Genomic DNA, 57,671 nt, shown 5'->3' with positions numbered 1-57,671 from the left:
ACTGCCTGGGATCACTTGGATAGCTACACCTATAGATTAAATGGTGCCACTCCAAATGCAGGTAATTTTAATCCTGCAAACTGGCTTTTTGGCGGTGTTGGCATTTTAGATGGAGAAGGCCTTTGTAACGGAGGAGATGGATTTGATACTGTGGTGCCCTTTGGGACGTTTAGTCCTACTGGAAGCGGAAATGCTTCCATAGTAACCAGTGCAGATGTTGCTGGCTTATTTTATTTTGAAGGAAATTTTGATACCATCAATGCTGAAGGATCATTCACTGTTCAAGGCTTAAATCTCACCGAGGACCTCAGCGTCTCCTCTCCTGCAAATTTTGAACTTTCGCTAACGTCTCAAGGCACATTCTCAAACTCCCTAACCTTAACACAAACTAGTGGAGAAGTTCCCGCTACTGAAATTTTCGTAAGATTACAGACAGGTTTATCTGCAGGGTTTTATGATGGGGATATAACCGCAGTAGCTGATGGATTGACAGAAAATGTCAACGTGAGCGGAGAGGTGCTTTCTGTCACACCTCTACTAGATGTCCAAACTGGAGATATTTTGGGTTTAAATTACGACCTAGGCGAGGGTCCATCAGAAGAAGAAAGCTTTGGAGTCGAAGGACTATTTTTAATTGATGATATCAATATATCTGTCTCTGAAAATTTTGAAGTCTCCCTATCTACGGGTACAGGATTTACGACTTCTGTAGATATTCTTCAGACTGGTGGCAATGCTAGTGCTACTGTATATGTAAGATTAGCAAGCGGACTTACCGAAGGCCCCTATTCTGGAAGTTTGGAGGTAAGTAGTGCTAATGCAACTTCAGAAACTATAGCGCTTAGTGGTAATGTATTGGGAGAGTTGACCAGCGATATGGTGATTACTGGAGTTTTTGATGGGCCTTTAACTGGAGGAACGCCTAAGGTTATTGAGCTCTTTGTGATTAGAGATATTTCAGATTTGAGCGTTTTTGGAGTGGGAAGTGCCAATAATGGTGGTGGTTCAGATGGGCAAGAATTTACTTTTCCAAATGTTGCTGCTTCTGTTGGAGACTATATCTACATCGCTTCAGAACAACCTAATTTTAATGCGTTTTTCGGGTTTGATCCAGATTACACGTCCAATGTAGCCAACAACAATGGCGATGATGCTGTAGAACTTTTTCAAAATGGAGAAGTCATAGATACTTTTGGAGATATAGATACTGATGGGACTGATGAAGCATGGGAATATACAGATGGTTGGACCTATAGGCTTAACAATTCCGGACCAGATGGGGCAACATTTGTACTCAACAATTGGGAGTTTAGCGGTCCTGGTGAAAATGAAGATGACACTTCACAAGGTGCTGCCACAAATCCATGGCCAATCGGAACCTTTACTACAACTTTAGGTCTAAATAATTTTGACTCCACCAGCATTAAAATTTATCCAAACCCAGTATCTAATGGAATGTTGACAGTTGAATCTTCAACAACTGCTGACTTGGAAGTTCAGCTTTTCAATATGCTTGGACAACGCGTGTTAACTTCAAAAGCTTTGGGATCTATAAATGTATCAGACCTCAATACTGGGGTTTATCTTGTAAGAGTAATTCAAGGAGCCTCTTTTATTACGAAAAAGATTGTTATAAACTAAACTGAAATACTTTTAAAACTAAAGCACCCTTTCTACAGGGTGTTTTTTTATTACTTTTGAAGTCAATTGATGTATATGACTTCTGCCTTTCCTTTTTCAATACAATCAGAAAAAGATTTTGAAACTATAGCTCTAAAGCTTTTTAAGGAACAAATTCAGTATAATTCTGTTTATAAGGAATTTTGTAGTTACTTAAACATCAATGAACAAAAGGTTCAAACCTTAAAGGAAATCCCTTTTTTACCCATTGAATTCTTTAAGACTCACCAGGTCAAAACGAAAGAGTTTACTCCTGAAATGACTTTTTTGAGCAGTGGAACCACAGGTCAACAACAAAGTCGCCATTACGTTAAGGACCTCAAGGTTTATGAGGATAGCTTTATCCATACTTTTGAAGAAGCTTATGGTCCTATAGAAGACTATGTCATTTTAGGCTTACTGCCTTCCTACCTAGAAAGAGAGGGGTCTTCGCTGATTTATATGGTAGATCATTTTATAAAAAAAAGCAAATTTAAAGAGAGTGGCTTTTATTTAGATGAAATAGAACAGCTTTCGGAAACACTTCAAAAACTAGACGATACTGGACATAACATACTACTCATAGGAGTTTCGTTTGCCCTATTAGATTTGGTTGAAAAGAAAAAATTTCAATTGAAGCATAGCATTGTGATGGAAACAGGGGGAATGAAAGGCAGACGTAAAGAAATGATTCGTAAAGAGCTTCATGCTATCCTTTCTAAAGGGTTTGGAATGAAGAATATTCACAGCGAATATGGAATGACAGAACTCCTGTCTCAGGCCTATTCTAAAGGGCAAAGCAAGTTCCAGTGTCCTGCACACATGAAAATCATGATAAGAGATACCGAAGATCCCTTTTGCTATCTCGGCCTTGGAAGCACAGGTGGAATAAATGTAATTGATCTGGCCAATTTCGACTCCTGCCCCTTTATCGCCACTCAAGATCTTGGCAAGCAAATCAATGCAACAGAATTTGAAATTTTAGGACGTTTTGATCAAAGTGATATTCGAGGTTGCAATTTGCTGGTTCTCTAATAAGATAAGATTTAGCTCTAAACTTTTCAACACGTTAATTTATCCCTAAGAAATCTTGTAAAATAGCTTATAAAATAAGCAAATAGATGATTAACTTGTATATTTGCATTTAGATTAAATCTTAATTAGAATTTTTATAAGTGTATGAAACTCAATAAAGACGACATTAAAAAGGCTCTTGAAACTATAAGCGTTGCAGGTGAAGGTCAAAACATAGTAGAAAGTGGAGCTTTACAAAATATTGTCACTTTTGGCGATGAGGTTGTTATAGATCTAAAACTATCTACTCCAGCCCTACATATTAAGAAACGTGCAGAGGTAGATGTAATGAAGGCTATCCATAAGCACGTTTACGCAAAAGCCAAAGTTGAAGTAAAAATTAGTGTGGAGGCTAAAGAGAAAAAAGCCACCAATGAAATAAAAGGCAAACCCATCCCTGGGATTCAAAATATCATAGCCGTCGCTTCTGGCAAAGGAGGCGTTGGAAAATCTACAGTCACTGCAAATCTTGCGGTAACTCTAACTAAGATGGGATTTAAAGTAGGGCTTTTGGATGCTGATATTTATGGCCCATCTGGTCCAATAATGTTTGACGTTGCTAATGAGAAGCCACTTTCGGTAACCAAGGACGGTAAATCTAAAATGAAGCCAGTTGAGAATTATGGTGTCAAAATATTGTCGATAGGATTTTTCACCAAACCCGATCAAGCTGTTATTTGGAGAGGACCTATGGCCGCAAAGGCTCTCAATCAAATGATTTTTGATGCAGATTGGGGAGAACTCGATTTCTTATTAGTTGATCTTCCTCCAGGAACAGGAGATATTCATTTATCAATTATGCAGTCCATGCCCATTACAGGAGCTTTAATTGTGAGCACACCTCAAAATGTGGCTTTGGCAGACGCCAAAAAAGCAGTGTCTATGTTTCAACAGGAAAGCATCAACGTTCCTGTTTTAGGTATCTGCGAAAATATGGCCTATTTCACTCCAGAGGAATTACCCGATAACAAATATTACATCTTTGGAGAAAAAGGAGCTAAATACCTTGCTGATGATATCGGGGTGCCTTTCTTAGGTGAGATTCCTTTGGTACAAAGCTTGAGAGAATCTGGCGATATCGGTCGACCTGCAGCTTTACAAGATGGAACACCGCTTAGTGAGTCTTTCAAGGAATTAACAAGAAACACTGTACAACAAGTGGTGAATAGAAATAACAACTTACCGCCTACAGAAGCCATTAAGATAACAACCATGGCAGGTTGTAGTGCCGTAAAAAATAAGAAAATATGATAACTGGTCAAGAATTAAGAAGAACAATAGAGGTTGCTTTAGATGAAATTCGTCCTTTTTTGAAAAGTGATGGTGGAGATATCGAGCTATTATCTATTGAAGACGACTCACTGGTTAAAGTTCAACTTTTAGGAACTTGCGTAGACTGCACAGTCAACCAAATGACCTTAAAGTCTGGAGTAGAGATGACGATAAAAAAACATGCCCCTCAAATAAAAGAGGTGATAAATGTGAAGGCAGGTCAATTTGCTAACAAATAAAAGTGAGATTTTTTAATTTTTATTCAAACGTTACTTTTAAGTATGATTAAAACTGATATTCTAATTATAGGCGCCGGTCCAACGGGACTTTTTGCAGTATTTGAAGCAGGTTTATTAAAGCTGAAGTGTCATATCATAGATGCCCTACCACAACCTGGAGGACAATTATCTGAGCTTTATCCGAAGAAACCTATCTATGATATCCCAGGATTTCCTGAGGTAAAAGCTGGACAACTGGTCGATAACTTGATGGAGCAAATCAAATCTTTCCAACCAGGATTTACTTTGGGCGAAAAAGCTCAAGATATTGAAAAGCAAGAAGATGGAAGCTTTATTGTCACTACAGACCATGGAACAAAACACCATGCCCCTATCATTGCGATTGCTGGAGGTCTAGGGAGCTTTGTACCGAGAAAGCCACCTATTGCTAATCTTTCTTTGTTTGAAAATAAAGGAGTTCACTACATGGTAAAAGACCCTGAGCAGTTCAGAGATAAATCTGTGGTTATTGCAGGTGGTGGAGATTCTGCTTTGGACTGGAGTATTTACTTGGCAGATATTGCTTCTGAAGTAACTTTAGTCCATAGGCGAAATGAATTCAGAGGAGCTCTAGAGTCCGTAGATCGTGTGAAAGAATTAAAAGATATCGGTAAAATAAAATTGATCACTCCAGCAGAGATTGTAGATGTTCACGGAGGCGAGCACTTGGAGTCCGTGTCTATAAGAATGAACAATAATCCTGAGGAGGATTTCGAATTAGATACAGATTATTTTATCCCATTATTTGGTTTGTCCCCTAAATTAGGACCTATTGCCGACTGGGGATTAGAAATTGAAAAGAATGCTATAAAAGTCGATAATACCTTAGATTATCAAACTAATATTCCTGGAATATACGCTATTGGAGATGTGAATACCTATCCTGGAAAATTGAAATTAATTTTATGTGGTTTCCATGAAGCTACGCTTATGTGTCAGAGCGCTTTTCGGAGAATCCATCCTGATAAACGCTATGTGATGAAGTATACAACAGTAGGTGGTGTGACTGGATTTGATGGCACTAGAAAAGAGGCTCCTAAGGCCGTAATAAGAAGTATTGATTGATAGTATATTACAAACGAACTCACCTTGCTAGGAAACATCTTAGCAAGGTGTTTTATTTAAAATCATCACGAAAGTACTAACCATGTAGCTACAGACCTAGTACTTTTGTTTACCAAATTAAACTTTGATAGGAGAATTCTTATGGATGTAAAAATTACAATAGTCGATCGGGAAGGAACGTCCCACCAAGTAGATGCTCCCACGGATATGGCTATGAATCTCATGGAGGTTATTCGTTCTTATGAACTTGCACCTGAAGGTACTATTGGCATCTGTGGAGGTATGGCCATGTGTGCGTCTTGCCAGTGCTATGTCCAATCCAACACTCCACTCCCAGAAAAGGGTGATGAAGAGGAAGCTATGCTTGCTGAAGCTTTCTATGTAGAAGATAATAGCAGATTAAGCTGTCAACTCCCTATTACTGAACGTATGGAGGGTCTTAAAATTGAGATAGCTCCTAGTGAGGAGTAAATTTGAACTAGATCTGCAAGTGTCTTAATTTAGTAATAATGAGGGTTTTAATACTTAAGCAATAGCCTTGTAGTAATTTATTTCTTTAGCGATCCCGTTCCATAAACCTAGCCTCTTTTCTAAAGCTTCTCGAGAGCAAATCTCTACTTCTTTCCACTTTTCTTTATCTGACCCACACAACTCGGTGATTAATTCTAAAGCCATAGGACCATGTTCGTCTGCATCCAATTCAATATGCCTATCGAAATAGTATTTAAACAAACTTAAATCCTCTTTTGGAAAGTTCTTTTGTATTTCACCTATGATAGAGGTAAACATATCTGGAATCAATTCTTCTCTACCAAAAGTAAAGCAAGCAGCAATCTCATGAGGTTTGTTTCTTTTGATAACATTAAATGTAAACAATAGAAATTCTTTGACAGAAATTGGTAAGTCACTGGTTGAAATCACCAAAAAGATATCAGTCCCGTGCTGTACTTGGCTAACAAACTCATGAATTGCATTGGTGGAGGATTCAGCCTTTTTCATGGCATCCAAATACATCTCAAAATGGCTTTGGCGCTCACCATAACAATTGAGATCTGTTTCTTCTGCCAAGACAATTTCATTTATGAGATATCTATGCTTCGGATTTCCTAGAGGAACCCATGGTGAAGTGGTACAGGTGAGTTGAGTTTGAAGCGACTTTAATAGTGACATAAAATCCCAAACTGCAAAAACATGGTGCTTCATAAAGATTTTTAAATCCTGTGGGCTTTCTACATCTTTATATAGCTTGTGAGCCATAAGTTGGTCTCTTAGCCCTTTTAAACTTTCTTTTACCTGCTCAACCTGCTTCATCTTTCTATTATTTTTCCAAAATTAAAAAAACCAGTCGAAACAAGTTCAACTGGCTGCAGTTTTTATATTCTATTTAAAAAGTATCCTACTTATTTGAACGCAGATAAGCCTGTAATGTCTAGACCTGTAATCAATAAATGGATATCGTGAGTGCCTTCGTAAGTAATTACACTCTCGAGATTCATCATATGGCGCATGATGCTATATTCTCCTGTAATTCCCATTCCGCCGAGGATTTGCCGAGATTCTCTGGCAATATGTATAGCCATTTCTACATTATTTCGTTTAGCCATAGAAATTTGAGCTGTCGAAGCTTTACCTTCATTTTTCAACTGACCCAATCTCAATGCCAAAAGCTGTGCTTTTGTGATTTCAGTAATCATTTCAGCGAGTTTCTTTTGTTGTAATTGAAAACCAGCGATAGGTTTTCCAAATTGAATACGTTCTTTAGAATAACGCAAAGCAGTATCGTAACAATCCATTGCTGCTCCAATAGCACCCCAGGCTATACCATATCGAGCTGAATCTAAACATGACAATGGTGCACCTAAGCCGCTTTTACCTGGAAGCAAATTTTCTTTAGGAACTTTCACGTCTTGAAAAATCAATTCACCAGTTGCAGAAGCTCTAAGCGACCATTTGTTATGAGTTTCAGGAGTGGAAAACCCATCCATACCTCGCTCTACGATAAGTCCATGTATTCTACCTTCTTCACTTTTAGCCCAGACCACCGCAACATCGCAAAATGGGGAGTTAGAAATCCACATTTTCGCTCCGTTAAGTAAATAATGATCCCCTTTATCTACAAAGTGAGTTGTCATACCACTTGGGTTAGAACCATGATCAGGTTCGGTTAACCCAAACGATCCCATAAATTCACCCGAGGCTAATTTGGGTAAAAATTTCTTACGCTGCTCTTCAGTCCCATATTCATAAATAGGAAACATGACCAAAGAAGATTGAACAGAAGCTGTGGACCTTACGCCACTATCACCTCGTTCTATTTCTTGCATGATTAATCCATAAGAAATCTGGTCAAGTCCTGCACCGCCATATTCTTCGGGAATATAAGGACCAAAAGCACCAATACTTGATAAACCTTTGATAATTGATTTTGGAAATTCTGCTTTTTGTGCAGCCTCTTCTATAATTGGACTTACATCGCGCTTTACCCAGTCACGAGCAGCTTGACGAATCATCCGGTGTTCTTCGGTTAGCAAATCGTCGATTTCGTAGTAATCTGGGGCTTGGAAAGTATCTTGTCTCATAATGTTATGTCAAAAAGTGTAATACAAATTTAAGGAATAGAATTCTGAACACTTGTGAAGCTTTGTTATTATTTTGACTAAATCGTAAATAATCACATCTTTAAGTAGAAATCTTTTACTAAATCTATATAATCTTGGGTATAGTGGTGCCTTTCCAACTCAATAATCAATTCGTTTTGCTTAATAGTCTCTTCTTTATTTCTTCTGAAAGTAATAAGCGATCGCTTAAGGGGGGAAGATGAATGGCCTCTTACATTTAGAATTGTTGTTGGAAATAAAGCGTAGTCTTCTGCCTTTTGTATGAATTCTTCCATTTTTGGATAAGGGAGTATAAGGCTAAACTGACCATCTTCTGCTAATAAAACAGACACCCCTTTTAACAACTCCTCAAAATTAAGACGGTCTTGAAATCTTGCCGTTTCTCTTGAGTTAATTTTGGATTCAGAATTTAACGGGGACTGAAAAAAGGGGGGATTCGAAATAATTAGGTCGTAGGTCTCCTCCATTTCAGAATAGAATTCTACGAACCCGGCATGATAACAAAACAATCTATCTCCCCAAGGGCTATTTTCAAAATTGGTAACACATTCTTCAAAAGCATCTGGATCAATTTCCACTGCGTCTATTGTATCTGCGATGGAGCGTTGTGCTATCTGAAGGCTTAGAACCCCAGTTCCCGCTCCAATATCTAATACTTTAAGTTCAGTATGAGTTAATGGTACCCATGCTCCTAGCAATACAGCGTCCGTGCCAATCTTCATGGCAGATTTCGATTGGATAACATCAAACTCTTTGAAATGGAAAATATCATTTTTCATAACAGTTCTTCGTCTTCTTCATCGATGATGCTCATTTGAGGCTCCTTCATTGTTTTTTGATTGGCGATGCTTCTTTCTAATGAAAGCAATAAAGAAGGCAACAACAGTAAATTAGCCAGCATAGCAAAAAGGAGTGTTGCAGAAACTAAGCCTCCTAGGGCAACGGTTCCTCCAAAACTTGAGATCATAAACACTGAAAACCCGAAGAATAAAACGATAGAGGTATAAAACATACTCACGGTAGTTTCCCTTAAAGCTGGATATACAGACCGCTTTATTTTCCAATGATTCGCCTTTAACTCTTGCCTGTATTTTGCCAAAAAGTGGATGGTATCGTCTACGCTTATCCCAAACGCTATGCTGAAGACAAGAATTGTAGATGGCTTTATAGGAACCCCTAGAAAGCCCATCATACCAGCGGTCATCAATAAAGGCAGTAGATTAGGAATAAGGGAAATCAAAATCATCCTAAAAGAACGAAACATCCAGGCCATAAATAGAGCAATTAGCAAAATAGCTAAGGAAAGAGATAAGACTAAATTGTCTACCAAATAATGCGTCCCTTTTTGATAAACCAGAGCTTTTCCTGTCATAGTCACTTCATAACGGTCTTCTGGAAATATCTTTTGGATCTTGGGTAAGAGCCTATCTTCAATTTTTTTGATTTCCTCTGTCGTGATATCCTTCATAAACATGGTCATCCTCGCAAATTGTCCTGTAGAATCCACATACGAACTGATTCCAGCTCCTTTCATATTTTCCATACTCTTGAGGTACGGCGACATAAAAGTTTGCTCCTGAGAGGTTGGTAATTGGTAGTACTTGGGGTTATTATTATAAAAGGCTTGCTTGGAATATTTAGCCAGATTAACGACCGATAAAGGCGCCGAAAGCTCTTTAATATCAACAATTTCGGAGGCCAATTGATCCATCTTTTTCAAAGTTGATAACTTGATCACACTATTTGGCCTTTTAGTGTTAATCATAATTTCTAGGGGTAAAACACCATCAAACTTATCTTCAAAGAATTTAATATCCTCAAAGAATTCAGCATTTTGTGGCATATCCTCAAGTAGACTCCCAGAAATTTTAATATTGAAAATACCTATGATGCTTATCCCTAAAACGGCTACAGAGGTGAAGTAAATAGTAATTCTTTTATCCCTTACCATCTTCACAATCCATTCTACAAAGCCTTCTATCCATTGTTTACCAAGATGTCTTAGGTGCTTATCATTGGGCAATGGCATGTAACTATAGATAATAGGTATAATAAGAAGACTCAAAATAAAAATGGCAATAATGTTGATGGAAGCTAAAATCCCAAACTCTTTTAGTAATTCACTTTGAGTGAAAATGAAGGTTGCAAATCCCGAAGCTGTAGTGACATTAGTCATCAGTGTGGCATTTCCAATTTTAGTAATTACACGCTGAAGAGACTTTGCCTGGTTACCATGTTTTTTGATTTCATGCTGGTATTTATTGATCAAGAAAATACAGTTTGGAATCCCTATAATGATAATAAGTGGCGGGATGACAGCAGTTAAGACAGTAATTTCGAAACCAAGGAGGCCCATAAATCCAAAAGCCCACATCACACCAATTATAACGGTTAACATTGAAATTAATGTGGCACGAAATGACCTAAAAAAGAAGAAGAATATAACTGAGGTTACCAATAAAGCTGCTAATACAAACCATTGGATTTCATCTACAATATTTTGCGAATTGAGAGTTCGTATGTAGGGCATCCCGGAAACATGAAGCTCGATATTGTGGTTTTTCTTAAACGACTCTATCAAGGGAACAAACTTCTCCATGATAAAAACCTTACGCCCTTCAGCGTTGACTATGCTGTCTTGCATATACGCTACAGTTTGCACAGTTTTATTTTTAGAATTGAAAATCAATCCATCATAAAAAGGGTAATCTGTGAATAGAGACTTGCTGTAAGCTTCCAGCTGTTGTTTTGAAATATCAGTGCTTTTGCTTAAAATCTGTTGCATTTCAAAACGCTTAGGATTTTCAAGTTTTATCAATTCTTGAAGATTATGAATCCCAATAACAGATTTTATTTCAGGAAAGGTAGCAAGAGTATCAGATAGTGTTTTCCAAGCTTTAAACTTTTCCAGCGTGAATAAATCCTCATCATCTGTGGCGAGCATAATCACATTCCCATCAGATCCAAATTTCTCTTCAAAATCTGCATATTGTTGATTGATAGGAGCATCATCTGGAAGCATATTAGCTTCAGAATAAGAAAACTGCATGTGCTGCCACTGCATACTTAGAAATACAGTTATTCCTAGAAGGATAAGAATAATGACAATCCTATTTCTGAGAATCCTACTAGCGATAAAATTCCAAAATCCAAAGCTAAACACCTTATGCATAAATTATAATCTGAATTTGCAAATGTAAAAAATCAAATGTGTAAACCGTTTCAAAGTTAAAGCTTTAGATAGAAAGTAAATTTAAGAGAAAGATTATCTTCAAATTCTGGCAAATGGTAAGCCCCATAGCGGTAAGCAAAACTCAAACCAAATCCGAAAAGTAATTTATTGATTTCTAGCCCCGCTTCGTTATAGCCTTGGGACAAGGTATTGAAAGCAATGTTTTGGTGACGTTCTGGATTTTGGAAATCACCAATAGCATGTCGAGAAATCAAAACTAATTCGGGTTGAATTGTATTTGAAAGTTTAAAAGGAGCAAGTCTATGTTTAAGATGAAGCGTTGCTAATTTGGTGCTGAAAAACTCGTTGAAATACATAGTTTCAAAACTTTTTATACCAGCAACTGAAAATCTATTCAATACTGTCGGCTTGTTTGGACTATTGGGAAAAGCGTGAAACGTATGCATTAAAGGGATGTCGCCAAATCCCAAATCACCTCCAAGCTCTATGCTAGACAGACTCCCCCAGCTATGTTGAAAATCGTAATCTATTTTTGCACTTAGCTTTGTAAAACTGAAGTCACCGTCTAAAACCCCTTCAATACTTTGGCTTAGTTGTGCTGTAATTTCTGGGGTGAACTCGTTATCGATATAAATTCTTCTACCAACTTTGGAATAGGTATAGTTTGGTGTCCACCTTAACCCTAAGGTCGCCGTAGCTAAGTTATAATTCTCAAACAAATTCCCATCGTTTTCAAAAGCATAGGCTCGTGTTTGAGATATGCTGTTTTTATCCACTTTCAACTCCGACATTAGCTGCGGTGTAAAGTTATGCTGCAAGCTTAACCCGTATTTTTCATACTTATAGAAAAAAGTAATATTAACCAATCTAGGTTCAAACAAAGAATAGACGCGTTGATCGGTGAGGTAACTATTGGTTCCTACCTCTTCAATATCGTTGTCGTAAAAAGCATTTAACCATGTGCTTGTGTTGGCATTGAGTAATTTCCCGACATTGAGACCATATTTAATGTTTTCATCTTGAGTTCCATAAGCTGTAAAACCACCAATCCTATATTTTTCAGAAAAAGATTGATTGGTCTGTAAACCTAACCCAAGCCTTAGGCCTTCGTAGTTATTTACCTTAATCAGGCGTGTTAAATCAATATCTACGATACCTACAGGAAGATAACCAGCATCGAATGCTGAGATTCTCTTAACTCGATTCTTTACATTTTCCTTGTCGACGTATAGCCTCAAAGCTAATGTATCCAGAGCTTTTCCTTTGATGAAGTCATAGTCCAATTCCTCCCAATACGTATATGGAACCGTATAGTCTCGATCCTCAAGGATTTTACTTAGTTGCTTAGAGAAAGGACTTATAGTATCTCCGCTTTTATAGTCAAAGTAAATCTGTTGGTGGACTAATTTAGCCTTATCTTGTTTTGGATTTTTCTTTTGGATACGTCCAAAATCTAAACCTCCTCCAAAAAACGACACTTTTTTACCTCCATCTCCTGGGGAAATGTATAGCTCTGTGGCTGATGGTAATCCTAACTTGTTATCAAATTCTGTTGACAGGGTCAACTTGTAATCTGCATAGAGAGTGACTTGAATTTTTTTAAATTTCAAAGAAGATTTATCTAAAACCAAAACCCCTTTAAACGATCTCTGAAATCCTTTTAAGAGAGGCTCAATGCTTATGATTTCTACTTGAGCATCTTCGTAAATCGAATAAAATTCATAAATGGATTTATTCAAGTTGTTAAACGGAGAGACAAATTGGTCTTCGAAAATTTTGACATAAGTTTGAAACCAATTAAAAAAGTGGATGTCTTTATTTACCATTTTTGGAATTACCCCTTCAAGACCTTCTACTGATATTGCATTGATCTTTTGCTGAAGACCTCTACTCTGAGTTAATCTAAAATCTAAGTCTTTTCTCAATACAAAATCGGGAGCTTCGTTGCTGATTACCGTTTTACTAAAGCTCTTGAACTGGAAGTTCGAAGAAGCTACTTGCTGTTTGGTTACTTCAGCAATTTCCGAACCTTTTAGTCGTGTTCCTATGGAGGCTTCGGAAGGTTGCATTTTGATAAGAGAAGAAAGATTTTCCTGATTATAAACCAAATAGCCTTTCGCTAAGATTTGGTCTACATGCTCATTGGGATTCAATTCAAAACTAAACTCTCCCGCATGGTTGGAAAAAAAATAACGCTGTTGATTGGTGATCAAAACAGCGTTGGAGATGGAGGTCTCTTCTTTTGTATTTTCAACAATTTTTCCAGAAACTATAGATTGAGCATTGGAGCTCAACACAAGGATGAATAGAAAAAAAGTGAAGAGATGTTGTATATTCAAATGCTGAACTTTTAAAACGAATTGTTCGTTGAGACTAAACAGTCATGATTTCTTTTTCTTTACCGCTATAGATTTTATCAATCTCTTCAATAAAAGAATCGGTCAATTTCTGTATATCGTCTTCAGTGTCTTTTTGAACATCTTCGGGAAGGTCTGCTTTTTTAATCTCATTCATAGCATTTCTTCTGTCGTTTCTAACCCCAATTTTAGCTTCTTCAGCTTCAGCTTTAGCCTGTTTAGAAAGTTGAAGACGCCTTTCTTCAGTAAGTGGAGGAACATTTATGATAACACTTTCCCCATTGTTCATTGGGTTAAATCCTAAATTAGCATTCATAATCCCCTTTTCAATATCCTTCATAATACTTTTTTCAAAGGGTTGGATAGTCAAGGTTCTAGCATCTGGAGTATTGATATTACTCACTTGACTAATAGGTGTTTTAGCCCCATAGTATTCTACCATTACCGAAGATAGCATCGAAGGATTTGCTTTCCCTGCTCTAATGCTGGCCAACTGTTTTCTTAAATGTTGGATAGCTTGCTCCATGGATTCTTTGGTGCTATCTATAATAAATTCTATTTCTTCGTTCATGACTTTTTATTCTATAAATTAACTTTAGTTCCAATATTTTCTCCTGAAATAATTCTCAATAAATTTCCTGGGGTGTTCATATCAAATACTATGATGGGTAACTTATTTTCTTGACTTAAAGTAAATGCAGTGGTATCCATCACTTTTAAGCCCTTCCTTAATACATCATCAAAACTGATAAAATCAAATTTTGTTGCATCAGTATTGCTTTCTGGATCTGATGTGTAAATACCGTCTACTCGTGTTCCTTTCAAAATCACATCGGCTTCCATTTCTATAGCCCTAAGCACAGCAGCAGAATCTGTTGTAAAATAAGGATTGCCCGTGCCTCCACCAAAAATAACTACTCTTCCTTTTTCTAGGTGTCTTATCGCTTTACGTCTTATAAAAGGTTCTGCAACTTCATTGATTTTAATGGCAGACTGCAACCTAGTTTGCATTCCATTATCTTCACAAGAGCTTTGTAAGGCAAGACCGTTAATCACAGTGGCAAGCATGCCCATGTGGTCACCTTGAACTCGATCCAAACCCTTACTGGCACCAGCTATACCCCGAAAAATATTACCTCCACCTATCACAATCGCGACTTCCACCCCTTTATCGATTATACTTTTAATCTCCTTGGCGTAATCGTCTAATCGCTTAGGATCAATTCCATATTTGCGATCGCCCATTAGAGCTTCTCCGGAGAGTTTGAGTAAAACACGTTTATACTGCATAGTGAATTTTAAATAAAGTTTTGCAAATATAGGGATTATCTTATTCTGATAAATGAGTTATGTTGCTCATTTTTAAACACAAAAAAGCCCCTTCGCAAAAACGAAAGGGCTTATTGTATTTATACTATAAGATTACCCTAAAGCAACTCTTTCAAAAGCTACAATCTCGACATCGCCCAATGTTTTAACGTGTTGGGCAACAGAAATTTTATTGTCTTTGATAAAGTCTTGGTTCACTAGAGTGTTGTCTTTAAAGAAACGCTTAATTTTTCCTTCAGCAATTTTGTCTAGCATGTTTTCAGGTTTCCCTTCTTGTCTCAACTGATCTTTTGCAATTTCAATCTCTTTATCTATGGTAGTTTGATCGACACCTGCTTCGTTAAGTGCTACTGGATTCATAGCAGCAGCTTGCATAGAAACTTCTTTAGCTACTTCTTCTGCGCCTTCAGCAGGCTTAGAAAGACCTGTTAAAACAGCAATTTTATTACCAGCATGGATATAAGATCCAACGAATGCTGCTTTTAAAATTCTAAAATCTCCAATTTCGATTTTCTCACCAATAACTCCGGTTTGCTCAGTTAATTTTTCTTCAACTGTAATTCCGTTGTAATCTAGTTTAAGCAACTCTTCTTTCGTCTCGACACCAAGTGCTAAGTTTGCGAAATCATGAGCCATTTTTGTAAACGAATCGTTTTTAGCAACGAAATCAGTTTCACAGTTTAAAGAAACAATTACACCTTTAGTGGCGTCCTCATTTACAGAAGCAATAACAGCACCTTCAGAAGAATCTCTGTCTGCTCTTTTTGCTGCTACTTTTTGACCTTTTTTTCTTAAGATTTCGATAGCCTTGTCAAAATCACCCTCGCTTTCTACAAGAGCTTTTTTACAATCCATCATTCCAGCACCAGTACTTTTTCTAAGCTTATTGACTTCAGCAGCCGTAATTTTTGCCATGATATATGTATTTTGTGTTAACATGAAAGTCGCTTAAGCAAAGACTTAAGCGACTTGTTATGGTTTAGTCTATTTTATTCTGAAACTCTGTTCTCTTCTCCAGCTGGTTTTTCAGGCTCAGCTTTATCAGTAGGAACTTCTTCAACTACTGGTCCTTTTTTCTCAACTTTTTCTGGTTTAGCCTCAGTGCTTGTTTCTTCTTTAGTTTTATCTTCAGAAGCTTCTTCTTTTACTGTTGCTTTTTTCTCAGCTTTAGCTGGCTTAGCTTCAGTACTCGCTTCTTTTTTAGCTTTAGCAGGCTTAGCTTCTCCACTGTCTTTACCGTCCTTACGTTCGTTTAAACCTTCAAGAATAGAGTCTGTCATATAGGACATAATCTTATGGATAGATTTAGAAGCATCGTCATTAGCTGGGATAGCATAATCCACATCTCTAGGATTGGAGTTGGTATCTACCATTGCAAAAACAGGAATGTTTAATTTTTGTGCTTCTTTTACCGCAATATGCTCTCTTAAAGTATCTACAACGAAAATTGCAGCAGGTAATCTAGACATTTCTGAAATAGACCCTAAGTTTTTCTCAAGTTTAGCTCTCATCCTGTCAACCTGCAATCTTTCTTTTTTAGAAAGAGAATTGAAAGTTCCGTCTTTTTTCATACGGTCTACGGTTGCCATTTTTTTAACCGATTTTCTAATGGTGACAAAATTCGTCAACATTCCACCAGGCCACCTTTCGGTGATATAAGGCATCTGAGCTCTTAGAGATTCTTGAGCTACAATTTCTTTAGCTTGTTTTTTGGTAGCGACGAAAAGAATTTTTCTTCCGCTTGCTGCTATTTTAGAAAGAGCTTCTCCAGCTTCTTCCATTTTAGCAACTGTCTTGTAAAGGTTGATGATGTGAATACCATTACGCTCCATGTATACATAGGGAGCCATGTTTGGATTCCATCGTCTGGTAAGGTGTCCGAAATGTACACCAGCGTCAAGTAAATCCTTGACTACTATTTGATTTGCCATTTTTGTTTTAGTTTACGTTCTTCTGTTGGGATAGCAATAAATAAGTGGCAATTGGTATTGGCCTTATTCATTTAGATGCTAAACTAACTCTGGGTTTGTACTCCAGATAACAACAAAAAATTGAACTGTTAATAATTTCAATTTGTGAAGGAAATTCTCGATTAACGTTTTGAGAATTGGAATTTCTTTCTTGCTTTTTTCTGACCGAATTTTTTACGCTCAACCATTCTAGGATCTCTAGTAAGTAATCCTTCTGGTTTTAAAGTAGCTCTATTTTCTGGGTCTAGCTCGCACATTGCTCTGGATAAGGCAAGTCTGATAGCTTCTGCTTGTCCGGTGATACCTCCACCAAAGACATTTACATTGATATCAAATTTATCCTCATTCCCTGTCAATGTAAGGGCTTGATTTATTTTGTAAAGTAAAGGTCCTGTTGTAAAATACTCGTTAGCTTTTTTCTTGTTAACTGTAATTTCACCTTTACCCTCAGAAAGATAAACTCTAGCTACGGCTGTTTTTCTACGGCCAATTTTGTGAATTGTCTCCATTTACACTAGTTCGTTTATATTAATTTCTTTTGGTTTTTGAGCACTTAAACTGTGCTCTGCGCCTGTAAAGACTCGAAGATTTCTAAACAATGCTGAACCTAATTTGTTTTTAGGTAGCATTCCCTTTACAGATTTTTCAACAAGACGCTCTGGGCTCTTGTCAAATACTTCTTGAGCTGTTAGACTTCTTTGTCCACCTGGATATCCTGTATATCGGATATAATTTTTTGAGTCCCACTTCTTACCTGTCAAGTTGACTTTTTCAGCGTTAACAACAATTACGTTGTCTCCACAGTCTACATGAGGGCTAAAACTAGGTTTGTACTTACCTCTCAAAAATTTGGCAACAATAGAAGATACACGTCCAAGAGATTGTCCGGCGGCATCTACAACAACCCATTGCTTATCAGCAGTTGCTTTGTTGGTAGAAACCGTTTTGTAACTTAATGTATCCACACTTAAATTTTTAAATAATTAAACATTCCTTTTTACTTTCAAGGTCTTGAAAATAAGGATGCAAATTTACGATTATAAATTTATATAGCAAGGTATGGTCAAGAATATTTTGTTAAGTGTATTTATCTTCAAGTATTTAGAGAGTACATTAGCTCAAAAAAGTAGACTTATGAATTTATTAAAGTATGTTTCCACCCTTTTAGTAAGCCTTATTCTTTTGGGATGTAGCAACGACGATAACACTCCACAAGCATTATCCCAAAGTGATATTCAAGGAAATTGGTTTTTGGTTGAACTGAATGCAAATGAACCTACAGACCTAAATAACGATGGGATTTCAAATACAAATCTAAGGCTTGAAACCGATTGCTTTTCAACCATGGCAATTAATTTTGAAAATGACACCTATTCATTTACTTATCCAAAACTTGATTTTATAGGAGAAAATAACGATGAGTTAAGCTGCACAGACACTATTAACACTGGCAGTTACAGCTTAGAAAGTGGCACTTTGACAGCCACTACCACCATCGATAATTCTACAACAACAGAAAGTGTTTCTGTTCAGCTTAGTAACGACCTTTTAAAATTTACTATTACTAGAGCTCAGGTGAACGAATATCTTGATCTTGGAAGTAGTAATAATGAAAATGCAGATCTAGAAACTTTAGAATTTATATTTGAAAAATAGACATGACAAATGAGGTTTTGGTCAAACTTTTGATAAGATATTTATCATAAAAACTATAACAAAATGATAGGATACTATATATTAATTGGAGCAATACTACTTGTGAGCTGGTATGTGAGTAATACACTGAAGAAAAAATTCAAAAAATATTCTAAAATTCAACTTCAGAATGGAATGAGTGGTGCAGAAATCGCCAAGAAAATGCTAGAAGATCATCATATCTATGATGTGAAAGTCATTTCAACACCAGGACAATTAACCGACCATTATCATCCCACCAAAAAAACAATCAACCTCAGTGAGAGTGTTTACAGCCAAAGAAATGCGGCGGCTGCAGCTGTTGCTGCTCACGAAGTAGGTCATGCTGTACAACATGCTAAAGCCTACTCTTGGCTGGAAATGAGGAGTCAACTTGTTCCCCTTGTGAGTGTAGCTTCTCAGTGGAGCCAATGGGTCATTTTTGGAGGTCTTATATTGATGACTATGGTTTCTGTGGGTGTTGGCCAAATGGTTTTACTAGCTGGAATTATCATGTTTGGACTGGGAACTCTTTTCAGTTTTATTACATTACCTGTAGAATATGATGCTAGCAACAGGGCCCTTGCTTGGCTGAAAGATCACAATGTAGTGAACCAAGAAGAGTATAAAATGTCCGAAGATTCGTTGAAATGGGCTGCTAGAACTTATGTAGTAGCAGCAATAGGTTCGTTAGCTACTTTACTCTATTTCTTAAGTATTTATTTAGGAAGGGACTAGAGTTATCTTATTATAATTTAGAAAGCGTATTGAAATTTCAATGCGCTTTTTTATTTATCGCTTATAAACTCCAACTTCTTTGAAGCCCTTTTGTTTTTAATAAACTCCCTTACTCTTATACCTTGGCCAACTGTAAATACCGACCTACAGGAATGCTGAGTATAAGCCATAAAGTTGCGAACATCCTGTTCTGAAATGGCATAAGGTGTTCCCTTACAATCTACTTCATCTCCAATATAGCCACATTGAGTGTCTATTAAGTGAAACTTACCATAAAGACTCGGCATGGCGTTAGTATCCGTTACCCTATCTCCAGAGCATTTGGCATTGTAATCTGGATCATCTTCATTTCTAGTTACCTGCTCACAATTAACTGCTTTTGCTCCAGCATGTGTGTGCAATAACCCCAAAATATGACCCACTTCATGAGGAAGAATACCCGTATTATAATTTAGCATATTAACTGAAAATTGATTTGCAGACCATTTTCCTCCCCTTAAGCTATTATTATTATTAGTGAATCTATAGGGGATATAAACATTTAAAGTTGCAGGTTTGGAATAGTCGTTTTCACGAATATATTTATTAAACTTATAATAATCTGTCCAATAGATTTCAGAATCATTGACATACTTTAATTCTTGAAGTTCAAAACAAATATTCATATCTGCGAAAGCAGAATTTAAAAGATCAACCGACTCTCGAACTTTAGATTCGGTCAAAAAATCATCATTGCTTCCATCATCTTGATTAATTCCCCAAAACACTAAAGGCACAACTAATTCTGAAAAATTATTTAAGTAGTCTGGATCTGTGGAATAGCTGTAATTCGGATCTGGCTTGCAAGCCGTTTGAGAAAATCCTACAATTTCATCCAAATTGTATAAACAATCTCCATCTGTATTCTCCTCAGAAGCTGGAGTCCCAAGAGTGATACTCAGTAAAAAAAAACCTAAATACTTCAATGTCCAATGCATAAATCATCGTTTTATAATGACTAAAATACAGCAAAACAGATTAGTATAGAAAACCCCCCGTTATAATCTTTATCAAATTCAGAATAACAAGAAATTAAAACCCTACTCTTTTCTGGTCAACGTGTACAGGCCGTTTCTAATATCCTTCAAGTTTTTGACACTCCCAAAGTTATGGAGTTCTCTTAAAGCCAATAGGTCGACATCGGCAATCAAAATTATTGATGCCACATTATAAAATTTAATTGGGCAGGTAAATTATCTGTCTTTATAAAAAAAAACCACCTGAAAGGTGGTTTTTAATTACAATACTATATCATAGTGTTTACTGCTTTATAAAGCGAATGAAAGCATGTTTTTGGTTCGATCTTACTTTTACAATATACACACCACTTGACAGTGAACTCACATCCAATTGAACTTCTCTACTAGCTTTAACAAGTCGCCCATTGATATCAAAAACATCAACTTGATCTATAGGGCTGTTTTGATGTTCAATTGTAATCCTGTCTATTGCAGGGTTAGGATATAACGAAAGGCCTGAATTAAAATTAACATCATTTGTACCTAGGGTATCATCAACTACTACTTGAGCAGACATACTTATAGAATTTCCCTCTTCATCGACCCCTGTTAAACTAACTGTATAGGTGCCTGTAGAAGTAAATGTGTCAACATCTAAACTCAAAGTTATGTTCTCGCTATTTGTACAATTATCGGTGACTTGATCTAAAACATCATTAGGCAAAATACTTATTGAAGCATTTCCTGCTAAATCTAATGTAATATCCTGAGTGGTTAATGATGGAGCCAAATTGTCTTCTACAGTAACCACTGCAGTAGCGCTTGCGGAATTTCCAAATTCGTCTTCCCCGGTCAAAGTCACTGTATTTTCTCCAAGATTATCGCAAGTGAATTCTGTAATATCCAAAGATAAATTGGTGAGACTACAATTATCTGATGACCCGTTATCTATGTCGTCAACACTGATGAAAACAGATCCAGTTTCATCTAGTTCTACGGTAATATCTTGAGTAACAACTGTTGGTGCAAGATTGTCTACTACTGTAACAATTGCAGTAGCAGTTGCAGAATTTCCAAATTCGTCTTCCCCGGTCAAAGTCACTGTATTTTCTCCAAGATTATCGCAAGTGAATTCTGTAATGTCCAAAGATAAATTGGTGAGACTACAATTATCTGATGAACCGTTATCTATGTCGTCAACATTGATGGAAACAGATCCAGTTTCATCTAGTTCTACGGTAATATCCTGAATGGTTAATGATGGTGCAAGATTATCTACAACTGTAACAATTGCAGTAGCGCTTGCGGAATTTCCAAATTCGTCTTCCCCGGTCAAAGTCACTGTATTTTCTCCAAGATTATCGCAAGTGAATTCTGAAATGTCCAAAGATAAATTGGTGAGACTACAATTATCTGATGAACCGTTATCTATGCCGTCAACATTGATGGAAACAGATCCAGTTTCATCTAGTTCTACAGTAATATCCTGAGTGGTTAATGATGGTGCAAGATTATCCTCTACAGTAACAATTGCAGTGGCAGTTGCAGAATTTCCGAAATCGTCTTCCCCGGTCAAAGTCACTGTATTTTCTCCAAGATTATCGCAAGTGAATTCTGTAATGTCCAAAGATAAATTGGTGAGACTACAATTATCTGATGAACCGTTATCTATGTCGTCAACACTGATGAAAACAGATCCAGTTTCATCTAGTTCTACGGTAATATCTTGAGTAACAACTGTTGGTGCAAGATTGTCTACTACTGTAACAATTGCAGTAGCAGTTGCAGAATTTCCGAAATCATCTTCTCCAGTTAGAGTCACTGTATTTTCTCCAAGATTATCGCAGGTGAATTCTGTAATGTCCAAAGTTGTTGTTAGGAGCGTTGAAGTTTTGAGAATAAATTGTAAATCTAAATTTGAATTCTCCATCCATTCGCCTGAAAAAAAAGAATCGTACGTCCAAAGATTACCTCCATTATAAGGGTTACTTGGATCCGTTGGTATGGATGATCTTCTCCAAGCAATTTCTCCAGTAGATTCAGAGCTTCTTAAAACTAAAGCATATGTACCACCCGATAGATTTATCTCTGAAAAGTCGAATGATACTCTTCCAAAAGTCCCGGGCACACAGCCTTCCCATCCATAAATTTGTGAAGAATCTACACTGGAACTTCCTAAAACATTATCTAACTGAGGTTCTCCAGTGGCAGGATCAACCGTAACAATTTCAAGTATTGCACCTGTTAAGCCATTTTGCTTACAAGTGGCTAAATCTAAGTCAATAGTGAGGTCTGTATAATCTTCAGTAGTAGTTATTACCTGAGCTGGTATTTCTTCAAAAAAGTCATCCACGTTATAACTAATAACATATTGATTCGCTATTGGTATGTATTGTTCTTCAACTTTAAAACTAGTTGAGCCATTATCAATATCTTCGGGAGATAGTGTTGCGGCTCCATTTTCATCCAGAGCAATTTCTATATCTTGAGTAATGATTACAGGAGTTTCTATTTTAACTACATCCACATCAAAACTACAGCTTCCTATATTTCCAGAACTGTCAGTAACTTCAAACGTATTGGTAGTTGTGCCTCTTGGAAACTCCGAGCCGCTTGCTAAACCTTCGGTCTGAGTAAGCGTAAAAGGAAATTCAATAATTATTCTTCTAGCTAAAGGTGTTGCTCCAGCATCGTTCCACAAACCAGTGTTTAGTATTTCTACTTTATCTTCAACTCCATTAGAATTGTTAGGCTCATTATCTGACCAATTGGTATATATAAAAGGTTCTCCGTTTATCCATTCAAAATCGGTAGGACTTGTCCTTATTGCTCCTAAAAGGACATTATTAAAACCAAGTTCTACAATTTTAGATGTAATAAAATCATTTTCTTGAGCTGAATTAATAGCAACTGGAAATCCTTCGTCTATTTCATTTATAGTATTCAAATGATCTTGGATATCTTCAAAAGATTGATCTGAAATATAATAAGTATGATTATTAAATGTCCCCATAAGACTAAATCCTCCAGATAAAGCAGGAAATTCTAGATTCTCACCTAGGCAATTATCCGAGAAAGTTGGAAGTGTGTAATTCACAATTTGGGAGTTTGATAGTGTTGTGACTTCTATATCCTCGTTGCAGTTCAACACTGGAGCTAAATCATCTACTACTGTAACAATTGCAGTAGCGCTTGCGGAATTTCCAAATTCGTCTTCTCCAGTTAAAGTCACCGTGTTGAGGCCAATAGTTGTGCAATCAAAATTGTCAACATCTAAGGTTAAAGTTAAATTACCGCCACATGCAGTAGTTGAACCACTATCGATTTGCTGTGGAGTAATATTTATACTACCGTTTTCATCAAGATTAACAGAAATATCTTGGGTGATGATGGTCGGTAATACTTCAGAAAGGTGGTACACTTCTACATTAGCTGTAGTTTGATCTGTACCATCATCTGCCGTCACTGGAACTGTAAGAGGGCTTAAGCCACTCAAAGCGTATTGAGTAATTGAAAACTTCCAATCATTATTGGTCCCACCACTTTCATTAATAATCAATGTATTATCAAAATCATGATTAAAAGTTCTTCCTGGGTAGTAAAATGAGCCTTGTCTCATGAGAATACCAGGACCAGAAACCTTTCTAAATGCATACATTCTATTTTCTTCTAGATAAATAGGTTTGTCAAAGATTCCTTCGCCCATTACGTTAAATCCAGTTGGAATGTTTAGGGTTAGGGTTCCAATAAGCTCTACATCTGTTGCTGAATTTGGATCGAAATTATTATTCCGATAAACTTCAATTTCTGCCTGTGTCGTAGAAGTTGAGCTTCCTCTAAATTCGACAGCTAGCTTTGTTATAAAGCCCGTAGAAATAGATTTAAAGGTTTGTACATTACCCGCACCAAGTGTATTAGATGCTCCATTACCATATCCTTGAGCTAAAGTAAGTACAGAAATATTGTCACAGTCATATTGAGAAACTGATGAAGATACTATAACGTTGTCATCATCTAAATCTGTTACATTGATATTTAATTCATCCAAGTCCAAATTTTGTGGAATATTTTGTAAAACCACAAGACTGGGTTCTTGCTCAATAATTGGCGGATTGTTTTGACTATATCCTAGAGAAATGGATAAAAGGATAAACAAAATAGAAGTGTAAATTTTTATCATGGTTTTTTTTACCAAAACTAATTTTTAAAAGGAATATTTCGTTAATCCATTAATCTACAATTAGTCTACAATAAATATTATTGCCTTTAATTTTTATTTTTTGCTTCTAAATTATTTTCGATTTTTTTCTACTTTTGAAACATGAAATATATCCTAGTCTGTTTTTTAATTTATTCTTCCTACGCCTATACATATCCAGATTGTTCAGCTGCATTATCAATCCATGAGTATAAGAAATTAACTACTGAAAATCAATATCGAACAGTACATCCTTACCTACAAAAAGCATTTTGTAATTTGGAAAACCGTGAAAAATATACGAAACTGTTTCTAGACCTTTTTGAAGAAAAATCTAAGATATCTTCTAGATTAGATCATCTTTCTTATTTGCTTTATCAATCAAATATGAAAACCAACGGAACTTCATTTTTTGAATTTCTAGGTGAACTTTTGAATCAAATAGAACTTAAAGATAAGGACATAGCTAAAGGGATACATTTTACCAATTTAAAGTTTACTTATCTACGATATAACAGTGGTGTAAAAGAGGCCTGCAATTTTCTAGATGATCAAACCAGATTTTTCGGTAAGACTTTACCGAATACGATCAAATCCTATAATTTCTTCCTAAAACGTTCAAAATGTGCGGATAGCCACAACGATTATAACTCTAGTATTTTTTATTTGATGCAAGCCTTAAAGGTAGCTCAAAATTTAGATTATCCAAAAAACCGACTCAAAACTGGTCATGTTTTAAAGTCCTTAAGCAGCAGTTACTATACTTTAAAAGACTATGAAAATTCTGAAATCTATGCCGATTCTGCCATTGGGATATTTCTTCCCGAATTTAAGCACAAAATTGGACTGGCTGTGAGTTATGAGTTTAAAGCACTTACGCATTACCAACTCCAAAAAGAAGCTGAAACCGCGATGGAATACTTTCAGAAAGCACAATCTATTTATAAAAAAGCAGATAATAGCTCTCGCTACCATTTTGTAGAACGACTGAAAGCTAAAGTACATTTAGAAAAAAACCCTCAACTGGCCACCGAATCTCTAATTAACTCTATCAATTATTTTTACACGAACAAGCGTAAAATTCATCATGCACCTGGCTTGTTACTTGCGCACAGTATTATGCAAAGATATCAACTACAAAACCTGAAATCTGAAAATGGCACAGCGTTTAGTCATGTTCAAGTTATTGATAGTTTAACGGGATTATTAGCCGTGGAAAACTTAAAAAACAAACTAAAAATAAATTCAGCATTAGTTGATTATTATTCGCGCCTTCCCAACAATGACAGTGTTCTCAAATACAGCTTAATGCAAAATAATTATCAAAAAATCAGCAATCAACTTAGCATAGAAGAGAAGCAGGCCAATGTGGATTTATACTTAACCAATTACGATAAAAAACAAAAATTAGCAACTTTGAATATAATAAACGAGGAGCATTCTTATCAAATTAAATTATTGAGTACTTCTATTTGTTTTGTGCTTATCTCTCTAATGTCTTATTATATCTATAAACGCAAGCAAAAGCAAGTCTTAATAACGAAGCTCCAATTGAAAGAAACTCATTATCATAAATTGTTGACTGAACATCGATTGAAAGAGAATCTAATGAGGAGTAAGGAAAAAGACGAAGACATACTTAAATTAGCATACGATAATGAAGTAAAACGCAAGCAAGTACTTCAGCTACAGCTAAAACAAAAACAACTTGAAGTAGAAGCTGCTAAACTAGAGAAGCAATCTAGCGAAAAGTTATTAGGTGAAGTTTTATCAGCCTTGAAAGATAAAAATGTGAATGATGCAAGCCACTTGATTAAAAAATTACAAACCAATGAAGTTATTACCAAATTCAATAATAGCCTTAAAGGCTTGTTAGAATCTATTTCGCCTCATTTTATGTCTGCTCTAGAAGAAATAACTCCAAACTTGACCGAACAGGATATCTTGTATTGCGTCCTACTCCGACAAAAATATAACACAAAAGAGATCTCAACATACCTTAATATTTCGCCGAAATCTGTGAATCAACATAAATATAGACTTAAGAAAAAATTGTTTATCGCTAAAGAGCAAACTCTTAATGAATTCATCTCCAATATTGATAAAACAATTTAGCTTCTTTTACCCTACTCTTTCCTGGTCAACGTATACAGGTCGTTTCTAATATCCTTTAAGTTTTTGACACTTCCAAAATTATGGAGTTCTCTTAAAGCCAATAGGTCGACATCGGCAATCAAGATCATCTCCGTATTTGGTGTAGTCTGGGCTTTAATCCCATCACTAGGAAAAGCAAAATCTGAAGGGGTGAAAACGGCAGACTGAGCGTATTGAATATCCATATTATGGACCTTTGGTAAATTACCTACACTTCCTGCAATAGCCACATAGCATTCATTTTCTACGGCTCTAGCTTGGGCGCAAAGTTTCACTCTGGAAAAACCATTTTGAGTATCGGTGAGGAAGGGAACAAAAAGAATATCCATTCCTTCTTTAGCCAAAATCCTAGAGAGTTCTGGAAACTCAACATCATAGCAAATCAAGATCCCTATTTTACCACAATCGGTATCAAAAACCTTAAACTCACTTCCTCTTTGCATTCCCCAAATCTTGGCTTCATCTGGAGTGACGTGTATCTTCTCATAGCGTTCTGTAGTCCCGTCTCTCTTACATAAATAGCCAACATTGTATAGCTTGTGATTAATCACTTCAGGCATACTTCCTGAAATAATATTGATGTTGTAAGCAATAGATAACTCGGACATTTTATTTTTGATAGGCTCGGTATACTTAGCCAATTCTCTAATCGCGTCGGGTTCGCTCAAGTGGTTGTACTTGGACATCAAAGGCGCATTAAAAAACTCAGGGAACAAAGCAAAATCCGATCGGTAGCCCGAAAGCGATTCTACAAAATACTCTACCTGATGAAGTAATTCTTCCAAGCTGCGGTAGGAGCGCATCTGCCATTGGACCAACCCAAGTCTTACTTCGCTTTTTTGGCTGGTAGGGACTTTGGTTTCTTTTTCATAATAAATGTTGTCCCATTGCATGAGCACTGCATATTCCTTAGAGTCTGTGTCTCCATCTAGATAGTTGGATAAGATCCGGACAGGCCTAAAGTCATTGGACAATTGAAAATTTAAAACGGGATCGTTTATTTCCTTAGTTCTCACTTTTTGGATGTATTCTTTGGGAGTGATTTCATGAGAAACCTTATAATAATTGGGGATTCGCCCACCAAAGACAATTCCCTTGAGGTTCAGCTGCTCCGTCAATTCTTTCCTGTAATCGTAAAGACGTCTTCCTAGCTTTAAACCTCGATATTCTTTTTTTATAATGACATCAATTCCGTAAAGCATGTCACCAAATTCGGTGTGGTTTTTAAATTTTCTGTCCCCAGCAATATCATCGTAAGTATGGTGGTCAGACAACTTTCCATAATCTACTATTATCGAAAAAGCACAACCAGCTAAGTCCCCATTGATTAAAATCACCACTTGACCTTCAGGGAAAACATCTATCAAACCCCTCAACTCATCCTTTCTCCAATACGCATCTGGAGAATCTCCATAAATTTCAATAAAGACTTCTTTCAATGCCTCAAAATCTTTTAAGGAAAGGTATTTTAATTCAATTTGTTCAATTTTCGGAGAATTCTCAGTGGACATATAAAAGTAATTTGGGTTAACATCTAAAAATTAATATGAATTAATTTCAGAAGAAAATCTTGACAATTTTTTTTAAATAGATTTTGTGCAAAGTTAGCTATAAGCTTTCAGAAAATAAGCTTCACTACTCAGCTTCACTTTAAAGCAACGTCTAGAGTGAAGATGAGTTCTGAAGGTTTTGATGTAAAATTAGCAAAGAGATTACTAAAATTACATCTCCAATAGGTAAGCAAAAATTAACGGTGCTACTATAGTAGCGTCACTTTCAATAATAAATTTTGGAGTATTCATATCCAGTTTTCCCCAAGTGATTTTCTCATTAGGAACTGCTCCAGAATACGATCCATAACTTGTCGTAGAATCTGATATTTGACAGAAATAACTCCAAAAAGGAGTATCGGTTCTTTCCATATCTTGGTAAAGCATTGGAACTACACAAATAGGAAAATCACCAGCAATACCGCCTCCAATTTGGAAAAATCCTATGCCTTGTTTAGAATTTTCGGTGTACCAATCGGCTAGAAACGTCATATACTCAATCCCAGATTTAACCGTAGAGGCCTTAAGCTCTCCTTTCATGACATAGCTAGCAAATATATTTCCCATCGTGCTATCTTCCCATCCTGGGACTACAATAGGCAAGTTCTTTTCTGCAGCAGCATACATCCAGGAGTCTTTAATATCAATTTCGTAATGCTCTTCCAAAACTCCCGAAAGCAGAAGTTTATACATATACTCATGAGGTAAATAACGTTCTCCGTTTGCTTCCGCCTCTTTCCAAATTTTAACGATATGCTTCTGTATACGCCTAAAGGCTTCTTCTTCAGGAATACAAGTGTCAGTAACTCTATTTAAACCCTTTTCTAATAAATTCCATTCGTCTTGAGGTGTCAAATCTCGGTATTCTGGAACACGCTTATAATGAGAATGAGCCACTAAGTTCATGATGTCTTCTTCTAAATTGGCTCCAGTACAAGAAATGATATGCACCTTGTCCTGACGAATCATCTCAGCAAATATTTTACCAAGTTCAGCCGTACTCATTGCACCAGCTAAAGACACCAACATTTTTGCCCCACCCTCCAATTGCTTTTCGTATCCTTTGGCAGCATCAACTAAGCTAGCCGCATTAAAATGGAGATAGTACTTTTCAATAAAATCTGTAATAGGTTTACTCATAATTTTTTTTATATAATTTAAACAATAGAAAAATAGTTAGAACTAAGAAAAAGGAGTTTTGTAATTATATTTAAATTTCTATAGAAATAGATTTTAGGCATTGAATACCTTTTTAAAAAACCTATTTTTTTTATTGGTTAACTTCTTTACTCTATTTTCTTTATTCTCTGTCTTTCTTTGTCTTTGTTCTTCTTTGTTCTTTCTTCTCTGCTTTGCTAGTCTTTGTTCTTTGTTCTCTTCTTTGTTCTCTTCTTTGTTCTTTTCTTTGTTCTTTTCTCCTTATTCTTCCACCTTTTTTCTCTTCTAATCTTTGTTCTTCTTGTCTCTGTTTTGCTAGTCTTTGTTCTTTGTTCTCTTGTCTTTGTTCTCTTGTCTTTGTTCTTTGTTCTCTTGTCTTTGTTCTTTGTTTTTTATTCTTTTCTCCTTGTTCTCCTATCTTTGTTCTTTCCTCCTTGTTCTCTTCTCTTTGTTCTTTTCTACTTGTTCTCTTCTCTTTGTTCTTTTTTCTATTTTCTCTTCTCCTTGTTCTTTTTTTCTCTTCTCCTTGTTCTTCCAGTCTTTGTTCTTCTTTGTTCTTTGTTCTTTGTTGTTCTTTCTTCTTTGTTCTCTTCTTTGTTCTTTTTTCTATTTTCTCTTCTCTTTGTTCTTTTTTCTATTTTCTCTTCTCTTTGTTCTTTTTTTCTCTTCTCCTTGTTCTTCTTTGTTCTATTCTCTTCTCCTTGTTCTTTATTCTCTTCTCCTTGTTCTCTTGTCTTTGTTCTTTTCTCCTTGTTCTCTTGTCTTTGTTCTCCCGTCCTTCTCCCTAACTTAAAGCTGATTTTGAAAACCAGATGCCATTCTTTGAAAATGTTCAATCTTAGCCTCTATCATTTCAAATTCGGCTTCTGTAATATATGCTCTATGCTTGGCAATAAGTAATTGTGTGCCTAATTCAAAAGAAGACCCCATTGCTATATTTACATAATATTTAAAGCTTTTTTGACTTCTAGCGGAACCTTCAGCTATATTACTGGGTATAGAAATCGAACAACGATTCATTTGATCGGAGAGTGCAAATCTTTCAATTTCGGGGAATTTTTTTATAATATCAGAAACATTGAAAGCAATTTCAAGACCCAATTTCCAAATACTCAAATTTTTATAGTTGTGCCTTTTAGCCATCGGAATTGATTTTAATAACAATACACTCAACTTTAAATTTTCATCAGTACTTAAATCATTTTTTTGCACTTACATCCCCTAGTTCTATTTTCTTTCTCTATCCTCTTTTTTCTATTCTCTATTTTCTCTCTCTTTGTTCCTGTTTTCTACTTATTCTATTCTCTCTCTCCTTGCTCTATGCTCTTTTTTCTATTTTCTCCCTATTCCCTCTCCTTGTTCTATTCTCTATTTTCCTCCTTGTTCTTTTTTCTATTTTCTCCCTATTCTCTATTCTCTTTTTTTTTCTAATTTCTCTCTCCTTGCTCTATTCTCTTTTTTCTATTTTCTCTCTCTTCCCTCTCCTTGTTCTATTCTCTATTTTCTCTATCTTCCTCTTTTTTCTATTTTCTCACTATTCTCTATTCTCTTTTTTTTCTATTTTCCTCTTTGCTCTTTTTTCTAATTTCTCTATTTTCTCTCTCTTCCCTCTCCTTGTTCTATTCTCTATTTTCTCTATCTTCCTCTTTTTTCTATTTTCTCACTATTCTCTATTCTCTTTTTTTCTCTTTTCCTCTTTGCTCTTTTTTCTAATTTCTCTATTTTCTCTCTCTTTTTTCTATTATCTATTCTCTATTTTCCTCTTTGCTCTTTTTTCTATTTTCTCTCTCTTCCTTCTCCCTGTTCTATTTTCCTCTTTTCTCTCCTTGCTCTATTCTCTTTTTTCTATTTTATCAACCCTCTCTATCCACCGTCTAAACTCTACTCCTCATCTTCTTCAGATCCATTTTCATATTTAAACTTATAGCTCAACATTTTATAATACAATTTAGCTGCAAGAAAGTCTGAAGATTTATCATTTTCATTAGGACAGAGTTCAACAATATCAAATCCAACCACATTTTTCTTTTTAAAAATTTCTTTTAAGAATTCTAAAGTCTCGTACCAAAAAAGTCCACCTGGTTCTGGAGTTCCTGTAGAAGGCATAATAGAAGGATCAAAAGCATCTAGATCTATCGTGATAAAAACATTGGGGGTCATTTGTCCAATAGCATCTTCAGTCCAATCTTCATATAAGTCTTGAGCAAAATAAACCCGATTTTCATCCATATGCTCTACTTCAGAAACATCCATAGACCGAATACCAACTTGAAGAAGATTCCCTTTTTTGCTAGCTTCATGAAGGGCACAGGCATGATTGCAAGCACTCCCTTCATAAGAAGGCCTCAAGTCTGCATGAGCATCTAATTGAACAACAGTTAGGTCTGGAAAATGTTCATGAAAAGCCCTTATGGTTCCTATAGAAACCGAATGTTCTCCGCCAAAAATAGTGACGAATTTATCTTGATTGATATAAGTCTTAGTGGTTTTATGCACTGCCTCTACCATTTTTTCTGGAGAGCTATTCTCTGAAACTGCTGGGGCAAGGTAAATGCCTTTTTTATAGACTTCAGTACGAGTTTCAATATCGTACAGCTCCATATTTTCCGAAGCTTCAAGAAAAGCCTCCGGCCCTTTATCTGCTCCTTTTTGCCAAGAACTTGTTCCATCATAAGGAACTGGAATTAAAACGACTTTCGCCTCGTCGATACGGGCATACTTGTCTGGAATTCCTGCATAATTTTTTTTAAACGCCATGATAACCTAAAATTTTGAGTAAATCTTCACTTTTTTGTTGTTCACTAAATAGCTCTGTTGATAGACTTCCGTCATCGTTCTTTTGAATTAAAACATGTTTTGGGCTTGGGATTAAGCAGTGCTGCAATCCGCCAAAACCGCCTATGGTTTCTTGGTAGGCTCCTGTATTGAAAAAGCCTATATACAGTGGATTTTCCTTTTCGTATTTAGGTAGATAAATGGCATTCATGTGTTGTTCCGAATTGTAATAATCATCACTATCACAGGTTAAGCCTCCCAGCAAGACCCTTTCGTATCTATCGTTCCAACGGTTTAAAGCTAGCATAATAAAACGCTTACTTATCGCCCAGGAATCTGGCAAAGTTGTGATAAAAGAAGAATTGATCATATTCCATTTTTCACGATCATTTTGTTGTTTTTGGTACAAGACTTCATAAATGGCACCACCACTTTCACCCACCGTAAAACTTCCAAATTCAGTAAAAATATGAGGAACAGGAACCTCTTCTTCTTCGCAGGTCAATTTAATTTGACTGATGACTTCTTCAATAATATACTGGTAATCATATTCAAAAGCCAGTGAATTTTTTATAGGGAAACCACCACCAATATTAAGACTATCTAGACTCGGACATACCTTCTTTAGGCGAGTATATACCCGTAAACACTTCTGAAGTTCGTTCCAATAATACGCATTATCTCTTATACCTGTGTTGATAAAAAAATGAAGCATTTTCAATTCTATCTGATCATTATTTTTGATTTGATCTTCGTAAAACGGAATAATATTTTTATAGCCTATCCCTAACCTTGAGGTGTAAAACTCAAACTTCGGTTCTTCCTCTGAAGCAATTCGGATACCGATTTTAAAATCTTTATCAACCTCCTTGGTTAACAAGTCGATTTCCTCATAGTTATCGATCACCGGGATACAGTTTTGGTGCCCACTATTGATTAGATTAGCAATATTAGTAACATATTGATCTCTCTTGAAGCCATTGCAAATGACAAAAGTATCTTTAGTGATCTTACCCCGTTCCTTAAGGCTATTGACAATATCTATATCAAATGCTGAAGACGTTTCTATGTGAATATCATTTTTGAGTGCTTCATCTAGAACATGCTTAAAATGGGAGCTCTTGGTACAATAACAATAATTGTAAGTCGCCTTATAATCGTGCTTTTCAATGGCATCTTTAAACCACTTTTGAGCCCTGTGAATATTTTCAGAAATTTTTGGTAAGTAGGTGAATTTTAGAGGAGCCCCGTATTGTTCCACCAATCCCATCAAGTCGATGTTGTGGAATGTTAGGTGATCGTCTTTAAGTTGAAATTCGTCTTGAGGAAATTCGTAAGTTTGACTTATAAGGTCAATGTACTTTGTATTCATTTATAATAGCTAAATATTGGTTTAAAGTTAGGTAAAAAAATATAGTTTTGAAAATCGATACCGACCTTAATTAAGAAAAAGAAATAAAAATACACATAAAACAAGTAGTAAGGATATATATTTAAGTTACACAAATGAAGCTTATTTAAACTTAAGAAAAAAGTGATAATTTGTTAAAAATATAATGCTTTTTTAAGATTTAAAGGTCCTGATTTGTTTAAATATAATTACTATCGATTAGGTTTATCATTTTCCCATTGCCCTTCGAAGCTTATATTATTATTTATATCATATAAGACACCCGAACCGTTTTACCTTTCCATAAATTCAATGTCATCCATTTGACGACTATAAATTGCTTTGTAAGCTATCGTATTTTGAGCTAAATATGCTAAAAGACAAGACAGTTCCAAATATTAAAGTAAAGACTCAAATTGTAGAATAGTATGTTTTAAACCATTCCAAGATTGATGACCTCTTGTCTGGTAAGGTGACGATAATGCCCTCTAGGTAAATTTTTCTTATCTAGATTTGCATAAATCACGCGATCTAATTTTTCGATCTCGTAACCTAATTTTTTGAAAATCCTCTGTACAATATGAGCTCGTTGGCTTCTAAGTTCTAGGCCAACAATATTCTTTGGTCTATTGTCGACGTAAGCCGCTTCTTCAATTGTCACTTTAGAACCTTCGATAAAAGGACCGTCCTTAATTACTTCCAAGTCCGATTCTCTTAAGGGCTTTGTTAATTCAACTTGATAAATTTGTCGAACTCCGTTTTTATGACCAGAAAGTTTTTTAGCCAGCGTTCCGTCGTTTGTAAAAAGGATAAGTCCCATTGCACTGGTATCTAATTTACCAACTGGTGCAAGTTTAGACTTAGAGGCATTTTGAACTAAATCTAAAGCGGTAAGCTTTCCTTTTTCGTAACTACCCGTTACATAAAAACTCTTAGGTTTATTAAGCAAAACGTATGCTTTAGGCTCTGGATTGATTCTACGTCCGTCGAACTTGACCTCATCCTCTAGCTTCACATGGTGTCCCATTTCTGTAACCACCTCACCATTTACCGTTACGTTACCAGATTTTATATAGATATCGGCATCACGACGAGAGCAAACTCCCGAGTTGGAAATGTATTTATTAAGACGCATGCCTGCACTTGGATTCTTAACTTGCTTATCTACTTTGGACTGCGCAACTTCTTTCTTACTGAATTTGGCCTTTGGAGAAGACTTTGGATTGGTTTTATTTTTTTTAGGATCTTTCATTTTCAAATTTTTTGCAAAGGTACTGTTTTTTAGACTCTTGAGTATTTAGTATTATTTAAAAAAGTATCCAAAACTGAGTTGTAACAAAGTGTTATAAAGTTGACCTGTTTCCAAGTTACTTCCATTGTTGATATCAATAAACCTTCTTTCATATCTGAATCCAATAGTAAAGCCCCATTCCGTTTTATAATTGACCCCAATATTAGCTCTGTAGTCTATATCCTTAAACTGTTTTGAAATTTCTAAAATAGAAGATTCAGGCCCTACGATAGTTTTATATTGAGCATTGATGAGATAACTCGTTCCAGGCCCCAATTCCAGTGCTAAGCCTTCCGCTACTTAGTATTTAAATAAAATCGGCAAATTTAGATAATCTAATCTTAACGTATTATCAATTTGAGTTCCATTGGAGTTACCTCTATTTACACTGCCTTGCCTGGTATAGATCAACTCAGGTTGAATACTAATTTTTTTATTAAATTTATATTCCGCCTGCACACCCGCTAATATTGAAGCCCTGAGAGAGTTAAGTTCCTCAGCACCTTGAACTTCTGAAACAGAAACCCCAAATTTAAGCCCATAGGAGAACGGAACTAATTTGTCTTGAGCTTTCAAATGTGTCACCGAAAAAATAACTAATACGCATAAAAAGTAACGTTTTATAGTATTATTTAAGAAGCAAAAGTATATATATTCAAAATATTATTCTTCTTAAAATATCGAATAATACTGTTAGAGTAGTATCTAAGCCCATCATTTGCTGTAAAAACTCAAAAAGAATATCAATTTAAAAATTTACGGTTTTCCCGTAACATGTTTACGGTTGAACCGTAAAGCAAAGTCAAAAGTCTCTCGTATTTTTGGAATAGACAAATACCCTTGGTTATGAAAGCAATTGAAATTTTACAAAAAATGAATTCTGAAATCTTGACTCCTCTTTTAAGAGATGCAGGTTTTAATAACGAAGGTGATATATGGTGGAAATCTACTGAAGAATTTTCATTGGTTTTAACACTTCAAAACTATTGGTGGTCCACCGATGATAAGATTGATTTTAGGATTAACTTAGGTTTGATGATTCCTCCTATCCATAAAAAATCTAAAAAAAGACCTGAAATCACCGAACTCGCTGTATGCGTATCTCAGGATTGTTATTTGCCAGAGAGCATTCAATTTCATAAATATAAAAACAGCATTGGGTATTGTATCAAAAACGGAGATAATGTAAAGGAATTTTTAGAATTGATACAACGCGACTTTGAAGACTTCATAATGCCTCAATTATTAAAGCAAGAGACGCTTGAAGATTGTGTTGACTTTTATAAAAATGTGCCATTCTGGAATCAAAGATTGAATAGATTTATAGAAGAACATAGATTCAAACTAATGAATAATCTAGCTGGTTAATCAAGTTTAGTATTGTAAATTGTGTTTTGGAACGATATTAGCTACATCTTTTAAATTCAAAACAACTTCGAAATGCAATATACTTTACCCAAGACTATAAGCTATAGCCTAGTCGCCCTCTCCATCTTAGTCATTAGTTCTTGTAATGATACCAATACATCTGCTTACAAAGCAGAATCTTCTGGAAACCTCAATCAACTTTCGGTTATTATTACCAATGAAGATTGGCAAGACTCCATTGGAGAACAGATTAGAGAGATTTTTGCAGCAGATGTGGATGGCCTCCCTCAACAAGAACCAAAATATGCCTTACGCCAAATCCCTCCAACGGCTTTTAGTGATTTTGCAAGAAAAAATAGAACCTTCTTAAAGATTGAAAAATCTAAAAAAGCAGGACATCAATTTTTATTAGACTCTTTTGCAAAGCCTCAACTTGGTATAGCTATAACTGGTCCAAATCAACAAGCTATAATAGAAGAATTAAAGCAAAACAAAGACTTTTTCTTGAAGAAATTACATGATACGGAACTAAAAGAAAAAAGGAGACGTATGAGCAAAGCACCAAAAAAAGTGGATGTCTTGATAAAATCCTTGGGAGTTTCCATGTTATTCCCATCAGCTTATAGATATGCAAAACAGGAGGATAACTTTTTCTGGATGCGGAAGGACATCAAAAATGGCAGTATGGAGTTATTAGCTTATGAAGTTCCAAAATCTACTATTGATAGAAATGGAGACGTTATTGCTAATGTGATTAAGATGAGGGATTCTGTTGGGAAAAATATACCCGGCCCCAATGAAGATACGCATATGATTACCGAAGAAGCCTATGCTCCTTATTTATTTGAAACTGAAATCGATGGAAAATTTGCTTATGAAATCAAAGGAACTTGGGAAGTAAAAGGCTTTTTTATGGCAGGTCCATTTTTAACTTATGCTATTCGAGATGACAAGAATGACAGATATGTGATCTTAGAAGGCTTTGTATTTAAACCGTCCTCTTCAAAAAGAAATCAAATGTTCGAAATTGAAGCCATCTTAAGATCCGCGACCTTTATAAAGTAATTTAAAGAGCTAAACGTAAAGACTAAGGAGGCTATCTCAAAAATAATGACTAGCCTCTTTCCCTTTTTTTTTCAACCTAGATTACTCAGTCTTTTTTCTCTTTTGTCTTTTCTCTAACTCTCCTCCACAATCTTTGTTCTTTTTTCTCTATTCTCTTTTGTCTTTTCTCTACATCTCTAGTCTTATTTCTCTTTTCTCTATTCTCTATTCTCTTTTTTCAACCTCTACTCTCCAGTCTTTTTTCTCTATTCTCTTTTCTCTACCTACTACCCAGTCTCCTTTCTCTATTCTCTTTTCTCTACCTACTACCCAGTCTCCTTTCTCAAATTCAGTGACAATATACTTTTGAATTCTTGTGAGTATTTAGCTTGCTTGCCAATATTCCGTGCATTTGCTTTCATAGTTTTCCGCTCTTTTAATGGTCAACATATACAAGAGACGTACATTATTCTGTATTCAGCAATCCTTATTCCCTGTTCTTTATTCAATATTCATTATTCTGTGATCAGTATTCTGTGTTCAGTATTCTATATTCATTATTCAGCAATCATTATTCAATATTCATTATTCTGTGTTCAGTATTCAATATTCATTATTCAACATTCATTATTCCCTGTTCTGTATTCAATATTCATTATCCTGTGTTCTTTTCTCTTTTTTCTTTCCTCTCTTTGCTCTATTCTCTTTTGTCTACCTCTACTCTCCAGTCTTTTTTCTCTTTGCTCTATTCTCTTTTTTCTAAATTACCTCAACACTCTTTTTTCTTCCCTCTCTTTGCTCTATTCTCTTTTTTCTAAATCACCTCAACAGTCTTTTTTCTTCCCTCTCTTTGCTCTATTCTCTTTTTTCTAAATTACCTCAACAGTCTTTTTTCTTCCCTCTCTTTGCTCTATTCTCTATTTTCTAAATCACCTCAACAGTCTTTTTTCTTCCCTCTCTTTGCTCTATTCTCTTTTTTCTAAATCACCTCAACAGTCTTTTTTCTTCCCCCTCTTTGCTCTATTCTCTTTTTTCTAAATCACCTCAACAGTCTTTTTTCTTCCCTCTCTTTGCTCTATTCTCTTTTTTCTAAATCACCTCAACAGTCTTTTTTCTCTACCACCCCTCCCCGCCTACTGTTCAATAGATTAAAATTTAAGAGTGACGCCTGCTAAAAAATTAATGCCTGCTTGGGGATAATAACCTGCACCTTCAAAAGTCTCTGTTTGACCAGCATCGTTTTGAAAATTACCAAAGAAGAAATAACCATTTGATTCGTATTTAATATCAAAAATATTATTGACTAAGCCCGTAAACACTACCGACTTAAATAAGGGAGCATTTTCCCACTCGTAAACAATGTTCAAATCGTTGGTGAAAAAACTATCTAGCCGTGAGACTTCACTATCGATATTACCCATATACTGTTCTCCAACATATTTAGAAATTAAGCTTACTTGAAAGACCTCACTAGGGTGAAATATCAACTGATTAGCTCCTATAATTTCTGGAGAATAGGAAATATTGGTTTCACCAAGGTTTTGAATTTCACCACCTAAATTTGCTCTAAAATCGATGTTTTTATTCCGGCTCAAGGTCAAATTAGGCCTAAGAGAAAATAATCTCGACACTTTTATATCAGCATCAATTTCTAAGCCTAACCGGTAACTTTCGCCACTAGTCTCCCTTATAGGAGCACCCACATCATCCAACGCACCAGTCAAAACCATTTGGTCTTTGTAATACATATAGTATAAATTAGTATTGACCGAAGACTTTCCTAAATCGAGTCTCCAACCCAATTCAAAATCGTCAAGGATCTCTGGATTGGTGATACCGTTTTCAAAATCTCTACGTCTCGGTTCTCTTTGGGCTTTACCATAAGAAGCATAGAGTTGTTGATCTTTATTAACTTGAAAGGTAGCTCCTGCTTTGGGGTTGAAAAAATTAAAGTTTTCATCCACCAAAAGATTAACCTTATCCGATGTCAAACCCCTAGTGGTATAGTTCACAAACCTTCCTTGTAGATCACCAAAAAAACTCAATTGATCATCCAGCCTCCATGTGGCCTTTGTAAAGGCTGTAAATTCTTGCTTGGTTCCAGTTCCGAAATAATAATTGTCTCGGATTTCTGAATTCCCAGCGAACCTAGACCAAATCACTTCCCCAAAATGATCATTGGTATAATGGCTATAAAATAATCCAGATGTAAAATCAAGTTGGTTATCTGTATAATTTATCGTGCCGTTTACCACATAATAATCGTTATCCAACCAACGTCTGCGAATCAAATCTGAATTTTCTACGGTTTCCCCACCTATTTGAACTGGTCCAATTTCATGAAAGGCTAAATCTGCATCTTCCTCGTACTGTTCAAAATAACCACGACCATAGGTATAGTTTAAACTAAGGTTACTAGTCCAATTTTGATTTAATTTTTGATTCCAGTGTAATTGGTAGTGGTCTTGCTTATAATTATCCACTTCGTTATCGTAAAACTGCCTATCTCCATTCTCATCAGTATACATCCCTGAAGGATTGAAAGTTCTATCGGTTTCCAAGGTTTCTCTGTCTATACCATACCAAGCTTGGTAGGTAATATTATTACCTCCAAAGGCAAGAGCCTTGATATAGGTCCCTCCATCTTGGAAAGTCCCTTGCAAAAAGTAGGACTTTAGATCGGAGGAAGCTCTGTCTACATAACCATCTGATTTAATTTGAGATAGTCGGCCAGAGAATGTAAACTTGTCTTCCAAAAGTCCCGTTCCAAATTCAATCGTATGTCTTCTGGTATTGAACGATCCAACAGAATTACTAATCTCTGCACTTGCTTCGTCATCCTTTGCTTCCGTAAGGATATTAAGACTGGCCCCAAATGCTCCAGAACCGTTGGTGGAGGTTCCTACACCTCTCTGCAATTGAATATTTTCTGTAGAGGAAGCAAAATCTGGTAAGTTGACCCAAAAGGAACCTTGACTTTCCTGGTCGTTAAAAGGAATCCCGTTTAAGGTCACATTTACCCTAGACGCATCACTTCCCCTCACTCTTATAGACGTATAGCCTATACCATTACCTGCATCGGTAGTGGAAACTACAGAAGGAAGCACATTAAGTAAGACCGGGATATCCTGCCCTAGATTTCTGCTCTCAATATCTTTTTTAGTAAAATTGGAGTGAGTGATGGGCGAGTCTGCGTCTACTCTAAAGGCTTGTACTAAAACCTCATCAAGAGATTCCTCGGCTTTGGCCATATCCACATCCAAGGTTTGGTTAGACATCAACTTCAGCCTAACTTCTCGGCGATTTCCATTGGCAAATACTAAGGTGTAGTTGCCTTTTTCTAAAATTAGTTGGTAATCACCATTCTCATCGGTAACGGTGCCGTAGTTTGTAGATTTAGCATACACACTTACATCTTTTAGCGGTTTGCCGTTTTCAGTAACTTGTCCTTCTACAGTGTAGTTTTGTGAGAAGGATTGCCAACCCCAAAGGATCGAACATAGTAGAAATAATTTGGTTTTCATTCGTAAAATGATTTACGAATAAAAGGGGCAATTATTCAAAATTGGACATTAAAAAACCTGATAACCATTCTGGCATCAGGAGTACTAAGCAATGTATGACAATTCTAGTTGTCATTTTCCCTTGGCAACATTACTTGCCCAGGTTCATTGGGTATAATCTCAGTCTTGCTATTGCAAAACACCCCTTTGAGACGTCGTGCAAACTTATAGAAATGATTTGGAATTGACTTCAAAAAATAATACTTAATTTAAAGATTAAATTTCAAATTTAAGATTTAAATTAGTGCAAGTGAAGACTAGCTTTTAAAATTATCACTCAGTTTTCAAATAAAAACTTACCTGTTTCAGGCATTTAGGAATGGGCAGTAAAACAATGAACTCAAATAATTTTAGATTGTTTTTCTGTATTTCTGAGAATAAGTAGAATATTTTTTGTGACTGTATTTACTATACATTTTTAAACTTAAAGCCATGCAAAACAACAAACGCGCAGAAAAATTCAGACAGATCGTAAAAAATAAATATTTGATTTACAATAGTTTATTTTTGAATTTGCCTAACGAAGACTTGTCATATACAGGTATTTTCATTCCACTTTTACATAAGCTTAGTAAAGAAGGTTACCAAAAAGATGCGGAACCGAAGGAAGTCATTGAAGATTTTTTAGCAAATCATACAGAACTAAAAACCGACAAGGAAAAATTTGACTTATTATTCAGAATGATCCAATACATCGAACGTCAAGTTGTTTTGTTTGATAGCATTGAAGATGCCGCTTTTTCTAGTTTCAAAAAACAAAAACTTGAAGACGTTTTACAACCTCGAAACGAGAATTATAAAGATTTGGTTCAACACTTGAAACGCTTTAGTGCACGGGTAGTTTTTACCGCCCATCCAACCCAGTTTTACCCTAATAATGTGCAAGGAATTATGCACGAGCTTCGCAATGCTATTCAGGATGATAGCATTACGAAAATCGATAATACACTCCAGCAATTGGCTTTTACGCCATTTATTAATAGAGAGAAACCAACTCCTTTTGAAGAAGCACAAAGCATCATTTTTTACTTGAGATACGTGTATTACGAAACTCTAGGCAAAATTTATCATCAAGTTGGAAAAACAGCCAATTTACCACCAGACTTTAATCCCAATTTGTTAGAGTTAGGATTTTGGCCAGGCGGTGACCGAGATGGCAATCCTTTTGTAAACAAAGAAACCACCTACGAAGTTGCTACTCAGCTGCGCATTACCATCATGAAATGCTACTACAATCATCTAAAGGTTTTGATGCGTAAACTTACTTTCCGAGAAGTTAATGAGCCGCTTAATAAACTTAAGGCTAAACTATATAAACAAATTTTCAAGAAGAAAACCAGTTTAACTTCTCAGGAAATCTTGAACATAATGTATGAGGTCAGGAAGCTTGTGGAAGAAAACTACAGATCTCTTAATATAGATTTGATAGACGATTTTATTGGTAGGGTTCATCTCTTTGGAAATCATTTTGCGACCTTAGATATTCGACAAGACAGCAGTGTTCATAATCAAGTTATAAGAGACATATTCGATAAAGAGTTCCACGTTAATTATGATGAGTTAACTTCAGAAGAAAAGATAACCTATTTAACTCAAAACTCTTTAGCAATAAATCCAGACGATTATTCCGATGATTTGGTGGTCGATACGCTAAGGAACGTATATCAAATTCAAGAAATTCAAGAATTAAACGGTCAGCGTGGTTTGCATCGCTACATTATTTCCAATTCAGAAAGCATTTTTGATGTTCTTCATGTGTTTGCAATTTTTAAGTATTGTGGTTATAAAGAAGATGAAATCTGTATCGATATTGTTCCCTTATTTGAAACCATGCAAGGAATGGACAATTCTGAATCTGTGATGACTGCGCTTTACGAAAATGAAACCTATAAAAACCACTTGCTAAAAAGAAATCAAGAACAACACATTATGCTAGGCTTTTCTGACGGCACAAAAGATGGTGGATATTTGAAAGCCAATTGGGAAATTTACAGAACCAAAGAACGCTTAACCCGCTTGTCTAGAGAAAAGGCTTACCGAGTTGTGTTTTTTGATGGCCGCGGTGGCCCACCAGCTCGTGGAGGTGGAAAAACGCATCAATTTTACGCCGCACAAGGAAATGAAATTGCAAATGAAAAAATACAATTGACCATCCAAGGACAAACCATTACCAGTCTTTTTGGAACCCAAGAGCAAGCCACTTACAATTTTGAACAGTTGCTTTTGGCAGGTGTAAAATCTAAACACCGCAACAGATGGAAGCCGAATCACAAAGAATTAATCACCCAATTAGCCGATAAAAGCTACCAAAAATATATCAGTTTAAAAGAGCACGAGTTGTTTATTCCTTACTTGGAAGAGATGACAACGCTTAAGTATTATGGAGCAACAAATATTGGCAGTAGACCAACCAAGCGAAACCAAGATGCTAAACTTCAATTGAAAGATTTAAGAGCCATTCCGTTTGTTGGTTCTTGGAGTTTGGCTAGACAAAATGTTCCTGGCTACTACGGTTTAGGAACTGCGCTAAATGCATTTGCAGACCAATTCCATGTCGTTGAAGATTTGTATGAAAACTCTGCGTTTTTTAGATCTTTAATACTGAACAGTATTATGTCCATGAAAAAATCCTATTTCCCATTGACTTCCTACATGAAGAATGACAAGAAATATGGTGAATTCTGGAAAGAGTTACGTAAAGAATATGAGCTTACGAAAAAACTAGTGCTTCAACTTACAAAACAAAAAGAGCTGATGGAAAATGAAGAACTAGCCCGAAAATCCATTAGTATGCGAGAGAATATCATACTGCCATTGCTCAGCATTCAGCAATATGCTTTACAAAAAATTCAAGAAAATGATCCAAATAAAAACACTTACGAAAAAATGGTAATCAGAGCTTTATTTGGAAATATCAACGCAAGCCGAAATTCAGCTTAAGTTAAAGTTCTGGCTTTTGGCGATTGGCTTTCTTTTCTGAATTTTTTTTCTTTTTCTGAAGGCGTTTAAGTTTGGCAGATCTCGAAGGTTTTGTTTTGATACGCTTTTTCTTCTTCTGAAGAGCTTTCTTTACTAAATCTTCAAAATTTAAAATTGCTATTTTCTTATTTTGATGTTGGCTTCGGGTTTTAGAAACGTTCAATTTCAGGAGCCCTTCAGAATTAATTTTAGAAGCAAGGCGTTGTTGCAACCGTTCTTTTTGTGATGCTGAGAAGACTCCAGACTTCTGAAGATCCCAAATCAAGATCACCTTGGTTTCTGTCTTGTTAACATGTTGACCTCCTGGCCCGCCACTTAAAGCAAATTGAAATTCTAACTCTCTAAGCAATGCCTCCTTGTTATACATTTTTTTCGGGTTGGTGTCCAGGTTTAAGCAAATCTAAAACTGTTTTTACAGGATTAAAGGTATGAGCAGGAACTTCTACAAATACAGTATTCCAGAAAGCCATACCGCCATTCCATAAGCCTGGTAATTCCAATCCTTTTACGGGTTTACCGCCTACAAATTTATTTGCAACAAAGCCTTTATTGGTATCGACGAAATCTTGTAAATTAAAGGTTTTACCTTTATAATCTTTCAAACTACAAACGATATCCACAGGGTTAAAATGAGTAGAGGCTTCCATTTTTTCTTTTTGGTCAGGTTGAGATAAGTCTATTTGGGATTTTTCTACAATTTGGAGAGAAACACTATTATCTTCATTTTTTATCCAAAACGGCCCACCTCCTGGTGCTCCTTCATTAATCACCATTCCACACACTCGTATAGGCCTGTTGAGGTAATAAAAAACGTCTTCTTTTGTTTGGAGCTCAACATGAATATTCAACTGATGTCTTAAGAACGCTTTTGCTTCTTTCACTATAGTTTTATCACAGGCTTCTTTTTCTAAGGCTTTCAAATAACCAAAAGCTTTCTTCTGAAGTTGAATGAGCTTCCCGGCAAGAATAGATTTATATTTATGTGTAGGTTTACTTTTTTCTTCCTCAGAGTCTTGATGAGCAACATTATCTATGTTTTTGATAAATACCAAGTCTCCCTTCAATGCGTTCAAATTCTGGATTAAAGCTCCATGCCCTGCAGGTCTAAATAAAATATGGCCCTCACCATCTCTGTAAAGATCCCCGTTGGTATCTAAACAAACAGTATCTGTAGAGGGGTTTTGGAAAGAAAACTCTACCTTGAAGTTGACTCCAGTTGCTTCTTCTATTGCGGGCTTGATGTCCTTGAGTTTTTCTTGAAACTTATCCAAATGGTCTTTGGAAATAGTAAAATGCACTTTTGCTTCTTTATCCTTCACGACATACCTAGCCGCTTCAAAGAGATGCTCTTGAAAAGCGGTTAGTTTTTCTTCAGTATACTTATGAAATGGGATAAGCCCTTTAGGCATGTTCGCCATGTGAAAACCTTCAGAAGACAGCATTTGTTTTGTAAATCTCAAAGCTTTATCTCCTTGGGATAGGCTATCAAAATCTACACCTTTTCCCTTTAAAGCAAATTTTAAGTCCTCATAAAATGGAAGATGTTCGATAGCATCAAAGAAACTGACTAAATCTTTGTAATCGTCTTGGTGAAGAAAAGTTTCAAAGTCTATCTGTGAGGCTGGATATTCTTCCATAAACTGGTGGAGCATTCTAAACATCCTAGAGGCAGCTCCACTAGCAGGCACAAATTTGATGGCCTCTAACTTGGATTTTTGATAAATACTAATCAACTCGTCTTCTTCCTGAGGGTCAAGAATGATAATACCGTCATTTAGAGTTGCTGGCTTTACGACTTCTAAATTGGGAAACCCCCTCTTTAAATAGTCAATGTCTTTTTCTATCTTTTCTATAGAAAGATGGTGGTTCTCGATGTGAAGAAGGTCTTTAGGATGAAACTTCATAAATTGATAATTAAAGCGTTTTAATAATAGATGTGGATTGGTGTAAACGTTGCTTCAAATCTCCCTTTAAAATAGTATAAGGTAGATTTCTTTGGATGAGCTCTTGTTCAAAGATAGTAAACATAGACTTTCTCTGGGTGGGTTTATCGCGTAAATCATCTTCTACCCAGGGAGTGTCTATATAAGTTAAGAAGTAATGAGCATAATGACACTCTTCTGCACATTGCTCTAAAATCTTATTCTGAAAGTTTTCGAAGTAGGCTTTGGCATAGACTAAAGTTTGCAAAACATTGGTGTCACAGAACACGTATTGCTTTGCATTTTGAGATTTAAAATTTTCAGATTGTAGTTGCCCTTTAGCAATAGGAATGAGGTCTTCAGGTTCACAAATCTCTGCAGATGTATTGTATTTGTCTTGTAAATAATCCCTTGCAAATTCTGGCACCCACTCCGTATTATACTCAAGGGCTAGAGCTCTAGCAAGCGACGTTTTGCCTGTAGATTCTGGTCCATAAAGGACTATTTTAGTAAGCTGGTCTTGGGTTTGTCTAAGTTCTTTTTCCATGCTATAAATCCATAAACGGCAATAATAGTAAAAAGTATATATTGAAAAGAGGTAAAAGTAAGACCTTTGTAATAATATAATGGAATTGAAATAAGATCTCCTATGACCCAATAGATCCAATTCTCCAATCTTTTTTTGGCCATTAACCACATCCCTACAAAAAATATTCCTGTGGTGATCACATCCATATAGGTTACCCAACCGTCCCATTTATCGAATACTTCATAAACGATACAGACGAAGACTGAAGTTGCTATAAATATAAAAATAGATTGCTGGTTTTCTCTTCTTGTTGCCTTTTTAATAGGAATGAAATGAGAATCATCTACCTTTTGAGTCCATACATACCATCCATAAATACTCATGAGGAAGTAGTAGGCGTTTATCATCATATCACCGAGCAAACTATACTCATAAAGGATGTACACAAAGATGAGCGTACTTACAATACCAGTTGGGAATACAAGAATGTTATCCTTTTTTGAAAACAAAACGCTTAGAAACCCGAAAATAATAGCGATAATCTCAAGGACCAAAAAGTGCGTTGGCGTGTCTTGATATTCTAAAAATAACCAATCTAATAATAGATCCACATTCAAATTTTAAACTATGAAATCACAAACTTAAGGTTATTATTAAAATAAGGATGAGAAGCCATACATTCAATTTAAATCAGAAATGAGGCGTGTAGTCACTTCTATCAGACTTTACTATTTTCATATATAACAAGCCTCGATCCATGGCTTCAAAAGCAGTTTTTACCTCCTTCTGAAGAACCTCCATCACCCGATCATAGTCTCCATAGACTTGAGTACTCAGCGGATTCTCGATCACAGTTAAATCTGAAGCTCGCAACGCTTTTATTAAGTCTATAATGACAGGTTCAAAATCATCTTGGATGGGTGTAAGGGTTAATTCTACTGATATTTTCATAGCTCCTTTTTAATGCGCAAGTTTACTACTATTTAAAATAAAAAAGGTCAACATCGCTGTTGACCTCTAAAATACGTTATCAGATTTTAGTTTAATCTGCTAGAATACTTCTGGAAATCACGATTTTTTGTATTTCTGAAGTGCCTTCATAAATCTTTGTGATTTTGGCATCTCTCATCATACGCTCAACGTGGTATTCTCTTACATATCCATATCCTCCGTGGACTTGAACGGCTTCTATAGTAACATCCATTGCACTTGCGAAGCCTAAAGTTTTTCCATAGCGGCAGAAAGAGCCTAGTTTTCTAGATTCTTTGCAGATTACTTATTTTTTGATAATTTTCCTAACTGATTTCTTGCCTTGAACAGAAGATAGCTCTACAAAATAAACCCCTTTCGACAGTACGGAGATGTTATATGATGGCTGTGGTTTAATATCATCAAACCCCAACACCATTTGCCCTAACTGATTATACATTTTAATTTGTTTTATATCTACATCACTTTCAATAGAAAACTCATTTTGAGCTGGATTAGGGTAAAGTTTTACCGTTCCAAAACCATCCACATCTTGAATTGACAAAGTTTCTGAATAGTAAACGGCCTGATCATCATTGGTATTGGTAATGGAAAGTTTTTTAAGAGTGGAGGACTCTTCGGTGATGTTGTATTCAAAAATTTGAGTTTCATTCCCAGATTCTAGCCAATAGAATTCATCTATATAATACACATAAAAATTAGAGTTTTCCTCTTGATTGCATTCTGGAAAAGATGGCGAAGCATCACTATTTGAAAATGATGAGTTATTGTTGTTAAAATCTATTGAACCTAAAAAGGCAAAGCATGCCGACGGTGCTGGGTATGTATTGATAAAATCGGTATCAAAATCAAGAATGACCTGGTTGATTTCATCATTACTGGGAGTTAAGTATTCAACTTCATCAATAACCACCTTTTCGAGATACCAAGTATTGTCTAGAAGTTCTTGTGTCTGAGCTTGACTTTGAAATGAATTGAATAAAAAACAAAATAATATAAGAGTAAAGGTTTTCATAGGTGTTAGTTTTTACTTACTGCTTTACAAGCTTTTTCACCGTTTTCTTGCCTTGAACAGAAGATAGCTCTACAAAATAAATTCCTTTCGACAGTACTGAGATGTCATATGATGGCTGTGGTTTAATATCATCAAACTCCAACACCACTTGCCCTAACTGATTATATATTTTAATTTGTTTTATATCTACATCACTTTCAATAGAAAACTCATTTTGAGCTGGATTAGGGTAAAGTTTTACCGTTCCAAAACCATCCACATCTTGAATTGACAAAGTTTCTGAATAGTAAACGGCCTTGTCATCATTGGTATTGGTAATGGTAAGTTTTTTAAGAGTGGAGGACTCTTCGGTGATATTGTATTCAAAAATTTGAGTTTCATTTCCAGATTCTAGCCAATAAAATTCATCTATATAATACACATAAAAATTAGAGTTTTCCTCTTGATTGCATTCTGGAAAAGATGGCGAAGCATCACTATTTGAAAATGATGAGTTATTGTTGTTAAAATCTATTGAACCTAAAAAGGCAAAGCATGCCGACGGTGCTGGGTATGTATTGATAAAATCGGTATCAAAATCAAGAATGACCTGGTTGATTTCATCATTACTGGGAGTTAAGTATTCAACTTCATCAATAACCACCTTTTCGAGATACCAAGTATTGTCTAGAAGTTCTTGTGTCTGAGCTTGACTTTGAAATGAATTGAATAAAAAACAAAATAATATAAGAGTAAAGGTTTTCATAGGTGTTAGTTTTTACTTACTGCTTTACAAGCTTTTTCACCGTTTTCTTGCCTTGAACAGAAGATAACTCTACAAAATAAATTCCTTTCGACAGTACTGAGATGTCATATGATGGCTGTGGTTTAATATCATCAAACTCCAACACCACTTGCCCTAACTGATTATACATTTTAATTTGCTTTATATCTACATCACTTTCTACTGAGAACTCATTTTGAGCTGGATTAGGGTAAAGTCTTACTGTTCCAAAACCATCTATATCCTGGGTAGACAAAGTTTCTGAATAGTAAACGGCCTTATCATCATTGGTATTGGTAATGGTAAGTTTTTTAAGAGTGGAGGACTCCTCTGTAATTTCGTAAGAAAAAGGTTGATAGAACCCAACTTCAAAACCAAAATAATCATAAAAATATACAGCATCAAACATATCATATTCTTCAACTCCACAGCCCTCGAAAGTAAGCCCTTGCCCTGTAAAAATAAAATTTGAAAGTTCACTATATTCTATATCAGCATATAAAGACATACAGTATTCTGTATTAAAGAAATCTAAATTAAATTCTGCGTAAGCAATTGGTGGAGAACCAAGATTTGGAACGAAAAATTCTTCCCCTTCAATCACCACCTTTTCGAGATACCAAGTATTGTCTAGAAGTTCTTGTGTCTGAGCTTGACTTTGAAATGAGTAAATTATCAAACTAAATATAATAAGAGTAATGGTTTTCATAGGTGTTAGTTTTTAATAAGATTTTTAGATTCTATAATATTACCATCGGAAACTAAAGTAATAGAGTAAGTACCTGCTTGATGAGCAGTATCTTGAAACCTTAAGCTTAAAGAGCCGTCAACATTTAAGGATTTGCTTTGAGAGGATAAAGTATTAAGTGTTTTTTCAACAATATAATATTCTTTGTACTGCTGTGAAAAAGAATTAGCACTAACTAAGAAAACTAGAATTAATAATAAATTTTTTTTTGGTGGGGGGTAATAGATTTTTCATAATAATTTTTATTAAAGTTAACTAAAAGCTAAATAGTATTAAAATATTTAACATTTAATTCATTTATTTGATAATTTAAAAATTTTTTTCTTTAATGTAATGGCTAAACTTTAAAGAATCTCGATAATGAAGATCGGGAAATTAAACACTCAATAAAAAATTAAAACATAAGAAGTCTAGCTGTTGGTTTGAATTATTGAATTCAGGAATAAAATTTCAATTACAAGGCCAACATTAAAGCATAAAAAAGAGCTGTTTCCCATACAAGTGAAACAGCTCTTTACTATATAAAACCAACTCCCTAATCTGCCAGAACACTTCTGGAGATCACTATTTTTTGTATTTCTGAAGTGCCTTCATAAATCTGTGTGATTTTGGCATCTCTCATCATACGCTCAACGTGGTATTCTCTTACATATCCATTTCCACCGTGGACTTGAACGGCTTCTATAGTAACATCCATTGCCACTTGCGAAGCGTAAAGTTTTGCCATAGCGCCAGAAAGGTCGTAGTTAAGACCATTGTCCTTATCCCAAGCTGCTTTCATCACCATGTGGCGTGCTGCTTCAATACTAGTATGCATATCTGCAAGTTTGAAAGCGATAGCCTGATGATTCATAATTTCAGTTCCAAATGCTTTTCTTATTTTAGAATAGCTTTTAGCTAGTTCGTAAGCTCCAGCAGCAATACCAAGAGCTTGAGCTGCAATACCAATTCTTCCACCGGCTAGGGTTTTCATAGCGAATTTGAAACCAAATCCATCTTCTCCTATTCTATTTTCTTTAGGCACTTTCACATCGTTGAAAGTCAGAGAGTGCGTATCGCTTCCACGAATACCCATTTTCCGCTCTTTAGGTCCAACGACAAAGCCTTCCATGTTTTTCTCCATGATGAAAGCATTAATACCTTTGTGTTTTTTGTCTTTATCGGTATGAGCAATCACAAGGTAAACCTCTGCAGAGTTACCATTAGTGATCCAGTTTTTAGTCCCGTTGATCACATAGTGATCCCCCATATCGATGGCTGTCGTTTTTTGAGATGTTGCATCACTGCCCGCTTCTGGCTCACTTAAACAAAAAGCACCAATTTTCTCACCAGTAGTCAACTTAGAAAGGTATTTTTTCTTTTGTTCTTCTGTACCATATGTATCTAAACCCCAACATACCAAAGAATTATTCACTGAAACGACAACCGATGCAGAAGCATCTACTTTGGAAAGTTCTTCCATCGCTAAGACATAAGAAACGGTATCCATTCCTCCTCCACCATAATCTGGTGAGGCCATCATGCCCATAAATCCAAGCTCACCAAGTTTTTTAATTTGCTCCTTTGGAAATTCTTCATTTTCGTCACGTTCTATAACTCCCGGCTTCAATTCATTATTAGCAAAATCTCGCGCTGCCTGGCGAATCATCTCATGTTCTTCTGATAATTTAAAATCCATATAGTAACTGTTTCAGTTTTATTAAAAATTTGTTGCAAATATAGGATTTACCTACATATTTTTCAATGTAACCAATCAAAATTTAAGATTTGTGTAAAAGTTGTAAGCCTTGATATCCCTTTCAAGTTTCTACCTGAAACTCAATTTCTTTGTCTGCTTTATTCTAATTTTGATGTTAATTCTAGAAGTATGAAAAGCTATTCTGTTATCGGAGTAATGTCTGGCACATCTCTCGATGGTGTGGATCTTGCACATTGTCAATTCTCTTTCGATACCAATAAGTGGACTTTTGAAATTAAGGCGGCTATCACCTATCCTTATTCTTCAGTATGGGAAAACAAGTTGCAAACGGCCCACCAGCAATCTATGGAGAGTCTAAACTTGTTGGATGAAGAATACACCATCCTACTCGCAGATTACATCGGTCGATTCTTAAGAGAACACCCGTTACCTCCTATCGATTTTATAGCTTCTCACGGACATACTGTTTTACACCAACCTGAACGCCAGCTCACCTATCAAATCGGAAATTTACCTAAACTAGCGAAGCTAACGGGTCACAAAGTTATTTGCGATTTTAGAGTTGAAGATGTGGCTTTAGGAGGCCAAGGAGCTCCATTAGTTCCTCTAGGCGATCGACTGTTATTCGGAGATTACGAGGCCTGTATCAACCTAGGAGGCTTTGCAAATATTTCTTTTGAAAGAGACGACAAGCGCATTGCTTACGACATCTGCCCTGTGAATAAAGTCTTGAATCCTTATGCCAATACCTTAGGGGTGGAATTTGACGATGGAGGACAAATCGCCAAAGCTTCAAGTCCTAATGAAGAGCTTCTTTTAAAACTCGATTCGCTCAAGTATTACTCCGAGACAGCCCCAAAATCTTTAGGCATCGAATGGTTGGAAGCCTATTTTTTTCCGCTTTTAGAATTATCGGGATTATCTTCAGAAGAAATTATGGCCACCTGCACACATCACTTTGCCAAACAGATTGAAAACTCCATACACAAGAGCTCTCGAGTGCTTTTTACGGGCGGTGGTGCTTTAAATTCTTATCTATTAGAACTCATCGCTTCGCAAACTCAAGCCCAGTTAATTCTCCCAGAAGCTAAAGTTATTCATTATAAAGAAGCTCTCATTTTTGGCTTACTGGGAGTCTTAAGAGAGCGTGAGGAAACCAATGTGTTAGCCTCGGTAACAGGTGCTTCGCAGGACCATTCTGCAGGATTTATCTATTTGCCTTAATATAGAATTTGGAATTTTTGAACCTTTCTCTAAACAGAGCTTTTACGAATCTCTATATTTGTCCCCAAAGAATTAATATTTGAATTGTTTCCTATGAAAGAATTACTGACTAAATATGAAGATAAAGCTCCAGAAATTGTTTTCCACTGGAGAGATTCAGAAACTGAAGCTGAAGGCTGGACGGTAATTAACTCTTTAAGAGGTGGCGCCGCTGGGGGAGGAACACGGATGCGTGAAGGCTTAAATGAAAATGAAGTCTTATCTCTGGCTAAAACCATGGAAATAAAATTTACGGTTTCAGGCCCAGACATTGGTGGAGCCAAATCGGGAATTAATTTTGATCCTAAAGATCCCAGAAAACAGGGCGTTTTAGAACGCTGGTACAAAGCAGTTTCGCCATTATTAAAAAGCTATTACGGCACAGGTGGTGACTTGAATGTCGATGAAATTCACGAAGTGATTCCAATCACGGAGAGCTGTGGCGTTTGGCATCCACAGGAAGGTGTTTTTAATGGACACTTCCACCCTACCGAAGCCGATAAAATCAATAGGATTGGACAATTACGCCATGGGGTGATTAAGGTGATCGAAAATACCGATTATAGCCCAGATGTATCCCGTAAATATACCATCGCAGATATGTGTACCGGTTTTGGAGTTGCGGAGTCGGTGAAGCATTATTACGATATTTATGGAGGGGATGTGAAAGGGAAAACAGCCATTATCCAAGGCTTTGGTAATGTAGGTTCGGCTGCTGCTTTTTATCTGTCCAAAATGGGAGCTAAAATCATTGGGATTCTAGATAGAGATGGAGGCCTTATTAACAAAGATGGATATAGTTATGAGGAGATCAAAGATTTGTTTCTAGCAAAGAAAGGAAATACGTTAAAGAGTAAAGATCTTATTCCTTTTGAAGAGGCTAACGAAGCTTTTTGGTCGCTTGGCGCCGATATTTTTGCCCCTTGTGCTGCTTCTCGATTGGTCCAAAAAGACCAAATCGATAGCTTGGTAGAGCATGGCTTGGAAGTTATTTCATGTGGAGCAAATGTGCCGTTCGCCGATAAAGAAATCTTCTTTGGCCCTATTATGGAATACGCCGACCAGAAAGCGAGTGTTATTCCAGATTTTATCGCCAATTGTGGAATGGCTCGTGTCTTTGCTTACTTTATGGAACGCAAAGTGTCAATGACCGACGAAGCTATTTTTAATGATATTTCTATCACCTTAAAGAATGCTATTCAACGCACTTTTGAACAAAATAATGACAAAAAATACATCAGTAGTCACGCTTTTGAAATTGCTTTAAAACAATTGATTTAAGCTTATAAATAGTTCTTGAGTGATGAAATTTATTGTTTACTTTAGCGTTATCTATATCATTAACAACCTATAACCCATGCTTATAACATTTGCTCAACAAACCCCTGACGTTGCAGAGGAACTTGTGGAAGAAAAAACCTTATCCATCATCGATTTAATCTTTAGTGGAGGTCCTGGAGGAACTATTATTATATTGATTTTGGCAGTTCTTCTGTTTTTTGCCATTTACATTTATTTTGAACGCATTTTTGCCATCAACGCCGCTTCGAAGACCGATAAGAATTTTATGAATCAAATAAAAGATAGCGTGACTTCTGGCAATATCGAATCTGCCAAAATGCGCTGTGCCCAAGAAAATTCTCCAGTTGCCAGACTTACCGAAAAAGGAATTTCCAGAATAGGATCTCCGTTGGAAGATATCAATACCGCTATTGAAAATGCGGGCCGTCTGGAAGTTTATAAGCTAGAGAAAAACGTAAGTGTACTCGCGACAATAGCAGGAGCAGCACCCATGATTGGTTTTTTAGGAACCGTGATTGGAATGGTTTTAGCGTTTCATGAATTGGCGACCAGCAGCGGACAAGCGCAGATGGGTTCTCTTGCCGAGGGGATCTATACCGCAATGTTGACGACTGTCGCAGGTCTTATCGTAGGGATTATCGCCTATATCGCCTATAATCACGTGGTGGTAAGAACCGATAAAGTTGTACACCAAATGGAAGCTACTGCAGTTGATTTCTTAGATTTATTGAACGAACCTAGTTAATTATGAATTTACGAGGTAGAAATAAAGTGAGTGCCACCTTTAGCATGTCGTCTATGACGGACATTGTTTTCTTGCTACTCATCTTTTTTATGTTAACGTCTCCGGTTATTACTCCAGAGGCTCTAGACTTGATTTTACCAAAGGCTAAAGGTAAAACTACGTCTCAACAAAATGTAGCGGTAAGCATCACAAAAGAGTTGGACTTCTACATCAATGATGAGAAAATAAATTCCAACAAAATAGAGAATGCCCTAAAGTCAAAATTGAATGGCATTGAAGAGCCTACGATTATTTTGAGAGCTGAAGAAGGCGTTCCTATAGAAAAAGCAGTCCTCATTATGGACATTGCTAATAGAAATCGCTTTAAAATAGTTTTGGCAGTTAAACCCAATTAAGCTTTGAGCATATTCAAAACGAAACACGAGAAAAAATCATTCCTTATCACTACAGGACTCTATCTCCTGTTTATTTTATTGATGTTTTTCTTTGGTTTACAATATCTTGACCCACCAGAGGAACGTGGGATTGCCGTGAATTTTGGAACTACCGATTTTGGCTCAGGAGAAGTTCAGCCGACTGAACCTATCAAGACCTCCCCTCAAAAAACGAGTACTCCACCTCCCCAGGAGGTTGAAGAAACCAGCACTACAGAAGACATCAAAGAAGAAGTCGTCACTCAAGAAACTGAAGAAGCCCCCGTCATTGAGAAAAGTGAAAAAGTGGTGAAGGAGACTGAAAAGCAACCCGAGAAACCCAAAGAAAAGGTACAGCAGAAGGTTGAAAAAACTCAACCTGAACCTACTCCAGAACCCGAGCCTGAACCCGAGCCTGAACAGAAGCCAGAGAAATCTGTTACAGATGCTATGGAAAGCCTTTTGAATGGCCCTAAAAACGATGGTAAGGCTGAAGGTGGTGAAGGAGATGATAACCAAGTTGGGGACAAGGGAGATCCTGACGGAGACCCTAATGCCAACAATTATTATGGAACAGGCAAAGGTCTCGACGGAGATGGCAATTACCGCCTTGGAGGCCGTAAAGCTTTAAGTAAGCGAAAGTTTGTGCAGGAGTGTGACGAATCTGGAGAGGTCGTCGTAAGAATTGAAGTCAACCGAAATGGCGATGTTGTAAAAGCAACAGCTGGTGTAAAAGGAACTACCAATAGCACTTCTTGCCTTTTGGATCCTGCAAAACGAGCAGCTTTAGCTACCAAATTTAATAGCGACGCCAAAGCCCCTACCACCCAAATTGGTTTTATCACTTACGTCTTTAAATTATCTGAATAGATATGAATTACTCGGAAACGCTAACGTGGATGTTTGAGAAACTTCCGATGTATCAGCGATTAGGAAAAGCAGCCTTCAAAAAAGATTTGACCAACACCCTAGAGTTATCCAAAGAACTGGGGTTTCCAGAACAACAGTTTAAAAGTATACACGTAGGCGGTACCAATGGAAAGGGTTCTGTAAGCCATATGCTTGCCTCTATTTTACAAACTTCTGGCTATAAAGTAGGCTTATACACCTCTCCCCATCTTAAAGATTTTCGGGAACGCATCAAGATTAATGGCCAAGAAATCCCTGAGCAAGATGTCGTTGATTTTATAGGTCATCACCAGACATTTCTAGAAACTCAGCAGCTTTCCTTTTTCGAAATGACGGTAGGCATGGCCTTCGACTATTTTGCAAAACAACAAATCGATATCGCCATTATTGAAGTAGGCTTAGGGGGTCGACTGGACTCTACCAATATCATTACTCCTCTCCTCTCGGTCATCACCAATATAGGACTAGACCACATGGCTTTTTTAGGAGATACTTTAGAAAAAATAGCCGGTGAAAAAGCGGGTATTATTAAGCAGAACATTCCTGTTGTTATTGGTGAAACGGTTCCAGAAACTCAGTCCGTTTTTCTAAACAAAGCAAAAGCAGAAACTGCTCCTATATATTTTGCAAGAGACTTAGAGGCTTTACTTCCTGACTGCGATTTAAAAGGAAGCTACCAAAAAAACAATATCAGAACTGCTTTGCAAGCCTTAGCGGTCTTGAATAAGATCGAGGGGTGGGCTATCAAAAAAGCAGAAATTGAAAACGGCTTGGCAAACGTCAAATTGAACACGCGCTTCCAAGGGCGATGGGAAATCTTAGGTAAACAACCAAAGATTATTGCCGACACGGGACATAATGAGGAAGGACTGCGTTTGGTCATAAAACAGCTTTTACAGGAATCCTACCAACAACTCCACATCGTTTTAGGCGTTGTAAACGACAAGGATCTGGATAAAATTTTGCCCTTATTTCCAAAGCAAGCCCTCTATTACTTTTGTAAGCCAGAGGTCCCTAGAGGAATGGATGCTGAGTATTTACAGAAAAAAGCTGAGGATTTCTTTTTGAATGGTGGGGTGTTTACCAGTGTGGTGGACGCCTTTAAAACCGCTAAACTTGCTGCTAAAGCTAGTGATGTTATATTTATTGGAGGAAGTACGTTTACGGTTGCAGAAATTTTATAAAAATTGAAATTTTAGTTTGTGAAATCAAAATAAGGTTTATATTTACAATCCCAATTTGGGGCGATTAGCTCAGCTGGTTCAGAGCACCTCGTTTACACCGAGGGGGTCGGGGGTTCGAACCCCTCATCGCCCACTAACCCTAGCTAATGTTAGGGTTTTTTATTTTTAAACCGGGTCATTAACTCAGTTGGTTCAGAGTGTTACCTTGACAGGGTAGAAGTCACTGGTTCGAATCCAGTATGACCCACATCAAGCAGAAATCCAATGTGAAAGCATTGGATTTTTTATTTGTCATAAACCCAAGCTTGCTTGAGGGTTTATGACAAATAAAAAAGACAGAAAAATGCGATAGCAGTTTTTGGATTTCTATTTGCAGAAGCGGGATTCAAGTCTGGATCAACGCTAGTTAATCCATTCTAAACTTGATTAAAACTTTACTGAAACAAATAAAGACAGAAAAATGCGATAGCAGTTTTTGGATTTGTATTTGCAGG

At 36.2% G+C, this 57,671-nt stretch carries 51 protein-coding genes, 2 tRNA genes and 1 pseudogene (1 of these 54 running past the window's edge); 20 read left to right on the top strand and 34 right to left on the bottom strand.

What is annotated here, in order from left to right:
• The 6 genes from PGOND44_RS08505 to PGOND44_RS08480 form a co-directional block, all read left to right on the top strand.
• Positions 1-1,641 carry the 3' portion of a T9SS type A sorting domain-containing protein gene (locus PGOND44_RS08505; RefSeq protein ID WP_003440154.1) on the top strand. 405 nt of this gene lie to the left of the window's left edge, so 1,641 of the gene's 2,046 nt are visible here — the last part of the coding sequence; its start codon lies off the left edge, out of view; its stop codon occupies positions 1,639-1,641.
• 75 nt (positions 1,642-1,716) lie between these two features.
• The gene (locus PGOND44_RS08500; RefSeq protein WP_155943816.1) at positions 1,717-2,694 is read left to right on the top strand and encodes an acyl transferase; all 978 of its coding nucleotides are present in this window, start codon (positions 1,717-1,719) and stop codon (positions 2,692-2,694) included.
• 144 nt (positions 2,695-2,838) lie between these two features.
• Entirely contained in the window at positions 2,839-3,984 is a 1,146-nt protein-coding gene (locus PGOND44_RS08495; protein WP_003440148.1) for an Mrp/NBP35 family ATP-binding protein, read from the top strand.
• Positions 3,981-4,244: a NifU family protein gene (locus PGOND44_RS08490; RefSeq protein ID WP_003440145.1), complete on the top strand. Its 264-nt coding sequence runs from the start codon at positions 3,981-3,983 to the stop codon at positions 4,242-4,244. The genes PGOND44_RS08495 and PGOND44_RS08490 overlap by 4 nt, the downstream gene beginning before the upstream one ends.
• Positions 4,245-4,286: 42 nt before the next feature.
• Entirely contained in the window at positions 4,287-5,348 is a 1,062-nt protein-coding gene (locus PGOND44_RS08485) for an NAD(P)/FAD-dependent oxidoreductase (protein WP_003440144.1), read from the top strand.
• 141 nt (positions 5,349-5,489) lie between these two features.
• The gene (locus PGOND44_RS08480) at positions 5,490-5,819 is read left to right on the top strand and encodes a 2Fe-2S iron-sulfur cluster-binding protein (protein WP_003440141.1); all 330 of its coding nucleotides are present in this window, start codon (positions 5,490-5,492) and stop codon (positions 5,817-5,819) included.
• 54 nt (positions 5,820-5,873) lie between these two features.
• Here the strand turns inward: PGOND44_RS08480 and PGOND44_RS08475 are convergent, their stop codons facing one another.
• From PGOND44_RS08475 to rplM, 11 genes are all read right to left on the bottom strand, one after another.
• A complete protein-coding gene (locus PGOND44_RS08475) occupies positions 5,874-6,659 on the bottom strand; it encodes a DUF3050 domain-containing protein (RefSeq protein ID WP_003440139.1) in 786 nt (261 codons plus the stop codon).
• 89 nt (positions 6,660-6,748) lie between these two features.
• A complete protein-coding gene (locus PGOND44_RS08470; RefSeq protein ID WP_003440125.1) occupies positions 6,749-7,927 on the bottom strand; it encodes an acyl-CoA dehydrogenase family protein in 1,179 nt (392 codons plus the stop codon).
• 92 nt (positions 7,928-8,019) lie between these two features.
• A complete protein-coding gene (locus PGOND44_RS08465) occupies positions 8,020-8,745 on the bottom strand; it encodes a tRNA1(Val) (adenine(37)-N6)-methyltransferase (protein ID WP_003440123.1) in 726 nt (241 codons plus the stop codon).
• Positions 8,742-11,138 (bottom strand): efflux RND transporter permease subunit, encoded by a 2,397-nt coding sequence (locus PGOND44_RS08460; protein ID WP_040555948.1) that lies wholly within the window; start codon positions 11,136-11,138, stop codon positions 8,742-8,744. The genes PGOND44_RS08465 and PGOND44_RS08460 overlap by 4 nt, the downstream gene beginning before the upstream one ends.
• 56 nt (positions 11,139-11,194) lie before the next feature.
• Entirely contained in the window at positions 11,195-13,498 is a 2,304-nt protein-coding gene (locus PGOND44_RS08455) for a DUF5686 family protein (RefSeq protein WP_003440120.1), read from the bottom strand.
• A 34-nt stretch (positions 13,499-13,532) separates the two neighbouring features.
• Complete coding sequence (gene frr / locus PGOND44_RS08450) at positions 13,533-14,087, bottom strand: ribosome recycling factor (RefSeq protein WP_003440118.1); 555 nt, start codon at positions 14,085-14,087, stop codon at positions 13,533-13,535.
• Between the two features lie 11 nt (positions 14,088-14,098).
• Complete coding sequence (gene pyrH / locus PGOND44_RS08445; RefSeq protein WP_003440116.1) at positions 14,099-14,806, bottom strand: UMP kinase; 708 nt, start codon at positions 14,804-14,806, stop codon at positions 14,099-14,101.
• Positions 14,807-14,938: 132 nt separating this feature from the next.
• The gene (gene tsf / locus PGOND44_RS08440; protein WP_003440109.1) at positions 14,939-15,760 is read right to left on the bottom strand and encodes a translation elongation factor Ts; all 822 of its coding nucleotides are present in this window, start codon (positions 15,758-15,760) and stop codon (positions 14,939-14,941) included.
• 74 nt (positions 15,761-15,834) lie between these two features.
• Positions 15,835-16,776, bottom strand: coding sequence for a 30S ribosomal protein S2 (gene rpsB / locus PGOND44_RS08435; RefSeq protein WP_003440107.1), 942 nt, complete (start codon positions 16,774-16,776; stop codon positions 15,835-15,837).
• Positions 16,777-16,937: 161 nt separating this feature from the next.
• On the bottom strand, positions 16,938-17,324 hold the full coding sequence (gene rpsI / locus PGOND44_RS08430; protein WP_003440105.1) for a 30S ribosomal protein S9: 387 nt from the start codon (positions 17,322-17,324) through the stop codon (positions 16,938-16,940).
• Complete coding sequence (gene rplM, locus PGOND44_RS08425; RefSeq protein ID WP_003440104.1) at positions 17,325-17,780, bottom strand: 50S ribosomal protein L13; 456 nt, start codon at positions 17,778-17,780, stop codon at positions 17,325-17,327.
• A 169-nt stretch (positions 17,781-17,949) separates the two neighbouring features.
• On the opposite strand from rplM, the gene PGOND44_RS08420 reads away from it, so the two are divergent.
• Positions 17,950-18,471 (top strand): lipocalin family protein, encoded by a 522-nt coding sequence (locus tag PGOND44_RS08420; protein WP_003440102.1) that lies wholly within the window; start codon positions 17,950-17,952, stop codon positions 18,469-18,471.
• Between the two features lie 63 nt (positions 18,472-18,534).
• Entirely contained in the window at positions 18,535-19,227 is a 693-nt protein-coding gene (locus tag PGOND44_RS08415) for a zinc metallopeptidase (RefSeq protein WP_003440100.1), read from the top strand.
• Positions 19,228-19,277: 50 nt separating this feature from the next.
• Here the strand turns inward: PGOND44_RS08415 and PGOND44_RS08410 are convergent, their stop codons facing one another.
• The 3 genes from PGOND44_RS08410 to PGOND44_RS08405 form a co-directional block, all read right to left on the bottom strand.
• Entirely contained in the window at positions 19,278-20,204 is a 927-nt protein-coding gene (locus PGOND44_RS08410; protein ID WP_003440098.1) for a M43 family zinc metalloprotease, read from the bottom strand.
• 102 nt (positions 20,205-20,306) lie between these two features.
• Complete coding sequence (locus PGOND44_RS16000) at positions 20,307-20,432, bottom strand: hypothetical protein (protein WP_262500717.1); 126 nt, start codon at positions 20,430-20,432, stop codon at positions 20,307-20,309.
• A gap of 94 nt (positions 20,433-20,526) precedes the next feature.
• Positions 20,527-24,405, bottom strand: coding sequence for a T9SS type A sorting domain-containing protein (locus tag PGOND44_RS08405; RefSeq protein WP_003440085.1), 3,879 nt, complete (start codon positions 24,403-24,405; stop codon positions 20,527-20,529).
• Between the two features lie 141 nt (positions 24,406-24,546).
• Between PGOND44_RS08405 and PGOND44_RS08400 the strand changes: the two genes are divergently transcribed.
• Positions 24,547-26,538, top strand: a complete 1,992-nt coding sequence (locus tag PGOND44_RS08400) for a helix-turn-helix transcriptional regulator (RefSeq protein WP_003440084.1) — start codon at positions 24,547-24,549, stop codon at positions 26,536-26,538.
• A gap of 11 nt (positions 26,539-26,549) precedes the next feature.
• On the opposite strand, the gene PGOND44_RS08395 is transcribed toward PGOND44_RS08400, so the two are convergent.
• The 9 genes from PGOND44_RS08395 to PGOND44_RS08355 all read right to left on the bottom strand — a co-directional run bounded on the left by PGOND44_RS08395 (position 26,550) and on the right by PGOND44_RS08355 (position 35,326).
• A complete protein-coding gene (locus PGOND44_RS08395; RefSeq protein WP_003440083.1) occupies positions 26,550-28,088 on the bottom strand; it encodes a carbon-nitrogen hydrolase family protein in 1,539 nt (512 codons plus the stop codon).
• Positions 28,089-28,298: 210 nt separating this feature from the next.
• Entirely contained in the window at positions 28,299-29,267 is a 969-nt protein-coding gene (locus PGOND44_RS08390; protein WP_003440082.1) for a deoxyhypusine synthase family protein, read from the bottom strand.
• A gap of 506 nt (positions 29,268-29,773) precedes the next feature.
• The gene (locus PGOND44_RS15550) at positions 29,774-30,121 is read right to left on the bottom strand and encodes a hypothetical protein (protein ID WP_003440081.1); all 348 of its coding nucleotides are present in this window, start codon (positions 30,119-30,121) and stop codon (positions 29,774-29,776) included.
• Complete coding sequence (locus PGOND44_RS08380) at positions 30,075-30,428, bottom strand: four helix bundle protein (RefSeq protein WP_003440080.1); 354 nt, start codon at positions 30,426-30,428, stop codon at positions 30,075-30,077. The genes PGOND44_RS15550 and PGOND44_RS08380 overlap by 47 nt, the downstream gene beginning before the upstream one ends.
• A gap of 738 nt (positions 30,429-31,166) precedes the next feature.
• The gene (speB, locus tag PGOND44_RS08375; protein ID WP_003440079.1) at positions 31,167-32,042 is read right to left on the bottom strand and encodes an agmatinase; all 876 of its coding nucleotides are present in this window, start codon (positions 32,040-32,042) and stop codon (positions 31,167-31,169) included.
• Positions 32,032-33,432: an arginine decarboxylase gene (locus PGOND44_RS08370; protein WP_003440077.1), complete on the bottom strand. Its 1,401-nt coding sequence runs from the start codon at positions 33,430-33,432 to the stop codon at positions 32,032-32,034. The genes speB and PGOND44_RS08370 overlap by 11 nt, the downstream gene beginning before the upstream one ends.
• A 451-nt stretch (positions 33,433-33,883) precedes the next feature.
• Positions 33,884-34,702 (bottom strand): pseudouridine synthase, encoded by an 819-nt coding sequence (locus tag PGOND44_RS08365; RefSeq protein ID WP_003440074.1) that lies wholly within the window; start codon positions 34,700-34,702, stop codon positions 33,884-33,886.
• A gap of 51 nt (positions 34,703-34,753) precedes the next feature.
• Positions 34,754-35,017: a hypothetical protein gene (locus tag PGOND44_RS08360; RefSeq protein WP_003440071.1), complete on the bottom strand. Its 264-nt coding sequence runs from the start codon at positions 35,015-35,017 to the stop codon at positions 34,754-34,756.
• Between the two features lie 24 nt (positions 35,018-35,041).
• Positions 35,042-35,326, bottom strand: a complete 285-nt coding sequence (locus tag PGOND44_RS08355) for an outer membrane beta-barrel protein (RefSeq protein WP_040555946.1) — start codon at positions 35,324-35,326, stop codon at positions 35,042-35,044.
• 261 nt (positions 35,327-35,587) lie between these two features.
• Here PGOND44_RS08355 and PGOND44_RS08350 point away from each other — a divergent pair, with 261 nt between their 5' ends.
• Positions 35,588-36,109, top strand: a complete 522-nt coding sequence (locus tag PGOND44_RS08350) for a DUF4304 domain-containing protein (RefSeq protein ID WP_003440055.1) — start codon at positions 35,588-35,590, stop codon at positions 36,107-36,109.
• Between the two features lie 72 nt (positions 36,110-36,181).
• Positions 36,182-37,174 carry a DUF4837 family protein gene (locus PGOND44_RS08345; RefSeq protein WP_003440054.1) on the top strand — a complete coding sequence of 331 codons (993 nt, stop codon included), beginning with the start codon at positions 36,182-36,184 and terminating at the stop codon, positions 37,172-37,174.
• 1,127 nt (positions 37,175-38,301) lie between these two features.
• On the opposite strand, the gene PGOND44_RS08340 is transcribed toward PGOND44_RS08345, so the two are convergent.
• Complete coding sequence (locus PGOND44_RS08340; protein WP_003440053.1) at positions 38,302-40,677, bottom strand: TonB-dependent receptor; 2,376 nt, start codon at positions 40,675-40,677, stop codon at positions 38,302-38,304.
• Positions 40,678-41,148: 471 nt separating this feature from the next.
• Here PGOND44_RS08340 and PGOND44_RS08335 point away from each other — a divergent pair, with 471 nt between their 5' ends.
• On the top strand, positions 41,149-43,656 hold the full coding sequence (locus PGOND44_RS08335) for a phosphoenolpyruvate carboxylase (protein ID WP_003440052.1): 2,508 nt from the start codon (positions 41,149-41,151) through the stop codon (positions 43,654-43,656).
• A gap of 1 nt (position 43,657) precedes the next feature.
• On the opposite strand, the gene arfB is transcribed toward PGOND44_RS08335, so the two are convergent.
• From arfB to PGOND44_RS08290, 10 genes and pseudogenes are all read right to left on the bottom strand, one after another.
• Positions 43,658-44,062 (bottom strand): alternative ribosome rescue aminoacyl-tRNA hydrolase ArfB, encoded by a 405-nt coding sequence (arfB, locus tag PGOND44_RS08330; RefSeq protein WP_003440051.1) that lies wholly within the window; start codon positions 44,060-44,062, stop codon positions 43,658-43,660.
• Positions 44,055-45,599, bottom strand: coding sequence for a DUF4301 family protein (locus PGOND44_RS08325; RefSeq protein WP_003440050.1), 1,545 nt, complete (start codon positions 45,597-45,599; stop codon positions 44,055-44,057). The genes arfB and PGOND44_RS08325 overlap by 8 nt, the downstream gene beginning before the upstream one ends.
• Positions 45,600-45,609: 10 nt before the next feature.
• On the bottom strand, positions 45,610-46,164 hold the full coding sequence (locus tag PGOND44_RS08320) for an AAA family ATPase (RefSeq protein ID WP_003440049.1): 555 nt from the start codon (positions 46,162-46,164) through the stop codon (positions 45,610-45,612).
• Entirely contained in the window at positions 46,119-46,757 is a 639-nt protein-coding gene (pnuC, locus tag PGOND44_RS08315; protein ID WP_040555956.1) for a nicotinamide riboside transporter PnuC, read from the bottom strand. The genes PGOND44_RS08320 and pnuC overlap by 46 nt, the downstream gene beginning before the upstream one ends.
• Before the next feature lie 79 nt (positions 46,758-46,836).
• A complete protein-coding gene (locus PGOND44_RS08310; protein WP_003440047.1) occupies positions 46,837-47,097 on the bottom strand; it encodes a thiamine-binding protein in 261 nt (86 codons plus the stop codon).
• A gap of 91 nt (positions 47,098-47,188) precedes the next feature.
• Positions 47,189-47,356, bottom strand: a pseudogene (locus PGOND44_RS15285) (acyl-CoA dehydrogenase family protein); the annotation flags it as partial.
• 66 nt (positions 47,357-47,422) lie between these two features.
• On the bottom strand, positions 47,423-48,151 hold the full coding sequence (locus PGOND44_RS08305) for a T9SS type A sorting domain-containing protein (protein WP_040555944.1): 729 nt from the start codon (positions 48,149-48,151) through the stop codon (positions 47,423-47,425).
• 16 nt (positions 48,152-48,167) lie between these two features.
• Positions 48,168-48,896: a T9SS type A sorting domain-containing protein gene (locus PGOND44_RS08300; RefSeq protein WP_040555942.1), complete on the bottom strand. Its 729-nt coding sequence runs from the start codon at positions 48,894-48,896 to the stop codon at positions 48,168-48,170.
• 16 nt (positions 48,897-48,912) lie between these two features.
• Positions 48,913-49,623 carry a T9SS type A sorting domain-containing protein gene (locus PGOND44_RS08295; RefSeq protein WP_040555941.1) on the bottom strand — a complete coding sequence of 237 codons (711 nt, stop codon included), beginning with the start codon at positions 49,621-49,623 and terminating at the stop codon, positions 48,913-48,915.
• Between the two features lie 574 nt (positions 49,624-50,197).
• On the bottom strand, positions 50,198-51,340 hold the full coding sequence (locus PGOND44_RS08290; RefSeq protein WP_003440044.1) for an acyl-CoA dehydrogenase family protein: 1,143 nt from the start codon (positions 51,338-51,340) through the stop codon (positions 50,198-50,200).
• A gap of 189 nt (positions 51,341-51,529) precedes the next feature.
• Here PGOND44_RS08290 and PGOND44_RS08285 point away from each other — a divergent pair, with 189 nt between their 5' ends.
• The 8 genes from PGOND44_RS08285 to PGOND44_RS08250 all read left to right on the top strand — a co-directional run bounded on the left by PGOND44_RS08285 (position 51,530) and on the right by PGOND44_RS08250 (position 57,424).
• Entirely contained in the window at positions 51,530-52,585 is a 1,056-nt protein-coding gene (locus PGOND44_RS08285) for an anhydro-N-acetylmuramic acid kinase (RefSeq protein WP_040555940.1), read from the top strand.
• A 93-nt stretch (positions 52,586-52,678) separates the two neighbouring features.
• Complete coding sequence (locus PGOND44_RS08280; RefSeq protein ID WP_003440039.1) at positions 52,679-53,905, top strand: Glu/Leu/Phe/Val dehydrogenase dimerization domain-containing protein; 1,227 nt, start codon at positions 52,679-52,681, stop codon at positions 53,903-53,905.
• A gap of 76 nt (positions 53,906-53,981) precedes the next feature.
• A complete protein-coding gene (locus PGOND44_RS08275) occupies positions 53,982-54,671 on the top strand; it encodes a MotA/TolQ/ExbB proton channel family protein (RefSeq protein WP_003440035.1) in 690 nt (229 codons plus the stop codon).
• 2 nt (positions 54,672-54,673) lie between these two features.
• Positions 54,674-55,066, top strand: coding sequence for an ExbD/TolR family protein (locus PGOND44_RS08270; protein ID WP_003440034.1), 393 nt, complete (start codon positions 54,674-54,676; stop codon positions 55,064-55,066).
• A gap of 3 nt (positions 55,067-55,069) precedes the next feature.
• Positions 55,070-55,954: a hypothetical protein gene (locus tag PGOND44_RS08265; protein WP_003440017.1), complete on the top strand. Its 885-nt coding sequence runs from the start codon at positions 55,070-55,072 to the stop codon at positions 55,952-55,954.
• Positions 55,955-55,956: 2 nt separating this feature from the next.
• Positions 55,957-57,177 carry a bifunctional folylpolyglutamate synthase/dihydrofolate synthase gene (locus tag PGOND44_RS08260; protein ID WP_040555938.1) on the top strand — a complete coding sequence of 407 codons (1,221 nt, stop codon included), beginning with the start codon at positions 55,957-55,959 and terminating at the stop codon, positions 57,175-57,177.
• 58 nt (positions 57,178-57,235) lie between these two features.
• Positions 57,236-57,310, top strand: a tRNA-Val gene (locus PGOND44_RS08255).
• A 39-nt stretch (positions 57,311-57,349) separates the two neighbouring features.
• Positions 57,350-57,424 (top strand) — tRNA-Val (locus tag PGOND44_RS08250).
• Positions 57,425-57,671 lie beyond the last annotated feature (247 nt).

This window comes from Psychroflexus gondwanensis ACAM 44 (assembly GCF_000355905.1).
Taxonomy (GTDB): Bacteria; Bacteroidota; Bacteroidia; order Flavobacteriales; family Flavobacteriaceae; genus Psychroflexus; species Psychroflexus gondwanensis.
This window is presented reverse-complemented; position numbering and strand designations above follow the sequence as displayed.

Bases quoted from the DNA above. Each gene is read 5' to 3' on its own strand.
- PGOND44_RS08310 (WP_003440047.1), bottom strand. From the start codon at position 47,097: ATGAAAATATCAGTAGAATTAACCCTTACACCCATCCAAGATGATTTT.
- PGOND44_RS08280 (WP_003440039.1), top strand. From the start codon at position 52,679: ATGAAAGAATTACTGACTAAATATGAAGATAAAGCTCCAGAAATTGTT.
- PGOND44_RS08350 (WP_003440055.1), top strand. From the start codon at position 35,588: ATGAAAGCAATTGAAATTTTACAAAAAATGAATTCTGAAATCTTGACT.
- tsf (WP_003440109.1), bottom strand. From the start codon at position 15,760: ATGGCAAAAATTACGGCTGCTGAAGTCAATAAGCTTAGAAAAAGTACT.
- PGOND44_RS08345 (WP_003440054.1), top strand. From the start codon at position 36,182: ATGCAATATACTTTACCCAAGACTATAAGCTATAGCCTAGTCGCCCTC.
- PGOND44_RS08290 (WP_003440044.1), bottom strand. From the start codon at position 51,340: ATGGATTTTAAATTATCAGAAGAACATGAGATGATTCGCCAGGCAGCG.
- PGOND44_RS08295 (WP_040555941.1), bottom strand. From the start codon at position 49,623: ATGAAAACCATTACTCTTATTATATTTAGTTTGATAATTTACTCATTT.
- PGOND44_RS08475 (WP_003440139.1), bottom strand. From the start codon at position 6,659: ATGAAGCAGGTTGAGCAGGTAAAAGAAAGTTTAAAAGGGCTAAGAGAC.
- PGOND44_RS08415 (WP_003440100.1), top strand. From the start codon at position 18,535: ATGATAGGATACTATATATTAATTGGAGCAATACTACTTGTGAGCTGG.
- PGOND44_RS08495 (WP_003440148.1), top strand. From the start codon at position 2,839: ATGAAACTCAATAAAGACGACATTAAAAAGGCTCTTGAAACTATAAGC.
- PGOND44_RS08260 (WP_040555938.1), top strand. From the start codon at position 55,957: ATGAATTACTCGGAAACGCTAACGTGGATGTTTGAGAAACTTCCGATG.
- PGOND44_RS08405 (WP_003440085.1), bottom strand. From the start codon at position 24,405: ATGATAAAAATTTACACTTCTATTTTGTTTATCCTTTTATCCATTTCT.
- PGOND44_RS08370 (WP_003440077.1), bottom strand. From the start codon at position 33,432: ATGAATACAAAGTACATTGACCTTATAAGTCAAACTTACGAATTTCCT.
- PGOND44_RS08320 (WP_003440049.1), bottom strand. From the start codon at position 46,164: ATGGAAAAAGAACTTAGACAAACCCAAGACCAGCTTACTAAAATAGTC.
- PGOND44_RS08460 (WP_040555948.1), bottom strand. From the start codon at position 11,138: ATGCATAAGGTGTTTAGCTTTGGATTTTGGAATTTTATCGCTAGTAGG.
- PGOND44_RS08470 (WP_003440125.1), bottom strand. From the start codon at position 7,927: ATGAGACAAGATACTTTCCAAGCCCCAGATTACTACGAAATCGACGAT.
- frr (WP_003440118.1), bottom strand. From the start codon at position 14,087: ATGAACGAAGAAATAGAATTTATTATAGATAGCACCAAAGAATCCATG.
- PGOND44_RS08420 (WP_003440102.1), top strand. From the start codon at position 17,950: ATGAATTTATTAAAGTATGTTTCCACCCTTTTAGTAAGCCTTATTCTT.
- rpsB (WP_003440107.1), bottom strand. From the start codon at position 16,776: ATGGCAAATCAAATAGTAGTCAAGGATTTACTTGACGCTGGTGTACAT.
- PGOND44_RS08335 (WP_003440052.1), top strand. From the start codon at position 41,149: ATGCAAAACAACAAACGCGCAGAAAAATTCAGACAGATCGTAAAAAAT.
- PGOND44_RS08500 (WP_155943816.1), top strand. From the start codon at position 1,717: ATGACTTCTGCCTTTCCTTTTTCAATACAATCAGAAAAAGATTTTGAA.
- PGOND44_RS08410 (WP_003440098.1), bottom strand. From the start codon at position 20,204: ATGCATTGGACATTGAAGTATTTAGGTTTTTTTTTACTGAGTATCACT.
- PGOND44_RS08395 (WP_003440083.1), bottom strand. From the start codon at position 28,088: ATGTCCACTGAGAATTCTCCGAAAATTGAACAAATTGAATTAAAATAC.
- PGOND44_RS08285 (WP_040555940.1), top strand. From the start codon at position 51,530: ATGAAAAGCTATTCTGTTATCGGAGTAATGTCTGGCACATCTCTCGAT.
- PGOND44_RS08400 (WP_003440084.1), top strand. From the start codon at position 24,547: ATGAAATATATCCTAGTCTGTTTTTTAATTTATTCTTCCTACGCCTAT.
- speB (WP_003440079.1), bottom strand. From the start codon at position 32,042: ATGGCGTTTAAAAAAAATTATGCAGGAATTCCAGACAAGTATGCCCGT.
- PGOND44_RS08325 (WP_003440050.1), bottom strand. From the start codon at position 45,599: ATGAAGTTTCATCCTAAAGACCTTCTTCACATCGAGAACCACCATCTT.
- PGOND44_RS08490 (WP_003440145.1), top strand. From the start codon at position 3,981: ATGATAACTGGTCAAGAATTAAGAAGAACAATAGAGGTTGCTTTAGAT.
- PGOND44_RS08340 (WP_003440053.1), bottom strand. From the start codon at position 40,677: ATGAAAACCAAATTATTTCTACTATGTTCGATCCTTTGGGGTTGGCAA.
- PGOND44_RS08270 (WP_003440034.1), top strand. From the start codon at position 54,674: ATGAATTTACGAGGTAGAAATAAAGTGAGTGCCACCTTTAGCATGTCG.
- rpsI (WP_003440105.1), bottom strand. From the start codon at position 17,324: ATGGAGACAATTCACAAAATTGGCCGTAGAAAAACAGCCGTAGCTAGA.
- PGOND44_RS08305 (WP_040555944.1), bottom strand. From the start codon at position 48,151: ATGAAAACCTTTACTCTTATATTATTTTGTTTTTTATTCAATTCATTT.
- PGOND44_RS08300 (WP_040555942.1), bottom strand. From the start codon at position 48,896: ATGAAAACCTTTACTCTTATATTATTTTGTTTTTTATTCAATTCATTT.
- PGOND44_RS08380 (WP_003440080.1), bottom strand. From the start codon at position 30,428: ATGGCTAAAAGGCACAACTATAAAAATTTGAGTATTTGGAAATTGGGT.
- PGOND44_RS08485 (WP_003440144.1), top strand. From the start codon at position 4,287: ATGATTAAAACTGATATTCTAATTATAGGCGCCGGTCCAACGGGACTT.
- PGOND44_RS08365 (WP_003440074.1), bottom strand. From the start codon at position 34,702: ATGAAAGATCCTAAAAAAAATAAAACCAATCCAAAGTCTTCTCCAAAG.
- PGOND44_RS08465 (WP_003440123.1), bottom strand. From the start codon at position 8,745: ATGAAAAATGATATTTTCCATTTCAAAGAGTTTGATGTTATCCAATCG.
- arfB (WP_003440051.1), bottom strand. From the start codon at position 44,062: ATGTATAACAAGGAGGCATTGCTTAGAGAGTTAGAATTTCAATTTGCT.
- pyrH (WP_003440116.1), bottom strand. From the start codon at position 14,806: ATGCAGTATAAACGTGTTTTACTCAAACTCTCCGGAGAAGCTCTAATG.
- PGOND44_RS08275 (WP_003440035.1), top strand. From the start codon at position 53,982: ATGCTTATAACATTTGCTCAACAAACCCCTGACGTTGCAGAGGAACTT.
- PGOND44_RS08390 (WP_003440082.1), bottom strand. From the start codon at position 29,267: ATGAGTAAACCTATTACAGATTTTATTGAAAAGTACTATCTCCATTTT.
- PGOND44_RS08480 (WP_003440141.1), top strand. From the start codon at position 5,490: ATGGATGTAAAAATTACAATAGTCGATCGGGAAGGAACGTCCCACCAA.